Below are 49,232 nucleotides of genomic sequence, written 5' to 3'. Positions count from 1 at the left end.
GACAGGCGGGGCAGAGCCCTTTGCTTACTTTGGGGCTTTTCCAAAGTGAGCCGCTGTAAGAGCGGAACCATAAGCCGCCGTTACCGAAGAAACGGATATGTACTCAGTCAACAATAAACCGCACCCCCGCCCTAACCCGCTCATCCACGATCAATTCGAAAATATCCGGCCGGGCATAATGCCCAACCACATCATAGTCATACCGCGCCCGCACCAAATCATCCGTATCAATCCGCGCCACCAGCAACCCCGCCCCACCGAGCAATGGCCCGGCAAGAACGTCCCCCATGGGCCCGACAATCACACTGCCCCCCGCGATCAGAGGCCGATCCACCGGCCAGTTCGCCACCTCCACACCCAACGCCTGGGGTGACGCCTGCACCTGACACGCACTCACCACAAAACACCGCCCCTCATGGGCAATATGCCGCATGCTCACCTGCCACATTTCCCGCTCATCCACCGTCGGCGCGCACCACACTTCCACACCCTTGGCGTACATCGCGGTGCGCAACAACGGCATCATGTTCTCCCAGCACACGGCGCCACCGATGCGCCCTACCGCGGCATCAACCACCGGCAACGTCGAACCATCACCCTTGCCCCAGATCAGCCGCTCAGTGCCGGTAGGCATCAATTTGCGATGCCTGGCCACCAACCCGCCAACCGGCTCGAAATACAGCACCGTGCAATACAACGTGCTGCCACTGCGCTCGATCACGCCCAACACCAGGCTCGCCCCGGTGCGCGCCGACAAGCCGGCCAGCGCTTCGGTCTCCACACCCGGCACATCAATCGCATTGGCAAAATACCGCGCAAAGGCCTCGCGCCCTTCAGGCAGGCGATACCCCAGCTGGGTGCCGAAGCCTTCACCTTTGGGATAACCCCCGAGCAACGCTTCCGGCATCACCACCAGTTGCGCACCGCTGCGCAGGATTTCGTCCTCGTAGGACAGGATCTGTTCCAGGGTCTCAGCCTTGCCACCCGGCAAGGAACCGATTTGCAGCGCAGCCACGGTAGAAACAGGCATCACGATCACTCCGTATCAATGGGGGTTGCCCATTCTCCGGCCAGCGGCAATCATGAATAAAGCCCGCTTCGCTGCTAACTGATATGAGCCATATGAATATCGCCAACGTCGATCTCAACCTGCTGAAAACCTTCGAGGCCCTGCACGACGAATCCAGTGCCAGCCGTGCCGCCCTGCGCCTTGGCGTCACGCAGTCGGCGATCAGTGCAGCCCTGCGCCGCTTGCGCGATGTGTACGGCGATCAGTTGTTCGTGCGTACCGGCCGGGGCCTGGCGCCCACCTTGCGGGCCAATCAGTTGAAGCCGGTGATCAGCGAAGCCCTGGATCGCTGCCGCCAGAGCCTGGCGATGGTGGATCCCCAGGGCAATCACTATCAGGGCCGTTCGGTGGTGGTGGGGTTATCGGATGATTTCGAAATCGCCTACGGCCGGCGGCTGATTGAAGAGATTGCCCGGCGTGCGCCAAAGCTGCGGTTGATGTTCCGCCAGACCCACAGCCAGATCGTTGCCGACGCCCTGCTCGACCGCAGCCTGGACCTGGCAATCACCGCCGGCGGGTTTGCCGAGCGCCGGTTGAGCCGGCAGGTATTGGGGGAAGGCCATTACGCGTGCCTGGTGGACCCCGACAGCCTGGCGCCGGGACAACAGGCCATCGACCTCGACGAGTTCGTCAGGCGCGAGCATGTGCTGGTGTCATCCGGCGGGTTTATCGGGATCACCGACGAGGGCCTGGCCGCGCAGGGGCTGAGCCGCCACGTAGGTGCCTCGACCACGCACTTCGCGGCGCTGCCGTTCCTGCTCAAGGGCAGCCAGGCGGTGGCGACCATCCCCGGCCATGCGGCGCAGGCCATCGCGCAGATGACCGGACTGAGGGAGCTGCCTTGCCCGCTGGCGCTGCCGCGTTACCCGGTGGAGCTGGGCTGGCGCACCCAGGCGCAACTGGATCCGTTGCTGCTCAAGGTGCGCGAGGCAATCGAGGCTTGTTTTACTTCGCCGCCATCAGGCGATTGACTTCACTGCGCACCATGTTCGAGAACTCCGGCGGTGACATGCCGTCCAGTTCTGCACGCACCCATTCGGCCCATTTGCCCTTGCGCTTGGCGCGTTCGCCAAACAGGCGGGCGGCCTCACCCTTGGCCTTGCCCAGGTTGCTTTGCCAGAGGTCGTAGAGACGGGACTTTTCATCTTCCAGCGCGGCGCGCTCGGCGAGGGGCTTGTTGGCCAGATTGAAGCTCATGTTGAATTACCTGCTGCACAAATAGGTGACATCTTACACTGTAGGTTGAAATTTCCTGGCCTGGATTTCTCCTAAGCTGACCACAGGAAAAAAACTGCAACTTTTGCCCGCTTCAAACACTCCATTCTTCATCAAGAAGCGCATTCATTGCCACATTCACCCGCAAGGAGTTAACCCAATGGCTCGCAAATCTGCCGCCCAAGCCGTCGAAGACCAAATCAAGGACCAAGCCTTCAGTGAGCTGACCGCACTGATCGAAGAATCGGACAAGCTGCTCAAAAGCAGCGCGTCACTGGTGGGGGAAGAAGGTGAAACCCTGCGTGAACAGGTCGCCATCAAGCTCAAGCAGGCGCTGGACTCGGTGTCCAACGTGCGCGAGCGCAGCAAGCCGGTGGTGGATGCCACCGAAACCTATATCGGTGGCCACCCATGGCAGACCGTGGCGATTTCCGCCGGGTTTGGCCTGGTAGTCGGCCTGTTGCTGGGCCGCCGCAACTGATCTGATGCAACGGCTGCGCCCTCCCCGGGCGCAGCTCGCTTCACGCCTGTGCCAACACCCGCAACCGACTCAATTCCTGCGTTTCGATCTCAATTCCGCCTGCCTGCGACTTCGCCCGTGTGCGATGGCGCCGATCCCCCGGTAAACGCCGCAACCCTGCCGCATGCATCTGTCGCACCAGCTCCTGGCTGCGCTCGGCGAAGCTCTGCCCGGCGGTCTTGCTCGGGTCGATCACGATCAGCAGTTGGCCGGTCCATGGGGTGCGGGCGCCGGGGTGATCGGACCAGTTGAACTCAAACGAGAAGTTACCGCCCGTGAGGGCCGCGGCCAGCAGCTCGACCATCATCGACAGGGCCGACCCCTTGTGCCCGCCAAACGGCAACAGCGCGCCGCCTTCGAGGATCGCCTTGGGGTCCTGGGTCGGTTGGCCGAGGCTGTCCACGCCCATGCCGGGTGGCAAGCGCTCGCCCTTGCGCGCGGCAATCTGCACGTCGCCATGGGCGATGGCGCTGGTGGCCAGGTCAAACACGATCGGCAGGCCATCGGCGCGGGGCGCGGCGAAGGCAATGGGGTTGGTGCCGAACAGCGGGCGGTCGGCGCCGTGGGGCACCACGCAGGTCATGCTGTTGACCACGCTCAAGGCCACCAGGCCTTCTTCAGCAAAAGGCTCGACATCCGGCCAAAGCGCCGCGAAGTGGTGGGAGTTATGGATCGCCAGCAAGGCAATCCCGGCACTGCGGGCCTTTTCCACCAACAGCCCACGGGCGGCTTGCAGCGCGGGCTGGGCGAAGCCGTTAGCCGCATCCACCCGCACAAACCCGCTGGCCACATCCTCGACCACGGGCACCGCCTTGCCGTTGACCCAGCCACTGGCCAGGGTCGAGACGTAACCGGGGATACGGAATACACCGTGGCTGTGGGCACCGTCGCGCTCGGCGCTGGCGCAGTTCTCGGCCAGCACCTGGGCCACATCGGCCGACGTACCGTGGCGGACAAACACCTGGCGCAGCAGGTCGGTCAATTGCGCATAACTGAGTCGCTCTGATGAAGACTCGACATCCAAAGGCGATGCAGACATCTGAAGCTCCCGTTTAATTATTGGAATGGGCAACAGCGTACAAGAATCGGTCCGTCGATTAGACAGGGTTTGCCCCATGGCTGTCGACAGGGAGCGCCAGACATATCTAGCCCCTCGTGGCGCCAGGCCTGGATAGGTTGCAGGCACGCAACTCTTCAAGGATCAGGATGATGAGCCACAACCCTCTCCCGTATTTTTTCCCCGAAGCCATGCGCGTGGGCTGGAGGGCGCTGGACCGTGAGCGCCAGCTGAACATCGACAGCAGGGACATCGAGTTTCTCGGCAAGGTGTTTTTTGCCAGCGATGCAGGCCGTCGCCAACAGTCGCCGCCAATGATCGCGCAGCGCATCTGGTTGAATAAAAGCACTGCCAATGCCGTCGAACTGGCCGGCAGCTTCATGATGAGTTCAACCAGCGCCTACCCACATGCCTGGCTCTACACCCCGTACGGCGGCCTGGAAAAATTCGACAGCCCCGCCCACTTGCTGACAGCACTGACCGAGCGCTTGAAAACCCCGGACAGCGCCACGCAACTGCTGTACTTCCTGCCCTTGCAGCAACAACCATCGCCGCTACTCGACAACCGACTGGTACTGACACCGGAGGCCATGCTCGGCGACGTATTGGGTGAACAGGAAAAAACCCTCAGGCGCTATCAGGAGAATAATCGCCAGGCGCTACTGGCGGCGTTGAAACAGTTGCCCGCCCTCGGCGCCCTGCTTTCAAAACTGCTCGAAAGCGTCTGCCGCCCACTGTTCCCCGGGCTCAGCCCCGGCGAAGCCCACGTGAGTTTTTTCGCCATACAGCCCGTTGGGTACACCGTGCCTCGCTGGCTCGACTCGCTGCAACTCAATGACGCGGTGCTGTTGTACTACCGTGAACAAGCCTGGCCCGCCGGGCAAACCCGGGAGTTTTTCCACCCCAAGCGGCCTGCCGACGCCAAGGCCCGCGACACGCAGCGTTGGGAAACCGCGATCAAACAAGCAGCCGGCCAACTGATCCCGTTCCTGCACAGTGCACTGGAGACGTTCTGGAACAGCGAGATCGCACCGGGCGTGTCGCGTCGGGCCTGGTTCGCCCGGGCCATGGCCGCCAATGCGCAACTGGATCTGCTGTTCAAGCGCCAGCAATCCATCATCAGTCCGGAGCAAAGCCGGGCATTGGCAGCGCTGTATTCTTCCCGGGGGAACGAGGCCCCCCCGAACAGCCAGACGCTGCGCGTCGAGAACGTACAGATCTGGGAGCAGCCGAGCAACGCCGTCGAGCTGGCCAGCACCTTGATGATCGGCAATTCGCAGACCTTCCTCTACACCCCCGAGAAGGGCCTGCAGGTGCTCGGGACCTACGACGACCTGATGGACACCCTCAAGGCCATGGTCAAGGCACCAGGCTATGAAGACGACCTCTACAACCTGATGTCCCTGGAGGAGCGGGCGCTGTTTGTAGGGTTCAAGACGCCGCAGTTTTCCGGCACTCCCATCGCCGGCAATCTGTTTGAGCAGGTGCTCGAAACCATCATCGGCAAGCAGCAACAGAACCTACGCTACGCACTCGACCTGTACCGACGCACCCGCGCCGGCATTGACCCCTCGGCCTTGCTCGACTACGCGCTGGATGTGCGGTACATGATCGACAGCCACCTCCCGGGCCTGGATACCGCGGGACGCTGGACGCCTCATTCGGTACTGGCCGACCCGACTCGCCCGGTGTCGCTGGCCGCCGAACGTGCCGCCCTGCTGCAAAAGCAGATGACCGATATCCAGGACACGCTGGCAACCCAGGTGCGAGCGCAACCCACATTGGCCAACACCGTCAATCAGGCGCTCACCGCCGAGTTCAACCGCCGCGGCTTGGCTGGCCACGATCCCGGCAAGATCTACGTCAATCGCTACGCCGCCAGCGCAAGCGCGACACCCGCCACTGCGCCCCTGGAAAGCCAGAGCCTGCGCAGTTACTTTCTTGCGCGCCTGATACACAAGCGCGGGCCGATTCCGCAAACGCCGCACTATGGCCTTTACGCCAGCCAGGGCGATGGGGCTGTCACACCGCTGGGCGGCCTGGACATAGCGCAAGCCAACGCAGTGCTCGATGCCGCACTGGTCAAGTTTCATCACTCCAACATTGCCGATATTCCCCGCGAATACCTGGAACAGCTCAAGGCGCCGATGGCCCATGCCATGGCGGTGGCGATCCAGGGCGAAGCCAGGCTCAGGCGCCTCAACAACAGCCTGGACGCGCGTGATGAGGCGATCGTGCAGACGGTGTTTGATCTTCAACACCCTGATCGCCGCCGGCGCCAGGGCCTGGGTGGATTCATCCCGGATGCCTATGCGTTGACCGTCGAACCCGAGGGCCTGACGCAACGGGTGCCCCTGGCGCATTGCTTGATGCTCACCGAACGCGGTGGCCTGGCCCCGTCCCACTCAGGCCGGGCCGTGCTGTGGACGCCGGCGCGCGGCCTGGAGAGTTTCGCCAATGTCAGCCAGTTGCAGACAGAACTGCAACGACGACTGGCCGCCCCGGACCTTCGCAGGCAGCTACTGGCCAATCTCGACCCGCGCTATCTCAAACCGCACCAGGCCTGCGCACTCGGTCAGTTCATGCTGATCAACGGCGCGGTCGCACAGCACTGCCAGCAGTCCTGGATTGATCATTACAGGGCACAACGGGCTCACTGCCTCACCCTGACGCTCTCAGGGGAGGCCTTGCTGAAGCGTCTCGGGGGGCTGGAAAAGGCCTTGCCTGCCAACGACCTGAGCCATGCCTCACAAATCGCCCAGACCTTCATGGCACAACAATCACTGCCCGCCTGGCTGGGGATGGCGTCTGTCAGCCAACAGCGTCGCCATGTCGAAATCCTTGAGCAATACCGCCACAGCCTCACGGACGACAAGGACTACCTTGACGATTTCCTGCCGCTGCCAGCGTATCTCGGCAGCAAGCTCATCGACTTGTTGCAGCCCTATGACGTGCGCCCCCAAGACGTCTACATCCTGCCCAAGCTGGTATTGGCCGGCCAGCGGCAGAACCTGGTGGACTACGCCCTCAATCACGTCAGCCAGCAAGCTGCTGCATTCGATGTCGAGTCCACAGCCGCCGGCCTGACACCTGCTGTGGTGCGCCAGATCCTCGCGCGCCTGCCCCTCAAGCAGGACCACCAGGCTTGCCTGGTCGAAAAACTCACCCCGGGCAAGCCCGGCGCAGACGTGCGGGAGCGCCGGTTTATTCGGCAACTGCCCTGGCAACTGTTGCAAAATGCCCACGCGCTGAGGCTGCAGGAACTGTTATCACCCGCGGGCCTGAGCCTGGTCGAACAGGTCCTCGACATGCCGGACGCGCTCGCCCGCGCAGCGGTCGAGGGCGCGACCTCGACAGTGCGTCCGCTGGAGTTGATCGCCACGGCGGGGGCCCGGTCCATCAAGACCCTTGGGGTCTACTTGATCAGCGCCGCCGAAAGCACTCCGCTGGTGATGTATGCGCCCTATGGGCCGCAACAGGCGTTCCAGGAGTTCGACAACGAGGCGGATTTGATTCGCCGGCTCAACCTGCCCGGCCCCTTGCAGGACTGGGTGATCGGTCGCCTGCCAGAGGCTGAGCAAGCCACGTATAGACACCTCTGGGCCAGCACGGTCGGGGGAACCTCGGAAATCACCCTGGGGGCCAATCCGATCAAGGGCCACGCGCTCAAGCAGTTGTACCGCGACAACATCGGATTGATCTCGAACCTGTTTGAACAGCAATCCCAGACCAACGGCCGGTCAGCCTGGGACACCCTCAAAGCCTTGTTCAGCAGCGGACTGCAGCACGCGCAGGCGTTGCTGCCGGGCAAGCTGATGGTGCCGTTGGTGATCTGGCAAAGCTACAAACTGTTCCAGGCCTCTGCCGAAGACTTGCAGCAACACCGCTGGCGCGAGGCGCTGCAAACCTTCATCGGCGGTGTCGCGCAAATGGCCTCGATCCGCGCATTGATGGATGAACCCTCGACACCAGGCACCGCCCCCGCGCAACCCGCGCCGACGCAAACGGCCAGTGCCTGGCACGACATCGACGTCACCGCCCGGGCCCGAACCCGGCTGCAAGCGTACGAAGCCTGCGACATCAGCCTGGAGGGCCTGACGGCAGGCAACACGGGCGTCTACACAGCGACGGACAACCGGCATTACCTGCCGTGCGCAGGCAAGGTCTACCGCGCCAGGCAGGTCGAAGGCCATTGGCGGCTTTTCAGTGCACGGTCCAAAGGACCGTTTGTGCGCCTGGATGCCAACCGCAAATGGACCCTGGACCCAAGAGCATCGGTTCGCCGCCACGGCCCCGGGTGGAGTGCAATGATGGACCGCCGTGAGGTGCGGACAGCCGTGGACCAGGTGATGAACGTCGAGGCCCGCGGCCTGGCCGAAATTCGGCGTGTGTCGCCCTCCAGGGCCCAGGCGATCGTCGAAGCACTGGACCTGGCAACCTTCTACCTGCACAACTGCCAGCAGAACCTGAAGCTGCTCGACCACCAGTATCCGCCCGTGACCCGGGTGCATCGCTTCATCAACCGCTTCTTTGGCATCCCGATAGACGCCGACACCGGCCCGGCCAAATTTCCGCCAACCCTCGCGCAAAAACTCATGGACACGGTGACCGACATTCTCGATGAGGCGCTGGAGCCGGCACTCTACTCGCTCAATTCCCGGCGTTTCGTCTCCGGTGCGCATATTGCCGAACCCGAACGGCACTGGGCGTTTACCATCGACGGCGACCCGGATCGACGCATCTACCTCACTGAAAACTTCTTCAACCCCCCTACGGCCGATTTCGAAGGGCGCCTGATCAATCACTTCGACCAAAGAGCCCATGCCCGCGCGACCACCTTGATTCATGAGTTGACTCATATCGTGAGCAATACCGCCGACGTCGCCTACCTCAATTCCACATCACCTTTTCCCGACCTGATTGAAGTACAGACCCAAGCCGGTCGCGATCTTCAGGACTGGCTGCGCAACGTGCAGGAGAATGCGTACTCGATCAACACGCCTGTTGGGCAATTGTTCAAATCAACGGACGCGTGGGGGCCTACCGGATTCGACCTGGGGACCGACCCGGAAGATGACTACATCAAGCAGCAGATTCTTGCCACGACCGGAGGCGTGGACTTGAGCAACGCGCGGGGAATTTTCAAAACCAACCTGACGCGGCGGTTCAATACACAGATGGATAACGCCGACTCACTGACCTTGCTGATCACCACCCTGGGGCGCCAGTTGGACCCCGTGCCTTCGATTGCCGAAGCCACACCGTAACAGACAGGGTGCGGGCCGAACGCCCGCACCCGTCAGTTCATTCAGTCTTTCTGATCGCGCAACACATTGCCCGACTCACCGTCGATGCGGAACTCATAGACCACGCCATCGGCCTTGCGCCCCTCACCTTCCCAATAGCCATCGTTATCGGCTTCGATCTTGTAGATCTGGACGTAACCAGCCTTGGTCTTGGCGGTCTCGATGGCTTTTTCGATGGTGATCCAGCCTGCGCCCGGTTTGTCCGCCAGGGCGGCTCCAGCACTGAGCAAGGCGGTGGTTGCGACAACGGCGGCTAAGGTTTTCTTAAGCATTTTCGTGCTCCATTAGGGAATGAGTGTTACCGGTCCTGAATTTTTTAGGGCCCTGCAGACGAGAATTAGTTCCAATTGATGTGCATTCGCCATGATGGCTGTTCTCGCCGTCCTGCTGTGGAGGTTAGAATGTCGGAAATCAGGATGAGTTAATGACAGATAAGTCCCTATCAGAAGCCGAATATGACGCCATCACCGATGCCGCTGCGCACTGGTGCATGCGTCTGCACGCTGGCGATTGCACGACGGCGGAGCGTCAGGCCTTCGAGCAGTGGCACGATGCGCATCCACTGCATGCCTTCGAATACGCCGCGATGCTGGAAATCTGGGACGTCGCCGATCACTTGCCCCGCAGCGAGCCGGCCCCCGTCATGGCGCGACGACAACCTCGCAGCCGTTTGAGGAACTACGCGGTAGCGGCGGCGATATGCCTGGTGGCCTTGCCACTGGCGGCCTTTACCGGCTGGGAAGCGGGCTGGCTGCCCAGTTCGTACAACCATTACGAAGCTGAAAACAGCTTGCGCCAGGTCACCCTTGACGACGGCAGCCAGGTGGAACTGAACCTGGGCACCGAATTGGTCTACAGCAACTTCAAGGATCAGCGCCGGGTTACCCTGAAAAAAGGCGAGGCGTTTTTCAAGGTCAGCCATGACGCGCAACATCCGTTTATCGTCCACGCCGGGGACGGCCAGGTTCGAGTGACCGGCACTCAGTTCAATGTCTGGAAATACGAAGACCATGTGCGGGTGATGCTGCTGCAAGGCTCGGTGCTGGTGAGCAGCGACGACGCCCACAGCGGCCTGCGCCTGTCACCCGGGATGCAGGCCAGTTACAACCGTGGCGACGCCAGCCCCCTGGCCCAGCCGATTGCCCCGGGCGACACCGCCCTGGCCTGGCGTGACGGCAAGCTGATCCTCGACAATCTGGCCCTGGCCGACGCGTTGCCGTTGATCAACCGCTACCTGAGCAAACCGGTGATGCTGGCCGACGCCGGCACCGGCGCGATCCGCATTGGTGGCATCTACAACATCAACGAGGTGTCCAACCTCGTCCCCTCCCTGCCCAAGGTCCTGCCGGTCTACCTGACCCAGAACCAGGACGGCAACCCCGTGCTCAATTCCATTCCGCGCAAAACCCCAAAGAGCTGAGCCAGGGTCATGGGCCTGCGCCCTCCTCCCGGATGCTGCCTGCGTCAAATCGTCCATTTTTGAAACACTTGCACCGGCTGAGCTGACAGCCGGCTGCGGAGTGCCGGGTTTACGGCGCGCAGTGTTTCATCCCTGAGACACCTGCCAGGCGGGCTGGACAAAGGCCCGCTGTCTCACAGTTGAAACACATCCACTGTGCATTCTATCCCCCGCGCTCATAACCCCATGAATGTCATCCCAAATTCAAAAGCGGCACAGCTCCTGCTCTCTTCCTGACAGCGCTGTTTAGGGTCAGCGCCAAGAATAAGGAATGCCGTCGTGAAGACACTTAATCCAGGCTCGTTGAGCCTTCTGCTGATCAGCTGTGTACTGAGTACCAGCGTGAGCCTCCCGGTGCTCGCGGCAGGCGACGGTGTGATCGTGATTCAGCGCACCGTCCAGGGCCACATGGCTGGCCGCACCGCTGGCGTCGACCCCAACCCGGTCACCGTCAATGCCAATTCTTCTCCACAGATCCTGCGGGCCACCAGCGAGCTGAGCGACAACGACTACGCCAACATCAGCAGCGGCTCCAGCATCACTCGCGCCATCCTGCCCGGCGGCAACCTTCCCGGCTTGACCAACAACGGGGGTGGCGTAGGCCTCGGTGGCGGCGCAGCGGCCGGCCATGGTGGCGGCTCCAGCCTCTCGGGGCAGATCAATGGCTCAATCTCCCGCGGCATGGCGCCTTTGAACAATATCGGCAGCCTGATGGGAGGCCAGTGAGATGAACCATTCCTGGTTGTTCCTGGCGATCCTGGGCTGCTCGGCGGCCATGGCTGACAACAGCGCAGTGATCGACAACTCCGGCAAGCAATACAACGGCATCGTCTCGATCAACCAGGCGGCCGGCAATCAGCAACAACAGCTCAACAGCCGCGCGATTTCGGCGGGCAGCAACTCCCAGGCGGGCGGCGCCCTCAGCCAGACCATCGGCGGCGCACCGGCCGATCGCTCCCAGAACGCCAGGGTGGCGATCCAGGGCAGCTCTTTCAGCAATGGCAGCGGTGTACTGGGCGTCAACCAGTCGGCCGGGGCCAGCAACCAGATGATCAATGCGGTGCGGATCAGCGTGAATGCTGGCCCGCAAAGCATCGACGACAGCGTCATGTCGCAACAGAACGTGGCGCTGTCACCAAACTCAGGGTTCACCTCTACCACTGGCAGCCGCCAGGTCGTCACAAGCGACCAGGCCTTCACCGGCAGCCGTGGAGTGGTACAGGTGAATCAGAGTGCCGGGGTGGGGAACCGCATGGCTAACGCCCTGAACGTACAGATCCAATGATTCATTGGAGCTCGAAGCTGGACCGTACCAACACTTAACCAACTAATTAGAAGCAAGGGGAAATACCATGAAAACTACAATGGCTCTTAAACCACTGGCCTTCGCTCTCGCTGCAATCATGGCTGCCGCCGCACATGCCAACCCACCTACTCATCAGCCTACCGCTGCAGTAGCCGCCGTTTCCGATGCGCAATCGAGCAACCACAATGGCGTGCTCAACCTGGGCACCCAGAACAACGCGTCGGCCAACAACTCGTTGAACGGCAGCAGCGGCAACGCCCAGGCCAACATCGCAGCCGGTGATGGCAACCAACAAGACAACCAGACCGCCATTGCGGCCGGTGATGCAGATGCCGTGTTTGCCCAAGCTACCATTACCCAAGACAACCGCAACAACGTCTCGGTGCAAGTGGCTACCCACAACAACGCTTCGCTCAACAACTCGGCCAACGGCAGCTCCGGCAACCTGGGTGTGAGCGTTGCCGCGGGTAACTTCAACCAACAGAAAAACCAACTGGCAATTGCTTCTGCCAGTGGTGCCGCCGCCGCTGCCTCGAGCAACACCACTCAAACCAGCGTCGACAACACCTTCCTCAATACCGTGGCCACTCAGTCTGGCCCATGGGGCAGCCACACTTACCTGCCTGTCGTGAACAACGCCAGCGCCAACAACTCGCTTAATGGCTCTTCGGGCAACCTGGGCGCCAACATTGCTGCAGGCGTGGGCAATCAGCAGGGCAACACCACTGTGATTTCCTCCGGCGTACGTTTCTGATCCAACGGGGCCTTGGCAACAAGGCCCCTTTTTATTCCAGTGTCCACCAGGCCATTCGATCATGCGGATCATCGCCCTCACCCTCCTGTTATTGCTCACCGGCCCGACTTGGGCGGGGCAAATGGCGATTGCTGCCATGCCCGGCGGTGGCGTGATCTTCAAGAAGGTCGAGAGCATCCGTGAACGCAAGTTCGCCAACCTGGTGGAACAGAAAACCGATTTCAGCTGCGGTGCCGCCGCCCTGGCCACCATCCTGCGCCAGGCCTACTGGATGGATGTGGATGAAGACCACATCATCAAGGGCATGCTGGTCAACGCCGATCAGGACCTGGTGCGTACCCAGGGCTTTTCGATGTTGGACATGAAGCGCTACCTGGAAAGCATCGGGATGCGCGCCCGGGGTTACCGGATCAATGCAGACACCCTGCTCACGGTGAAAATCCCGGTGGTGGTGTTGCTGGAGATTCGCGGCTACAAGCACTTCGTGGTGATGCAGCGCGCCGACAAGGACTGGGTGTACATCGGCGACCCGGTACTGGGCCATAAACGCTATGCCCGCGACGACTTCGTCAAAGGCTGGAATGGCATCGTCTTCGCGGTATTGGGCGAAGGTTATGACAAGACCAACGTGCTGCTCGACCCGCCCACCCCACTGACGGCGAAAAACAGAATCAATGAGTTCAGTCCGGTGCGGGACAGTGAATTGATGGACTTCGGTTTTATCCAGAGCGACTTCTTTTAGAAGCGCAATAAGGGGCAGGACGCTCCAGGAGCAAACGATGAACACTTACCGTTGGCTGACGGTCATGTGCCTGGCAGCCTCAATGCCCGCTTATGCGTCATCGGTGTTCAAACCGATTGAAATAAAGGACTCGGAACTGGCTGACCTGCGTGGTCGCTACGTGATGCCGGGGCGGATCATCAGTTTTGGCATCGTGATGAGCAGTACCTGGACCAATGCCGCCGGCGACAGCGTGACCGGCTCGGCCAGCATGAACGTCAACGCGTCGACCGTCACCCCGCAGTTTTATGTGCAGGTAACCGACAGCCCCACCAAAGTCTCGCCCAACCAGCCGAACGGCACCGGCACGGTGGTCGGTGGTGCCGGCCTGGGCAGTGGCCAGGGTGTGACCCAAAGCGTGCGCGCCGCCGGCGATGGCAACACCGCCAGCAATAACGTGAATATCAATGTGAACCAGAATGGCTTGTCGCCGGCCAATGTCGTCCAGTCCGGACAAGCCCTGGTGGCTGGCCAGTCGGTCACCGGCAGCACGGGTGCCGGCCAGGTCACGGTGTCGGCCGCCAATGGCGGGCTGCAAATGGCGATCCTGGCCAACAACAATCAGGGCAATTCGTTGCAGCAGATCGGCGCCGGGAATGTCCTGCAAGGCACGGTTTTGCAGGGTAACAGCAACTTCGTCAGCAACATGACCCAACTCAATGTGGTGCTGGGCAACAACGGTTTGAACAATTTGGGGCAGAACCTCAACCTGAATCAGCTCAGGGGCCTACGCCCTAACGGTTATTGAACTACGCTGTGCCTCGACACTTGCGCATTAGAAAGGGACGGCTTATTCCATGCATCGATCGCTATCGTTACGTGCCGTAATTTGTTTAAGCACGCTCCTGCCCGCATCCATGTTGTATGCCGCGCCGGACACCGACATAGACACATTGAAAAAGGAATTGCTGGAGCTCAAGCAACGCTACGAAGTGCAGCAAAAAGCACTGGCGGTGCTGGAGCAACGGGTACGCCAGGTGGAAGAACAACCGGTGGCGCCGCCGCCCAAACGCCTGGCCAAATCCCCGGCAGACTTCCAGAAAGGCGGCACCACAGTGGCCGGCAACACGCCGGGAGTCGGCGCGGCTGCGGCCTCGGGCGGTGCAGCCGGTGGCGCGTCCTACGGCCAGTCCCTCAAGGATGATTCGGCCCCGGCGCAGAGCGTGAGCAACTTGTATAACGAGGCCAGCGGGTTCTTTGGCAACGGCAAGTTCAGCTTTGAAACCGGCGTCACCTATTCCCGCTACGATGCCCGCCAGTTGACCCTCAACGGCTTCCTGGCGCTGGACTCGATCTTTCTCGGCAACATCAACCTGGACCGGATCAAGTCGGATAACTGGACCGTCGACCTCACGGGCCGCTACAACCTCGACAACCGCTGGCAGTTCGATATAAACGTGCCGGTGGTTTACCGCGAGTCGACCTATCAGTCCGGTGGTGCCAACGGTGGCAGCGGCACCGCGACCTCGGAACAATCGGTCACGCGTGACCCGACTATCGGCGACGTCAACTTCGGGATTGCCTACAAATTCCTCGACGAGAGCGTCAACCTGCCGGATGCCGTGGTGTCGGTGCGGGTCAAGGCGCCCACCGGCGAAGATCCGTTTGGGATCAAGCTGGTCCAGTCATCCAGCAACACCAACCTCTTCGTGCCGGAAAGCCTGCCCACCGGCAACGGTGTGTGGTCGATCACGCCGGGTATCTCGCTGGTCAAGACCTTCGACCCGGCGGTATTGTTCGGCTCGCTGTCGTACACCCACAACTTCGAAGACTCGTTCAGCGATATCAGCTCCCAGGTCGGCCAGAAGACCCCGGGGAAAGTGCAGTTGGGCGACAGCTTCCAGATCGGCGCTGGCGTGGCGTTTGCGCTGAACGAGAAGATGAGTATGTCGTTCTCGGTGTCCGACCTGGTGCAACGCAAGAGCAAGCTCAAGCCGGATGGCGGCGACTGGCAGTCAGTGGTTTCCAGCGATGCCAACGCGGGTTACTTCAACGTGGGCATGACGATTGCGGCAAGCGACAACCTGACCATCGTGCCGAACCTGGCCATCGGGATCACACCGGATGCGCCGTCGTTCAGCTTCAGCCTGAAGTTCCCGTATTATTTTTAAGGCATGACAACGGGAAAAGCCCCGCAACGATAAGGGTCGTTGCGGGGCTTTTCGGTTTACCCGCCCTAGCGGATCTGGTGTTTGTGCAGCAACCGGTAGAACGTCGGCCGGGAAACCCCCAGCACACGGGCCGCGACACTCAGGTTGTCGCTGTGCCGGTTGAGCACATCGCACAGTGCCTGGCGTTCGGCACGGTGCTTGTAATCCTCCAGTGTAGCCATCGGCAGCGCGATTGCCTGCTGGCTCTGCAATCCCAGATCAACGGCTTCGATTTGCCGCCCTTCCGCCAGTACCAGGCCCCGCCGCACGCGGTTGGCCAACTCGCGCACATTGCCCGGCCAACCGTGCTCGCCCATGGCCACCAGTGCGTCTTCACTGAAGCTGCGGGGACGGCGGCCGGTTTCCTGGCTGTAGAAGTGTGAAAAATGGTTGGCCAGCATCGCCACGTCACCGTGGCGCTCGCGCAACGGCGCGGTGACCACTTGCAGGACGTTGAGCCGGTAATACAAGTCTTCACGAAAAGTACCCTTTGCCACCGCGGCTTCCAGGTCGACGTGGGTGGCCGCCAACACGCGTACATCCACCGCAATCGGCTGGCTGCCGCCGACTCGCTCGATCTGTTTTTCCTGGAGAAAACGCAGCAGGTTGGCTTGCAGCTCCATGGGCAAGTCGCCGATCTCATCGAGAAACAAGGTGCCGCCGTGCGCCGCCTCGATCCGCCCCACCTTGCGCTGATGGGCGCCGGTGAAGGCGCCCTTCTCATGGCCGAACAGTTCGGACTGGATCAGGTGTTCGGGAATCGCCCCGCAATTGATCGCCACAAACGGCTTGGCATGGCGCTGGGATTGGCGATGCAAGGTACGCGCGACCAATTCCTTGCCGGTGCCGCTGTCGCCACGGATCAACACCGGGGATTCAGTGGGCGCCAGCTTGGCGAGCAGCTTGCGCAATTCCCGGATCGGACGGCTGTCCCCCAGCAACTCGTGTTCCGGCTGGCCCGCAGGCGCGTTGTTGCCCTTGCCCCGCAGGCGCGCCATGCCGAAGGCGCGGCCCAGGGTGACCTGCACCCGCGACACGTCAAACGGCAAGGTATGGAAGTCGAAGAACCACTCACAGACAAAATCGCCGACATTCTGCAGGCGCAGCACTTCCTGGTTAAGCACCGCAATCCACTCGGTGCCGCTGCGGCTGATCAGTTCCTTGACCGCTTCGGGTCGCTCCAGGTGAAACGGCTGCAGGCGCAACAAACCCACGTCACAGGAGCGCTCACCCACCGACTCGAGGGCGCAGCTGTCCACGTCCCACCCCGCTGCGCGCAAACCGGGCAATAGCCGGTGGCAGTCATCACAGGGATCGACCACAAGCAGGCGGCGCGGGGCAGGTGTAACAATCATGACTATTCCTTGGCGTCAAAATCGTTAAAGTTATTTAAAAACAACTATTTGCAAAGTCTGCTGGTAACCCTAGCAAGATCTTGACGCACCCTTTGTACCGATTCGCTATAAGTCGCGAACGAACCGGGTCTTTTATGTCAGTCGGGTGCGGTCAATTGCCGCGGCGTAACTTTCATGAGGCTTTCAAAATAGCCCCTTACATGACTTTAATCAGGGAAAGTTAAAAAATCTTCTTCTAACATGTGACCCGCACCCGGTGATCGTGCATCAGTACAAGTAACCAGTCGTTAGGCACGCCCAACCAACGGCTTCCACTTGAATGGGCATTTAGAGAGAAGACCCCATGAACGCCCCGCTCCGCATCAACGAAGCTCTTTTGATCGCAGACCGTGCCTTCCAGCCCTTTCAATGTGTGGCCTGGCACGATGGCAACGGCGCCCTGAGCCTGAGCGTCATCGACCGCACCAATACCCGTATCGGTAGCAAGCAGCTGTCTTCCAGCACTTATACCGACCCGGCACAGCTTGAGAACTTGCTGTTGCAGGCCCGTGCCGAACTCGACAAAGATGGCTACCAGTTGCAATCCTGGGCAATGCCCAAGTAACTGAAGCGTGCGTGAGACGGCACCCGAAAGTGTGCCGCCCGGCTGCGCAGTATATTGACCCGCACTAACTCAAGTGGACAGTCAGCCATGCAAGTTGCAACTTTGCATAGCTGACTACTTATTAGTGTGGTTACCGATCAATAGGCCGAGAGAATAAACCGCTCGATGGCTTCCGCCGCACCGTCATCGACATTGCTGCCGGTCACGACGCTGGCTTGGCGCTTGACCACCTCTTCTGCCTGGCCCATTGCAATCGACAACCCCGCCACATGAAACATCGCCGGGTCATTGCCGCCATCACCGATGGCTGCGGTCTGTTGCAGTGGCACACCGAGGTGCGCCGCAAGGGTTCTCAATGCTTCACCCTTGTTGGCCTTCATGGCGGTGACATCCAGGAACACCGGCTGCGAACGCGACACCTGGGCCAATCCCTCGACCCTGGGCTGCAACTGCGCCTCAAGCTCGATCAGCAGCTGGGTATTGGTACTGGCCGCAACAATCTTGTCGACCCGATCCAGATACGGCTCGAAGCTCTCCACCACGATCGCCCCATAGCCCAGGCCGTGCTCCTCGCGAACCGCCATCGGTCCGCCGGGATCGCGACGCAGCCAGTCGCCGTCGGCGAACAGCCAGACTTCAACGTCCGGCTGCGGCGTAAACAAGGCCAACGCCACCAGCGCCGCTTCTGCCGGCAAGTGATGCGCCACCAGAATACTGCCGTCGGGATTGACCAGCGTGCCGCCGTTGAAGCCGGCAATCGGCACATCGATGCCCAGCGCTTCGACCTGCTGACGCATGGCCTTGGGCGGTCGCCCGCTGGCCAGGCTGAAAAACACCCCGGCCGCGCGCAAGGCGCGAACCGTATCAATGGTGCGCTGGCTGAGGCTGTGATCCGGATGCAGCAACGTGCCATCCATATCACTCAACACAAAACGGATGGGTTGACTCGGCAAGTCACTCATCCGAGGCTGTGCCAGGTACGGCCATCGCGGGCCAGCAACGCATCAGCCGCCGCCGGGCCGTCCTCACCCGCCTTGTAGGCCTGGATGCCGTCGTCCTGCTTCCACGCATCGAGAAAAGGCTGCACCGCACGCCAGCCGTTCTCGATGTTGTCGGCGCGCTGGAACAAGGTCTGGTCGCCGGTCATGCAGTCGTAGATCAGGGTTTCGTAACCTGTCGACGGCTGCATCTCGAAGAAGTCCTTGTAGGCAAACCCCAGTTCCACGTTGGCCATGTCCAGGGTCGGCCCGGGCTTTTTCGCCAGCAGGTCGAACCACATGCCTTCATTCGGCTGGATCTGGATCTTCAGGTACGTCGGCTTGAGTTCATCGACCTCGGTATCACGGAACTGCGCGTAAGGCGCCGGCTTGAAGCAGATGATGATCTCGGTGTCGCGGATGCTCATGCGCTTGCCGGTGCGCAGGTAAAACGGCACACCCACCCAACGCCAGTTGTCGATCAACACCTTGAGGGCAACGAAGGTCTCGGTGCTGCTGTCGGGCGCAACATTGGCCTCTTCGCGGTAACCCGGCAACTGCTTGCCGCCGACTTCACCCGAGGTGTACTGGCCACGCACCGAGTTGGCCCGTGCGTCTTCCAGCGACCAGGGCCGGATGGCCCCGATCACCTTGGCCTTCTCGCCCCGCACTGCGTCGGCACCAAAGGCAGCCGGCGGTTCCATGGCGACCATCGCCAGCAACTGGAACAGGTGATTGGGCACCATGTCCCGCAGGGTGCCGGTGTGTTCGAAGAAACTGCCACGGGTTTCCACGCCGACGGTTTCGGCGGCGGTGATTTGTACGTGGTCAATGTAGTGGTTGTTCCAGAACGCCTCGAACAGCACATTGGAAAAACGGCTGATGAGGATGTTCTGGACGGTTTCCTTACCCAGGTAATGGTCGATGCGGTAGATCTGCTTTTCGCTCATCACCTTGAGCAGGCAGGCGTTCAGCGCTTCGGCAGTGGCGAGGTCGGAGCCGAACGGCTTTTCGATCACCACCCGGCGAAACGCCTCCGGGGTTTCTTCCAGCAAGCCGGCCGCGCCGAGGCGCTGCACCACTTCGGCGAAGAAACGCGGCGCAGTGGCGAGGTAAAACACCGCATTGCCAGTACCGCTGTCGGCAATCTTCTTGCCGATATCGGCGTAGGTGCCGTCATCGAGGAAATCACCCTCGACGTAGCTGATGCCTTTGGCCAACTGTTCCCACAATGCAGGGTCCAGGGCGTTCTCGGCATTGCCCTTGACCTTGCTGGCGGCCTCGGTGCGAATGAAGTCCTCGAGCTTCTTGGCGAAATCGGCGTCGCTGATGGCGTTGTGATCAACGCCGACAATGCGCAAGCCATCGCCCAGCAGCCCGTCGCGGCTGAGGTTGTACAGCGCCGGCATCAGCAGGCGCTTGACCAGGTCACCGTGGGCACCAAACAGAAACAGTGTGGTGGGCGGAGCGGGTTCGGCCTTGGGTTTCTTGCCGTTGGCGGTCATTTTTTGGGAGTCTCCACATGGCCGCCAAAGCCGAAGCGCATGGCAGAAAGCATTTTGTCACCGTAGGTACTTTGCTGGCGGGAGCGGAAGCGTGCGAACAGCGAGTTCGACAGCACCGGAACCGGTACCGATTGTTCCATGGCGGCCTCGATGGTCCAGCGGCCTTCGCCACTGTCGGCGACCGAGCCGGAATACCCGTCGAGCTTCGGATCGGTGGCCAGGGCGTCGGCGGTCAGGTCCAGCAGCCAGGACGACACCACGCTGCCGCGGCGCCAGACTTCGGCGATATCGGCAACATTCAGGTCGAAGCGCTGGTCTTGCGGCAGGTTCTCCGAATTCTTGGTCTTGAGGATGTCGAAACCTTCGGCGAAGGCCTGCATCATCCCGTACTCGATGCCGTTGTGGATCATCTTGACGAAGTGCCCGGAACCGGCAGGCCCTGCGTGGATATAGCCGCGCTCGGCACGGCTGTCCGCTGCGGCGGAACGGTCCTTGGTACGCGGGATGGTGCCCAGGCCCGGTGCCAGGCTTTCGAAGATCGGGTCCAGCAGCTTAACGGTCTCGGCGTCGCCGCCGATCATCATGCAGTAGCCGCGCTCCAGGCCCCAGACGCCGCCGGAGGTGCCGACGTCGACATAGTGCAGGCCTTTTTCCGACAGGGCCTTGGCCCGACGGATGTCATCCTTATAGAAGGTGTTGCCGCCGTCGATGATCACATCACCGTCTTCAAGCAGTTGGCTCAGTTCTTCAATGGTGTTCTCGGTCGGGTCGCCTGCCGGCAGCATCACCCAGATCGCCCGGGGCTTTTGCAGCCCGGCCACCAGGCCTGCCAGGTCAGCAACGCCCGTGGCGCCCTCGCCTGCCAGACCTTTTACGAATGCTTCATTGCGGTCGTAAACCACGGTGGTATGCCCATTGAGCATCAGGCGCCGCGCAATGTTGCCACCCATGCGGCCTAGTCCAATAATCCCCAGTTGCATGTGCTGATGCTCCTTACTACGAATAAATGTGTGTCACAGTTTATAGCGCAATGAGGCTAATGAGGGTTAGTCCAGAGCGGATTGGCATAGTTTCATGACAAAAAGTGGCCATCCTTTCGCCTTCAGTGGGTTAAAAGTCACAACGACCATCAAAAATAAAAAAGTTCCCTTCATTAAAAAAAGAATTCAGAATTGCCCCGACTGTTGCCGAGAGCCTCGATTCAAGCGCTCTGGCACCGCGATAGACCGGCTATTTGCGAGGTAAGCAATGAGCACTGCACACATGACCCGTCCGCCACAGACCCTCTACGTCACGATTCGCCGCGATGAATTGCGCCAGTTGAAAAACGAGCGCGACCAACTGCAGCAGGAAGTCATGCGTCTGCGCTCGCACTTGCAGGGCCAGCTCAATCAGCCGTCCGGCACCCAGCCCGCACTTTGCTGAACGTGGGCTGAACGAACCGTTCAGGAATAACTCACGAAGTTTTCACATCCCCCTCCCGATACTCCCGCCGAATAGGGCCGCGCTACGTGCGCAGGCCCTCTGTTTGCGTGCATCCCTGCGCGTTGACACTGAAATTATCGGGTTGGAGCGCTGGATGGCGATGTTCAAACGCAGCACTACGTCTGCGAAAGGTTTTGATTGGGCCGGCCTCGGCTGGATGTTTCTGTTCTTCTGGTATTTCTCGGGCATTACCCAACTGCTGATCCAACTGACCGGCACCTCCGGCTTCAGTGGTTTCCGCCAGGCATTCTTCATGAGCGCCCTGTGGCTGGCGCCGATGCTGTTGTTCCCGCGTCGCGCGCGCCTGGTGGCGGGGTTGATTGGCGTGGTGCTGTGGGCCTGTTCCATGGCCAGCCTGGGTTATTTCTTCATCTACCAGCAGGAATTCTCTCAAAGCGTCATCTTCATCATGTTCGAGTCGAACATCTCTGAAGCCGGCGAATACGCCACCCAATACTTTGCCTGGTGGATCGTGCTGGCGTTCATTGCCCACACCGCCATGGCCGTTTTCCTGTGGACCCGCGTACGCCCGGTTTACCTGCCACGTGGCCAGGCCATGCTGGCGGCTGCCGCAATCGTGATTGCCATCGTCGGCTACCCGCTGGTCAAGCAGATCGCCAAGAGCGAGACCATGGAACTGGCCATCGACCGCTTCGAAACCCGTATCGAGCCGGCAGTGCCATGGCAGATGATCGTCGCCTACCGCCGCTACACCGAACAACTGGATAACATGCAAGGCATGCTGACCAGCGCCAGCAAGATCCCGCCCCTGACCAACCTCAAGGACAGCATGGCCGGCCAGCCGTCGACCCTGGTGCTGGTGATCGGCGAGTCCACCAACCGCCAGCGCATGAGCCTGTATGGCTACCCGCGCAACACCACGCCGGAACTGGACAAGCTGCGGGACCAACTGGCGGTGTTCGACAACGTCATTACCCCGCGCCCGTACACCATCGAGGCGCTGCAACAGGTGCTGACCTTCGCCGACGAAGAAAACCCGGACCTGTACCTCAAGACCCCCTCCATCGTCAGCGTGATGAAGCAGGCCGGCTACAAGACCTTCTGGATCACCAACCAGCAGACCATGACCAAGCGCAACACCATGCTCACGACCTTCTCCGAACAGGCCGACGAGCAGGTGTACCTGAACAACAACCGCAACCAGAATGCGCGCCAGTATGACGGCGACGTGCTGGAGCCGTTTGCCAAGGCCATGTCCGACACCGCCGAACGCAAATTCATCGTGGTGCACCTGCTGGGTACCCACATGAGCTACCAGTACCGCTACCCGCCGACCTTCGACAAGTTCACCGACCGCCAGGGCGTGCCTGAGGGGGTCAGCGACGCACAGTTGCCGACCTACAACAGCTACGACAATGCGGTGCTGTACAACGATTTCGTGGTGTCGAGCCTGATCAAGGACTACGCCAAGACCGATCCGAACGGTTTCCTGCTGTACCTTTCCGACCACGGCGAAGACGTGTTCGATTCGGCCGGCCACAACACCCTGGGCCGCAACGAAGGCAAGCCGACGGCACCGATGTACACCATTCCGTTCATGGCCTACGCATCACCCAAGTGGCGTGAAAGCCATGACTGGAGTTTTGCCGGTGACTTGCAGCGCCCTTACACCAGCTCGCAGCTGATCCATACCTGGGCCGACATGGCCGGGTTGAGCTTCGACGAACTGGACCACAGCAAGAGCCTGGTCAGTGACAGCTTCAAGCCTCGGCCACGGATGATTGGCGACCCGTATGCACGCCAGCAAAAACCGCTGATTGATTTCAGCCTGATCAAGCCCAAGCCAGACGCCGTCAACGTGGTCGTCAAGTAGCTTGAATCGCCCGGGTTTCATCCGCGCAATGCGGTGAAACCCGATTTGGCTGCAACGCAAAGATAATAATTATTCTCGTTTAGCGCTAAAGTTCCCCGCCTCCTTTCGTCTTTGAGCCAATGGCATTTTTCATAGACGACAAGGAGTTCGCCGCGATGTTCGCGCCTATTACCCGTTCCATGACCTTGACCCTGGGCCTCTTCAGCGTGGTGCTGAGCCCGGACCTGCTGGCCGAAAACGACCCCGACCAGGACTCCCAAGCGCCGGCGAAAGCCCTGGAACTGGGCAGCACCAGCATCACCGCCGAAGGCCTTGGCGCCAACACCGAACACACCGGTGCCTACACCACAGGCTCAATGGGCACCGCCACCCGGCTGAACCTGTCCATCAAGGAAACCCCGCAGTCGGTCTCGGTGATCACCCGCCAGCAGATGGACGACTTCAACCTCAACACCCTGACCGAAGTGATGCGCCAGACCACCGGCGTGGTGGTGCAGCACCTGGACTCCGACCGGGTCGGCTATTCCTCGCGCGGCTACGGCATCACCAACTTCCAGATTGACGGCATGCTCAACACCTTCGGCCGCATGAAGTCCGATGCCGACACCATCATCTACGACCGGGTCGAAGTGGTCCGCGGCGCCACCGGCCTGACCACCGGCGCCGGCGACCCCTCGGCCACGGTCAACATGGTGCGCAAACGCCCGACCGCACAGTGGCAGGCCAAGACAGGCGTCAGCGGCGGCTCCCACGACAATTACTACAGCTACCTGGACGTTGGCGGCCCCCTGGCGTTTGATGGGCGCCTGCGCGGCCGCACGGTGCTCGCCTACCGTGACACCCAGTCCTACCGCGACAACTACGCGCTGCAACGGGAAGTCGGCTACGGCATCCTCGAAGGCGACCTGACCGACGACACGGTGCTGGCGGTGGGCTTCGATTACCAGAACAAGCATGTGCAGGGCACCGCTTGGGGCACCTTGCCCTACTGGAACAGCGACGGCAGCAAAGCCAGTCTGCCCCGCTCCGCCAACATCGCGGCCCACTGGAGTTCCTGGCCGCTGAAAGATGAAACCACCTTCGCTACCCTCGACCACCGCCTGGCGGGTGACTGGCACCTGAAGGCCGCCTATACCCACCGTGAAAGCGACACCGACGGCAAGGTCTATTACGGCGGCTCAGGCTTCCCGAATGCCGACCGCAGCGGCATGACCGCCTGGACCAGCCACATGCTCGGCACCTCGAAAATGGACGTGGTCGACTTGAACCTGTCCGGGTCCTATGCCCTGCTGGGTCGTGAGCACGAATTGATGGTGGGTTACGGCGAGTCCGAGCAGCGTGACGCTTCGCCACACCTGCGCAGCGGTACGGTGCCGAAGGACTACACCAGCATCGACGATTGGAAACACATGGGCGGGATCGGCAAATTCCCCGACACCAACACCGGCCTCAAGGGCGAACAAGGCAGCACCCGCCAAAAGGCCGGCTACCTGGCCACCCGCCTGAGCCTGACCGATCGCCTGCATGCGGTATTGGGCAGCCGCTACGGCAGCTGGGAGATCGAGAGCACCACCTACAACTACAACAGGGACACTGACCAGTTCCTCGGTACGTCAAAATCCAGCCAGACCCACAACGACATGTGGACACCCTACGCCGGCCTGCTCTACGACCTGACCCCGGAGTACACCGTCTACGCCAGCTACACCGATATCTTCAACCCGCAGGAAGAACGCACCGCCAGCAAGCAATACCTGGAGCCGGTGGTAGGCAGCAACTATGAAGTGGGCATCAAGGGCAGCCTGCTGGAAGAGCGCCTGAACCTGGCGGCCGCGTACTTCTGGAGCAAACAGGACAACGTCGCGGAACTGGACAGTTTGACCCCACCGGATCCGGAGACCGGTGAGCAGTTCTTCACATCCGGCGGCAAAGGCAACAAGGTTCAGGGTTTCGAGGTAGAGGTGTCCGGAGAGGTGCGCCCCGACTGGAACCTGACCGCCGGATACACCTACACCCACTCCCTGAACGGGGACAAGCAGCGCAATAACACCCACCTGCCGCTGAACCTGCTGCGCGTGTCCACGGCCTACCGCCTGCCCGGCGAATGGCACGCGCTGACGGTCGGCGGCGCGGTGAATTGGCAAAGCGACTTCTACGACTTCGCCTATCGCCCGGTTGGCCGGGACACCAATGGAGCCCTGATCAGGGAGCGCACCCGGATCACCCAGCAGGCCTATACCGTGGTCAACCTGATGTCGCGCTATGAGTTCGATGACCACTTGTCGGCGTCACTTAATATCAACAACCTATTTGATAAAAAATATTACGAGCGCGTCGGCTTCTATAACGGCGTGTATTGGGGAGACCCGCGCTCTATCAGCGTTGCACTGGACTGGAAGCTCTGAATTCATCGCTGCTAAAGATTGGAAGTTAACGAAATCGTTAACTTTCGGTCAGCGCGAGGTTAACCCTTACTTAATATCATTGGCCCACAGTCTCCCCATCCCGCCGCTGATGACAACGCGCGGACCCAACACACTTACTGAGACACTGCCATGAAATTTTCGACTGTTATCCTTGCCGGCCTGATGACCATGACTTCCGTAGCCGCCTTTGCAGAAGGAGGCTCAGAGCGTTCGAAGGAGTTCTACAACAACTTCACCTTCGTTCAGGAACAGACTCACGGTGCTGCCCAGCAAACCGCAATGGCTGACGGCAAGACCGAAAAGCCGGCAACGGCCGACCAAACTACCAACACACCGAACAGCTGATTTACCCGCAATACCTGTGCTATTCCGCTCTGATAGCCAAGGTCAATTTGGCGCCACTTGCTGGCGCCTTTTTTTTGCCTTTAATTAAATAAACATTAATTAAAGCGGCTTGCTCCAGAACAACATCCGGCCATGTTGCGGATCAAATACCGAATCATCAAACCCAAACTTTCGATACGCCGACTGCGCCACGGCGTTGCCTTCAAGCACCTCGAGGGTGATCTTGCAGCAACCGCGCTGGCGAGCAATTTCCTCGACCTTTTGCAGCATCTTCTGACTCAGCCCCAGGCCACGGAATTGATCCATCACCACCACGTCGTGCACGTTGACCAGCGGGCGGCAGGCAAAGGTGGAAAACCCTTCAAAGCAGTTCACCAGGCCGGCCGGCGTACCGCCGACAAAGGCCAGCACACTGAACGCGTGGGCACGCTTGGCCAGCTCTGCCGGCAGTTGCTGCAAGCGGTCGGCCGGCAGGCTGTGACCACCGCCCATGGGGTCTTCGGCGTAATGATTGAGCACCAGGCCAATGGCCTCGGCGTGTACCGGATTGGTGTAGCTGGCTTGCAGCACCAGGATGTCTGCGCTGTCCATTTCCTTCCTCGTTGACGGTGCGACAGGGACTCGGTCCCCATAAAAGGGCTCGATTGTAAGCGTGGTGCAGGCATTAGATGAAGGAGATTAACTACATTTGCCCGCGTGAAAGCGCGCCAGGCTCGCCAAACCGTGCCAGTTGCATCTCCTGCAGGCGGCTCAGGGTGCGGCGGAATGGAAACTCCAGGTAACCCTCGGTGTAGAGGCTTTCCAGCGGCACCCGGGCCTCGATGTACAGCGGCACCTTGCGGTCGTAGCACTCGTCCACCAGCGCGATAAAACGCCGGACGCTGTCGTCATGCACCGACAGTTCCGGCAGTTCCCGGTCCCCGGCGTCCACCCGTTCGGCAGCGTCTTCGGTGCCACGGGCGATTCGTCCCGGGCGCTTTTGCGCGCTGAGGTTGGGCACCTCGCCGAGCAAAATGGCCTTGAACCGATCACACAGCAGCATGAAATCCATCGCCGCCAACGGCTGCTCACACAGGTCGGCGTAGCGACACCACAGCACGGTTTCACTGGACTGCACCGCCACGATGGAGCGGTAGCCGACCGCAACCGGGGCGCTGCTCACTGCCTGCCCGGCGCTTAACTGGCGAAACACCTCGGCCAACGCGTCGGGCTGGTCGACCCAGTAACGCTGCAGTGCGGTGCCCGGGTGCAGGCGATGATCCTCCCCGCCATCGACTGCCACCACCCGCATATGCTGTTTGATCGCTTCGATTCCCGGCAGGAAACGATCCCGGTTGAAACCGTCGGCGTACAGCTGGCCCGGTGGCTGGTTGGACGTGCAGACCATCACCACGCCTTCCTCGAACATCACCTGGAACAGCCGGCCGAGGATGATGGCGTCACCAATGTCGTTGACAAACAACTCATCGAAACACAGCACCCGCACTTCCCGGCTCAGTTCGCGGGCCAGGGCCTGCAAGGGATCGTGGGTGCCCGTTAGCTGGAATGAACGCTGGTGCACCCAGCCCATGAAGTGATGAAAATGCTGGCGCCGCGCTGGCACTCCCAGGCTTTGGTAGAACTGGTCCATCAGCCAGGTCTTGCCCCGGCCGACCGGGCCCCACAGGTACACCCCAGTGATGGGCCCATGGCCGTGGTGCAAGGCCTGATGGCAGTCCTGCAGGGCTTGCACCGCCTCACGCTGGGCGTCGTCGGGGACAAAACCCTGTTCGGTGATGGCGTGCTGATAGGCGGCAAGTGGCGAGTCGAAAGTCATGCCCGGCAGTATGCCATGACGGCTACAGGGAAATATCCAATCGGGCAATCTTGCCGTGTTCATTGAGGCGGAAGGTATAGCGCAGCTCCAGCGGGCTGCCGGGAAAGCTGCCGGTGATCAGGTTGCTGACCAGCACCTTGCCCGTGCGGTGCTGCACATTCAGCACCTGGACCCTGGGCTGGTAACGACGCCCGGTGTCTTCCATCCAGCGGGCGATGGCGGCGGTACCGACCCGGTGCTCGCCTTCGTCGAACACGTTGGCATCTTCGGCGAAACAGTCGGCCACCAGCGAGGTGTCGCCGGCATTCGCCGCAGCAATGTAGGTTGCAATAGCCGGGGCCAGTTCAGGGGTGGGTTGGGACATGGTGACAGCTCCTTTTTAGTGATTTATGGAGCCATGCTAAAGCAGCGTTGTGTCAGTTCTTGTCAGGAGTGAACGGCCCGGATTCGTTCTGTTCCATCAGCTTGCGCCAGCCCCGCAGCCAGTCGCTGCGGCGCCCCGGATACCGTTCACCTTGCAGGCGCGCGGCGGCCACTCGGTCGGTGCGGAAGGTGCGATAGGCCCCACGCAATTCACACCACGCGACGATCACCCGCACTTCGTTGAGAAAACCCAGGGCCAGGGGCCAGATCAGGCGCTGGCTGGCGGTCTGGCTGGCATCGGCGTAGTCGATGTGCAGTTTGGCCTGGCCGCGAATGGCCTCGCGGAACACATTCAACGGCACGCGATTTTCCGGGTAGCCGAAGCCTGGCGGGCCCGGCAGCACCGTCGGATTGCGCAAGGCTTCCTGGGCAGCCGGGTCAAGCACGTCGGCGATCTTTGCAAGCGCATTGGCCGCCGCCTGGCTCAGTACGTCATCACCGCGCTGGTCGACATACCGCAAGCCCAGCACGATGGCTTCGGTCTCGTCGGCATTGAGCATCAGCGGCGGCAGGAACAGGCCCGCACGCAGCACATAGCCCACGCCCGCCTCGCCGTAGATCGGTGCGCCCAACGCGGTCAGTTCGGCGATATCGCGGTACAGCGTGCGCTCGGAAATCTCCAGTTCTGCCGCCAGCACGGCGGCCGTCACCGGGCGTTTTTTGCCCCGCAGGACTTGCAACAAGGTCAACAGACGACTGGTACGCGACACGTTGATCATGCTCGAAAAAGAAAGGTGGCGCAGCTTAGCAGAGGCCTCCGTCAGAAAGTGTCAGGAGCAGGCACCCTTCCCTTCAGCCGCCAAAAAAGCCCCTTGACGAAATATATGACTCGCATCATATTTAATAGATGTTGCGAAACATTTAAACCAACCACAGCGTCAGGAGTTTCGGTATGCGCAATAAAGTCTTTGGCCGTCGCAGCGGCCTGCGGGTTTCAGAGCTGGCCCTGGGTACCGCCAATTTCGGCACAGGCTGGGGCCACGGCGCCGAGCGCGACGAGTCCAAGCGAATCTACGACGGCTATCTGGAGGCCGGCGGAAACTTCCTCGATACTGCCAACGGCTACCAGTTCGGCCAATCGGAAGTACTGCTCGGCGAGTTCATTGCCTCGGAACGCGACCGCTTGGTGATCGCCAGCAAATACACCCTGCGCACCCAGCCTCAAGACGAAGGCACCCTCAAGCTTGGCAACAACCGCAAGAACATGGTGCGCGCCGTCGAAGAAAGCCTGAAACGCTTGAACACCGACCACATCGACCTGTTCTGGGCGCATATCAGCGACAACGTCACGCCGATGGAAGAGATCCTGCGGGGGTTTGATGACCTGGTGCGTGCCGGCAAGATCCACTACGCCGGGCTGTCCAACTTCCCCGCCTGGCGCATTGCCCGCGCCGACCTGCTCGCTGAAGTGCGCGGCTTTGCACCCCTGGTAGCGATCCAGACCGAATACAGCCTGGCCGAACGCACCGCTGACCGCGAGCTGCTGCCCATGGCCGAGGCCCTGGGCCTGGCCGCGACTTTATGGTCACCGCTGGGGGGTGGTTTTCTGACCGGGAAGTACCGCAACAGCCAGGACGATACCCGCGCCAGCAAGCTGGGGATTTTGGTCCACGCTGAAAAAAGCGCACGGGAAACGGCAGTGCTCGACACCCTGCTGGCGGTTGCCGGTGAACTGGACGCCACGCCGACTCACATCGCCATCGCCTGGCTACGGGAAAAGGCCCGTCGTTCCACTACCGCGCTGATCCCGATCCTGGGGCCGCGTACCCGCGAACAACTGGACGGCACCCTGGGTGCGTTGAGTGTGCAACTCTCGGCTGAGCAAGTGGCCCGCCTGGATGCTGCCAGCGCGATACCGCTGGGCGTGCCCCACGAGATGATCGCGGAACGCTTCCCACGTTATACGGACGATGATGCACAAGACCTGCGCTGGCCGCCGGTTATCTAAGACCCGTTGTGGCGAGGGAGCTTGCTCCCGCTGGGCTGCGTAGCGGCCCCAAAATCTTGGGAGCGCTGCGCACTCCAGCGGGAGCAAGCTCCCTCGCCACAGATGCAGTACTCAGCCTCAGTTAAGCGAGGCTTTTGCTCACCACTTCAAACACATCGCTGGACAGCTCGCCCGAAGCGCGAATCCGCTCCAGCTCGCCTTTCATCAGCGCCTGCCGCGCGCTGTCGTACTTGCGCCAGCGGGTCAACGGCGCCAATTGCCGCGAAGCAATCTGGGGGTTGAAGCCATTCAACTGGATCACCAGGTCCGCCAGGAACCGATAGCCCGAACCATCCGCCGCGTGGAAGTTGATCAGGTTCTGCCCGGCAAACGCGCCCACCAGTGCCCGCACCTTGTTCGGGTTCTTGATGTTGAACGCAGGGTGCTGCATCAACGTCTTGACCCGCTCCAGCGCGCCCGGCAAACCATTGCCCGCCTGCACGCTGAACCACTGGTCCATGACCAGCGGGTTGTCCTTGAAGTTCTCGGCAAACACCGCCAGCGCCTTGGCTTTCTCTTCTTCGAACGGCGAGTTGACCAGCACCGCCAGGGCCGTCAGGCGCTCGGTCATGTTGTCGCACGCGTCGAACTGTTCAAGGGTCGCCGCCAGCACTTCCGGCTTGCCGCTGAGCATCAGGTACGACAGCGCAATGTTCTGCAAGGCGCGACGGGCAAAGTGTTCCGCCTCGGCCACGTACGGGGTTTTCTTCGACAGGTCGCGATTGGCCTGGTAACGCAGCCACAGGCCTTCGAACAGGTTGTCGGCCAACTGCTTGCGAGCAAACTCGCGGGCCGCGTGGATGGCATCGACATCCGCCACTTCGCTGATTTCGGTCAGGTAGGCTTCGCTCGGTAGCGAGAGCATCTCGGCGACCATCGCCTGGTCCAGGCTTTCGTCGCTCAATACGCTGCGCAGTGCAGTGATCAGGCGTTGATCCAGCACCAGCGCCTTGCCCTGCTGATGTTGGGCGATCAGCTCCTGCAACACCTGCACCGACAGCTGCTGGCCGGCGTCCCAGCGATTGAAGCCATCGCTGTCGTGCTGCATCAGGAACATCAGTTGGTCGCGGTTATACGGGAAGCTCAGCTTCACCGGCGCCGAGAAGCCACGCAGCAGCGACGGCAGCGGGTGCTCGGCGATGTCGACAAAGGTGAAGGTCTGTTCGGCTTCGGTCACCGAGATCACGCGGGACGTGGCGCCGGCAGCGGTTTCACCGGCCAGGCGCAAGGCGATGCCCGCGCCCTTCCCGTCCAGCAGGCCCAGCTCAACCGGAATCACGAACGGCAGTTTTTCCACCTTGTCCGGGGTTTCCGGGCAGCTTTGACGGAAGGTCAGGCTGTAGGTTTTAGCCACCGGGTCGTAGGACTCGCTCACCGCCAGGCGTGGCGTACCGGCCTGGCTGTACCAGCGCTTGAACTGGGTCAGGTCAGCGCCGTTGGCGTCTTCCATGGCCTTGATAAAGTCATCGCAGGTCACAGCCTGGCCGTCGTGGCGTTCGAAGTACAGGTCGCTGCCTTTGCGGAACCCTTCGGCGCCGAGCAAGGTTTGGATCATACGGACGACTTCCGAGCCCTTTTCGTACACGGTCAGGGTGTAGAAGTTGGAGATCTCGATAAAGCCGTCCGGACGTACCGCGTGGGCCATGGGACCGGCATCTTCGGCGAACTGGTGAGTGCGCAGATAAGCCACGTCCTGGATGCGCTTGACGGTGGCCGAGTTCATGTCGGCAGAGAACTGCGAATCACGGAACACCGTGAAGCCTTCCTTCAGCGACAGCTGGAACCAGTCGCGGCAAGTCACGCGGTTGCCCGACCAGTTGTGGAAGTATTCGTGGGCAACGATCGCCTCGACTCGCTGGTGCGCGGCGTCGGTGGCGGTTTCGGCACGAGCCAGCACGGCGCTGGAGTTGAAGATGTTGAGGCCCTTGTTTTCCATGGCGCCCATGTTGAAGTCGTTGACCGCGACGATCATGAAGATGTCGAGGTCGTACTCACGGCCATAGACTTCCTCGTCCCAGCGCATGGATTTCTTCAGGCTGTTCATGGCGTGCTGGCACTTGTCGATGTTTTCCGGCTCGACATAGATACGCAGCGCCACGGTGCGCTCGGTCATGGTGGTGAAGGTGTCTTCGACACACCACAAATCACCGGCCACCAGTGCAAACAGGTACGCCGGCTTCTTGAACGGATCTTCCCAGGTCGCCCAGTGCCGGCCGTCTTCGCCAGGGCCGGAAGCAATCGGGTTGCCGTTGGACAGCAACACCGGGTAGCTGTGTTGCTCGGCGATCACCGTGGTGGTGAACACGCTCATCACGTCAGGACGGTCGAGGTAATAGGTGATCTTGCGGAAACCCTCGGCCTCGCACTGGGTGCAGAACATGCCGCCGGATTTGTACAGGCCTTCCAGGGCGGTATTGGTTTCCGGGTGGATCTTCACCGTGGTGTCGAGGGTGAAGGTCGCGCTGGTGGGGTGCACGGTCAGGTGGCTGTCGCTCAACTGGTAGTCGGCGTCGGTCAGTTCCTGGTCGGCCAGGTTCACCGACAGCAGCTCCAGCTGCTGCCCGTCCAGCACCAGCGGCGGCAAGCCGGCGCCGCGCTCGGGGTTGCGGCGCATCACCAGCTGCGCGTGGACCAGGCTATGGTCCTCGAACAACTCGAAGGTCAGGTGCGTCTCGTCGATCAGGTAGTCCGGCGCCTGATAGTCCTTCAGGTAAATCATCTTCGGCTGTTCGGTGCGCATGTCTGTCGTCCTTCTACTGATGCACGGCGAGCTGGTAGGCCGTGTATTTACGAATATTGATCACGCCGGTATCGAAGATCAGGTATTGGCCCTTGATCCCCATCAGCGTGCCTTCGGCAATCGGGTTCTTGTCCAGGTTGAAGCTGACGATCTTGGTCGGATACTGCTCGATCGGGTAGCGGATTTCGATCGGTTCGATGTCGGTCACCGGTTGGATGGCCTGCAGGCCAAAGCGTTCCTGCAAACCGAGCATGCCTTCGGCACAGCTGGCGAACAGTTCGTCGCGCACCTGCGCAAGGTCGACGGCCTGGGCATCGCCCTTGAGCAACGCGCGCCAGTTGGTCTTGTCGGCCACCTGGCTGCGGAACAGGTCTTCGACGAAGCCCGACTGCTGGCGCGTGGCAACGCGCATGATCGGCAGCGCCTGGCTGGCACCCTGGTCGAGCCAGCGGGTCGGCAGCTGGCTGGCGCGGGTGATGCCGACCTTGATCCCCGACGAGTTCGCCAGGTACACCACGTGGTCGGTCATGCAGAATTTTTCACCCCAGGCCGGATCGCGGCAGGTGCCGGCGTCGTAATGGCAGCGCTCGGGGCTCATGATGCACAGGTCGCACTGGGCCAGTTTGGTCATGCACGGGTAGCAGTAACCCTGACTGAAACTGGTCTTGGTCTTGCGACCGCAATGGGTGCAATGGATCGCACCGAGGTATTCCAGGCGCACGGTAGTGCCGATCAATGGATTGACCGGCACCTCGGTGTCGCCCAGGCGAAACGCGTATTGAACGGTCGGCTCACCCAACTGCGCCGACATCTTGCTGACTGCACCACGGCCAATCTCAATCAATGGATGGCATCCGACTTGAACAGGATGTTCGGCACCGGCGCCGACTTCGAGGCGCATTCCTGCGGGCCCATGTAGCCGGTGCGCTGGTCTTCCGGCAGGTTCTGCAGTTCCCAGGCGATCACCGCCTGCAACGACAATTCACGCTGCTCGGCGGTGAGCTTGCGGCCATCGGACCATTTGCCGATTTCCACGGCGAGCTTGAGGCTCTCGTAGATGTCCGGGGTGATGTTTTCGATCATTTCGACAAAAGAGGACATAAGACTCTTCCTTAACTAAATAGGAGACATTTTGCGGCGGCTGTACAAGCCACCCAACAAACCGGTCAGGCAACCCATCACCAGGCCACCCACGTGGGCCGCGTTGGCGATTTCGCCGAAGCCGATCATCGAGACCAGGCCCGACAGGCACAGCACCAGCCACACCAGCATCATCACCAACACCCCGCGAGGCAGGCGATACACCGGATTCGGCGACACCCACTGATAGATCCAGCAATGCCCGAGCAAGCCATACAGCACGCCGGACAACCCGCCAAACAGGCCGGGACCACCAAAATAGTATTGAGCGTAGTTCGACACCAGGCTGAACAGCAGGGTCAGGCCCAGCAGGTTGATACTGCCCTGGCGCAACTCGATGCGTCGCCCCAGTTCCCAGTACCACATGCCGTTCATGGCCAGGTGCAGGATGCCGAAGTGGATCAACATCGGCGTGACCAGGCGCCACCACTGTCCCGACGCCAGGCTGTCGGTCAATGGCGTGAAACGGATGTACTCGCCTGCCACGCTGAACGGCAGGAACGTCAGCCAGCTCATGGCCTGCAGGTTATCCCCCAGCAACGTAACGGCGCCGACGATGATGCTCAGCAGCAACACCAACGCGGTCACCGGGCTGTGGCGAAGCTGCTGGGCAAACCCGGGACGCCTGGTCGACGTCGCCTGCTCGGGAATGTCCAGTTGCTGGTCCGGGTCACCGGCCGGAAAGCGCTGGTACAGGACCTTCACGTCTTCACTGATGGAGTCAGGCACCCACAGCACCTGCTCCCCGGCTTCTTCGCTGACGCGATGGGGCACTTGCATGCGTTGCAGAAGCTTGACGAAACCACTCAAATCTACCGCCAGCGGCAGGCGTAATACAGCAACGGTACTCATGAAATAACCTCAGGGCGCTCGACATCGACCCAAACAAATTTACGCGGGTCCAGGCGGGTTTCCTGATCCAGCCGGTACGCCACCAACTTGCCGTACAGCACCGCGCTGTAGTCCAGGCAGGCCAGGTTCGGGCGGATCGGCGCCGGTTTGCCGCTGCGCCAGTAGTGGCCGACGAACAGCAATGGCTCGTCGACGCCGTAGCGCAGCAGGGAATTCTTTTCAGTGGACGACAGCGGCGTGGCGGCCACCGGTTCCGGCAGCGCATCGGGCTGAAACACGATGTCGCCGTAGGTTTTCGGGTCGTCTTCCCAGAACTTGGTGCGGAAGAACGAACGCGTCAGGCCGTCGCCGCCGGTCAGGGTCAGGCCGTCCGGCAGGCGCATGTCGGTGCCGCGCAACAGGCGGTCGAAGGCATTGCTGGCGAAACTGCCGGGCACGGCGGCGGCTTGCAGGAAGTGTTCGTCGATGCAGCCGTCCGGGAAATGCGCGCGCAGGGGCTCGATAAAGCCGTTGTCCCAGCAGGCGTGCACTACGCGGAATCGCCCGGCGTCGACAAACAGCGGCATGTCATAGAACCAGCCGAGGAAATCGTGCCAGTCTGCCGGGTGCTGTTCGAACTGGGTCAGGGTCTCGTGGATCAACCGCGCGTGGCGTGGCGTGTGCTCGCGCACAAACTGCTTGCCGCTGCCCGGGGCGGCGGGCGTGCTCCAGCCCAGCGCGTTGAACTCATGGTTGCCCATGATGCACAGTGCCTGGCCGGCCTCGGTCATGTCGTGGACGATATGCAGCGCCTCGCGAATGCGCGGGCCACGGTCGATGATATCGCCGAGGAACACGGCCATTCGCGACGGATGGCGCCAGGTACCGCCCTGCTTGTGGTAACCCAACCGGTCGAGCAAGTGCTCAAGGGTATGAGCGCAACCGTGCACGTCACCAATCAGGTCGTAGCTACGCGCGGGATCGAGCATCAGTCGCCTCCACCCCCCAAGCGGCTGCCCCAGCCCAGCTTGGTCCGGCACACTTCGTAGTAGTTGTGGTCCAGCGGGTGGATCAACCGCAACTTCTGTGCCTTTTTGCTCACGGTGATGGTGTCACCGGGGGCGCAGGTGAAATGGTTCTGCCCGTCGCAGGAGACTTGCGGGTAGATCTGCATGTCTTTTGACACCACGATTTTCAGCTCACTGTTGCCATCGACCACGATAGGCCTGCTGGACAACATATGGGGATACATCGGCACGATCACAATGGCATCCAGCTTGGGATGCATGATCGGCCCACCGGCCGACAGCGCGTAGGCCGTGGACCCGGTCGGCGTGGCGACGATCAGGCCGTCGGCCTTCTGGCTGCACACGAACTGGCCGTCGATGTACAACTCGAACTCGATCATCCGCGTCGACTTGCCGGGGTGCAGCACCACATCGTTGAGGGCGTCGCCCTGGCCGATGGCTTCGCCGTGGCGGCGCACTTCGGCTTGCAGCAGGAAGCGGTTTTCCACCAGGTAGTGGCCGTCCAGCACCTTGGCCACTTCGACTTCCAGCTCGTCGGGGCGAATATCGGTGAGGAACCCCAGGCTTCCACGGTTGATCCCCAGCACCGGCACGTTATGCCGCGCCAGCGCCCGGGCGGCGCCCAGCAGGCTGCCGTCGCCGCCCACCACGATCACCATGTCGCAGACTTCACCGAGCATCTTGCGCGACGAGGTCTGCAGGCCATGGCCCGGGAGGATTTCAGCGATGGTGTCTTCGAGGATCACGTGCAGGTGGCGCTCGAGCAGAAACTTTTTCAGTCGGCGGACGGTGTCCAGCACCTGGGTACTGCCCAGGCGACCGATAATGCCGATATTGCGAAATTGCTCCATGGGGCTCCTGCGGGGTTCGGGTTCTGCAAAAAAGAACGATTATGGGCGAAAGCCGGCGTTACACAAAATCCTTTGTCGCCGCAAACCCCAGACGACAACGGTTCTCAGCCCCCTTCCCGGCTGTAAAAGGCTATGCTCGGACCATGACTCTGTTCCCTGATTTGCAGCACCTGCCCCGCCAACTGCGTCACCCCGAGGTGCGCGATCTCGCGTGGGTGATGCTCGCCCCGCCGATGCTCGCGCAAACGCCGTGGCCACAACGCCACCCGCTGACCGGCAGCGACTGGGTGCAGGCGCCGCATTTGCTGGAGCAGTGGCTGCGCCAGCTGGACCAGGACAGCAGTGCCTTGCTGCATTGGCTGAGCCAGGCACGCACCCGCCGGCTGGGGTTGTATTACGAACGGCTGTGGCAATTCGCCGTGCAACATGCGCCGGGCGTGGAGCTGCTGGCGGCCAACCTGCCGATCCGCCAGGCCGGGCATACCCTGGGCGAGCTGGACATGCTGCTGCGCGACCGTGACGGTGTGCATCATCTGGAACTGGCGATCAAACTCTACCTCGGGCCCCAGGACGGTGATGGCCGGAACACCGCGCAATGGCTCGGCCCCGGCTGCCACGACCGGCTCGACCGCAAGCTGGCCCACCTGGCCCAGCACCAACTGCCGATTTCCGCCCGGCCGGAGAGCCGCGAAGTCCTGGCCGCGCTGGATATCCAGACCTTTGATGCCCATCTGTGGCTGGGCGGTTATCTGCTCTACCCATGGCCGGGCATGGCGCAGGCGCCGCAGGGCGCGCATCCCCAACACCTGAATGGCCGCTGGCTGCATCAGCGCGATTGGTCGAGGTTTATCGAGCAAAGCCCGGCAGGACGCTGGCAACCGCTGCCCCGCCACGCATGGCTGGCGCCGGCGCACTACCCGGCGAACGAAGCCTGGGACGCGGCCCGGATGCAACACTGGCTGACCGAGCTGGACCCCATGGCGCCCGCGCAGTTGCTGGTGCGCCTGGTGGAAAACAGCGAAGGCGAATGGGAAGAAGCCGAACGGTTGTTTCTGGTGGCGGATCTGTGGCCGAACGTGCCGGCGCTTACAGGTTATCGATATGCCGATAGTCAATCTGTAACCCCATAGCCAGCTGCTTTGAACGGCCCAACCGAATCGGGCCGCGCTCGATGTCCACCAGCAAGCCCGGGCAGTCCAGCGGCGGCAAACCCGCCACATCCTTCAGCCGCCCATCGGTGATCACCAGCAACCGCTGCTGCTCCACCGGGTAACGCTTGCGACGAGCCGCCAACCAGTGCCCCGCTTCGTTCAGCGCTGCCAACAATGGCGTGCCACCGCCTGCACCGAGGCCATCAAGCCAATGACCAAGCCCTTTTGCCGCCTTTAATCCCTGCACCTGCCACTTTGGCGATTGCCCGCTCGCGGTGAGCAACGCCATGCGCGCCCGCTGTCGATAGGCATCGTCGAACAGTTGGGCCAGTAATCCCTTGGCATCGCTAAGCGCCTGATGCCGCCGGGTGGACGCCGAAGCATCGACAATCACCAGCCACAGTTCATGGGGCGTACGGCTACGCAGTTGATACAACAAATCTTCGCGGCGTTGCGGCCGCCCGCCGAGCAAGGTGCCCGGCCAGTTGATCGAACCTTCGGCCGCGCTGCGCGCCTGGCCACGCCGGCCCTTGTTCAGTCGACCCGCCTTGGGCCGTGCATCCGCCCCTGCGTCAGGTTTGGGGCGGATGCCTAGGGCTTTTTTGGCCAGGTGGGCACATCACGGCGAGCGCCTATCGGCAAGGCGGGTGCGGGCATGTTGCCCCACTGGCCCTGGTCTTCAGGTGCATCATTGGGCTTGGGTGATTGACCGCCAGCGGGCGGCGTTGCAGGCGGGGATTGCTCCTGACGACGATGGCGCAGGGCAAATTCCGCGACCGCTTCGATATCTTCTTCGCTGATAGCCGTCGCGCCCCGCCAGGCCGCATGGGCACGTGCGCCACGCAGCCAGACCAGGTCGGCGCGCAAGCCATCGACCCCAGCGGCAAAGCAGCGCTCGGTAATCTGCGCCAGCGCCTGGTCATCCAACGGGATGCTATCCAGCAAGGCGCGGGCCCGGGTGCAGCGCTCACGCAACGCGGCCTGCCGGTCGGCCCATTGCCCGCAGAAACCCTGAGGGTCGCTGTCGAAATCCAGGCGGCGACGGATGATCTGCCCGCGTTCGGCCGGCTGGGTGTGCCCGCTCAGCGCTACGTTGAAACCAAACCGGTCGAGCAATTGCGGGCGCAGCTCGCCCTCTTCCGGGTTCATGGTGCCGATCAGTACAAAACGCGCCGAATGCCGGTGGGAAATCCCGTCGCGCTCGATCAGGTTGGTGCCGCTGGCGGCCACGTCCAGCAGCAGGTCCACCAGGTGGTCGGGCAGCAGGTTGACTTCATCGACATAGAGCACGCCGCCGTCGGCCTTGGCCAGCACGCCGGGGGAAAACTGTGCGCGGCCCTCACTGAGTGCCGCGTCCAGATCGAGTGTGCCCACCAGCCGCTCCTCGGTGGCGCCCAACGGCAGCGTGACGAACTGGCCGCTGGCGAGCAGGTCCGCCAGGCCACGGGCCAGGGTGGACTTGGCCATGCCGCGCGGGCCTTCAATCAGCACGCCACCGATCTTCGGGTCGATGGCGGTCAGGCACAGGGCCAGTTTCAGGTCGTCGGCGCCGACCACGGCGGACAGCGGGAAATGTGGAATGTCGGTCATCAACTACCTTCTTCTATATCCAACAACAGGTTTTCCAACGCCTCGCGGTACGCCCCAGGCTCCTGCCACATGCCGCGTTGCTGGGCTTCGAGCATGCGTTCGGTCATATCCCGCAGGGCATCCGGGTTGTGCTGCTGCACAAAGGCGCGGGTGTCCGGGTCCAGCAAGTAGGCATCCGCCAGCAATGCATATTGATGATCGTCGATCAACGCCGTCGTAGCGTCGAACGCGAACAGATTATCCACGGTGGCCGCCATCTCGAACGCGCCTTTGTAGCCGTGGCGCTTCACCCCTTCGATCCACTTCGGGTTGGCCGCACGGGCACGAATCACCCGGTTCAACTCTTCCTTCAACGTGCGGACTTTCGGCAAGTCCGGCTGGCTGTGGTCACCATGATAGCTGGCGGCCTTGTCGCCGCTCAGGGTTTCCACGGCGGCGAGCATGCCGCCCTGGAATTGGTAGTAATCATTGGAGTCGAGCAGGTCATGCTCGCGGTTGTCCTGGTTCTGCAACACCGCCTGCACCTGGCTCAAACGCTGGGCAAACTGTTCGCGGGCGGCGGTGCCTTCGTCGGAGCCGCCATAGGCGTAGCCGCCCCAGTTCAGGTAAACCTCCGCCAGGTCTTCGCGGCTCTGCCACAAGCGCCCATCAATCGCGCCCTGCACGCCGGCACCATAGGCACCGGGCTTGGCACCGAAGATCCGCCAACCAGCCTGCTTCGCCGCCGCGTCCTCGTCCAGGCCCGACAGGCGCAAGGCCTCGCGCTCACTGCGCACCTTGGCCGCCAGAGGGTTCAGGTCGTCGGGTTCGTCCAGCGCCGCCACGGCTTGCACCGCCGCATCGAACAGGCGGATCAGGTTGGCGAACGCATCGCGGAAGAAGCCCGACACGCGCAAGGTCACATCCACCCGTGGCCGGTCCAGTAGGCTGATGGGCAGGATTTCAAAGTCATCCACCCGCTGGCTGCCCGTGGCCCATACCGGGCGCACGCCCATCAGCGCCATGGCCTGGGCGATATCGTCGCCACCGGTGCGCATGGTGGCGGTGCCCCACACCGACAGGCCGAGCTGGCGCAAGTGGTCGCCATGATCCTGCAGGTGACGCTCAAGAATCAGGTTCGCCGACTGGAAGCCGATGCGCCAGGCAGTGGTGGTGGGCAGGTTGCGCACATCCACCGAGAAAAAGTTACGACCGGTAGGCAACACGTCCAGACGGCCCCGGCTCGGCGCGCCGCTGGGCCCGGCCGGGACGAAGCGCCCGCTCAAGGCATCCAGCAACCCGCGCATTTCCGCCGGGCCGCAGGCATCCAGGCGTGGCGCGACGACGATGCGCAAGCTCTCGATCACCGCCTTGACGTCTTCCCAGCCGGGCTCTTCAAGCTGCTCCACGGCACCTTCCAGCGCCTGCTCGATCAAGCGCGCGGCATACAGCTCCAGGCGTTCACGGGTGTCGCCGGCAGTGCGCCACAACTGCGTGTCGATCTTCTGCAACACCAACGGCCGGCGCCCCGTCCACGGCTCGGCCAGGGCGCAGTCCAGCGGATCGAAGCCCAGGTCGAAGGCCTTGGCCAATACCCGCAGCAGGCTCGATTGCGGCCCGCGCCCATCGCCACGCGGAATACGCAACAACGCCAGCAAGGTGTCGATGCGCAAGCGGCCCTCGGGCGACTCGCCGAAAATGTGCAGGCCATCGCGAATCTGCGACTCCTTCAAGTCACACAGGTAGGTGTCCAGGCGCGGCAGCCAGATCGCCGCATCGGCGTCGCTGTCGAGGTTTTCGTCCAGGGCCAGTTCCTGGTCGATGCGGGTTTCGCGCACCAGCTTGAGGATGTCCTTTTGCAGCTCGCGGGCACGCCGTGGGTCGAGCAGTTGTGCCTCGTAATACTCGTCGGCCAGCAACTCCAGGTCGCGCAGCGGCCCATAGGTTTCGGCGCGGGTCAGCGGCGGCATCAGGTGGTCGATGATCACGGCCTGGGTGCGGCGCTTGGCCTGGGCGCCCTCGCCCGGGTCATTGACGATAAACGGGTAGATATTCGGCAGCGGCCCCAGTAGTGCGTCGGGCCAGCAGTTCTCGGAAAGCCCGACGCCCTTGCCCGGCAGCCATTCCAGGTTGCCGTGCTTGCCAACGTGGATCACGCCGTGGGCGCCGTAGGTGTGGCGTAACCAGAAGTAGAACGCCAGGTAACCGTGGGGCGGCACCAGGTCCGGGTCGTGATAGACCGCACTCGCGTCGATCTGGTAACCCCGGGCCGGCTGGATGCCGACGAAGGTCAGGCCCAAACGCAGGCCCGCGATCATCATGCGGCCGTCGCGGAACATCGGATCGCTATGAGGTGTACCCCAGCGTGCCAACACGGCCTGGCGATTGGACTCGGGCAAGCGGTTGAACATCGCCTCGTAGTCATCCAGCGCCAGGCTCTGATGACACGGACGCAAGTCGAGGCTGTCCAGGTCGTTGCTGACGCCGCCCAAGAGCGCCTGGATCAGTGCCGTTCCGCTTTCCGGCAGCTCGTCCGGCAGCGGATAACCTTGGATTTTCAGTGCCCGCAGGATATTCAGCGCGGCGGCTGGGGTGTCGAGACCCACGCCGTTGCCGATACGTCCGTCCCGGGTCGGGTAGTTGGCGAGGATCAGCGCGATACGCTTTTCGCCATTCGGCACCCGCGCCAGTTCGACCCAGCGCCGCGCCAGTTCGGCGACAAAGTCCATGCGCTCCGGTTGTGCGCGATAGCACACCACATCCGACTGGCTGCGCTCACTGCGCCAGGCCAGGTCCTTGAAGCTGATGGGCCGGCTGATGATGCGCCCGTCCAGTTCCGGCAACGCGATGTGCATCGCCAGGTCACGTGGGCCGAGGCCTTGCTCGCTGGCCTGCCAGCCGGGCTCGTTGTCCTGGGCGCAAATCGCCTGGATCACCGGGATATTGCGGCGAAACGGCCGCAGGTGCGGCGCTTCGGGGCTGGACTGGGCAAAACCGGTGGTGTTCAGAATCACCGAGGCGTGCACCTCGTCCAGCAAATCCTCGACCACGGTCAGGCAACCGGGCTCTTTCAAACTGGCCACCGCCATCGGCAGCGGGTTGAGACCCGCGGCCTGCAAGCGCTGGCAAAAAACATCGATAAAGCCGGTGTTGGCCGCCTGCAAATGGGAGCGGTAGAACAGCACCGCCGCCACGGGAAAATCAGCTTGCCAGTCAGCCTGCCAATCGTTGAGACGGGCATTGGCTTTATGCGGATGATAAATCGCCGTGCGCGGCAGGGTTTGCGGCTCGCTCCAGGCGTAATCGCGGCCAAGGTAGCTGGCGGCCAGGCAACGATAGAAATCCAGCGCATTCCCCAAACCACCCTGGCGCAGGAAGTGCCAGAGCCGGTCACGTTCCTCGGCGCCCACGGTGCTGAGGCCACTGAGTTCCGGGTCCGGGCGATCATCCCCCGGCACCAGGATCAGCTGCACGCCGCGCTCGGCCAACTCCACCAGGCGCTCGATACCGTAGCGCCAATAACCGATGCCGCCGTGCAGCGAAATCAGGATGACCTTGGCGTGGCGCAGCACCTCATCCACATACAGGTCGACCGAAGCATGGTTCTGCACCTGCATCGGGTTGGCCAGGCGCAGGCTCGGGTAATCATCGGGCAACTGCTGGGCCGCTTCGGCCAGCAGCGCCAGGCTGGAATCACCGCTGCACAGGATCACCAGCTCGGCGGGGGTTTGCCCAAGGTCGGCGATGTTGTCATCCGAAACGAAACCGCCGGGCTGGGTCCTGAGCAGATGCATGGTTTAAACGCTGAGGGCAGCGCGCAGTTGCGCTTCGAGCAAGGCGGCGTCGAGTTCCTGGCCGATCAGCACCAGGTGCGTGGCGCGCGGCTCATCGGCGCGCCAGGCGCGGTCGAAGTGCTTGTCGAAACGCGTGCCCACGCCCTGGATCAGCAGGCGCATCGGTTTGTTCGGGATCGCCGCGAAGCCCTTGACCCGCAGGATGCCGTGCTTGACCACCAGTTGGGTCAGGGCGTCCAGCAGCAGGCTTTCGTCGGCCTGGGGCAGTTCGATGGAGATGGAGTCGAAGGCATCGTGGTCGTGGTCGTCTTCACCTTCGTGGTGATGATCGTGATGGCTGTGGCGGCCATCGATGTGTTCTTCCGAGCCCGCGCCCAGGCCGATCAATACATCCAGCGGCAGGCGACCGCTGCTGGCTTCGATGATTTTGACCGCCGGCGGCAGTTCTTCTGCCACTTCCAGGCGCACACGGGCCAGGTCTTCAGGGCTGATCAGGTCGGACTTGTTGAGGATCACCAGGTCGGCGCTGGCCAGTTGGTCAGCGAACAGCTCGTGCAGGGGGGATTCGTGGTCCAGGTTCGGGTCGAGCTTGCGCTGGGCGTCAACCTGGTCCGGGAAGGCGGCGAACGTGCCGGCGGCCACGGCTGGGCTGTCGACCACGGTGATCACGGCGTCAACGGTGCAGGCGCTGCGGATTTCCGGCCACTGGAACGCCTGGACCAAGGGTTTTGGCAGGGCCAGGCCCGAGGTTTCGATGAGGATATGGTCGAGGTCGCCGCGACGGGCCACCAGTTCGCGCATCACCGGGAAGAACTCTTCCTGGACCGTGCAGCACAGGCAGCCATTGGCCAATTCGTAGACGCGGCCGTTCGCCTCTTCTTCGGTACAGCCGATGGAGCATTGCTTGAGGATTTCACCGTCAATGCCCAGCTCGCCGAACTCGTTGACGATCACCGCGATGCGGCGCCCCTGGGCGTTATCCAGCATGTGGCGCAGCAAGGTGGTCTTGCCCGAGCCGAGGAAGCCGGTAACGATGGTGACGGGGAGTTTGGCCAGTGTTTTCATCGGATGCCCTTTGGGGCGGGCATACGGGACGAGTGCCCCTGCGCGGGTGCGCAGGAGCAGAATTCGCCACCGGATCACCCCGCCCGGTTGAAGTAGAAAATCGGTTGCGAGGCAGGTCTCCTGGCTTGGGGCTTGCCGGCGGTGATGCCGGCGCTGGCTGCGCCTTCCCGCCTTGTTCAGGCAGTGGCGTGGCAGTCAGATAAACCCTTTACAGTTGCGGGGGCAGCCGCGGCATTGACCGCGTTCCCTTCTTAGCTTCGGCCTGGGCCGAAGAACCTCGAAGGTGCAAGGCTACGCAGTGCGCGGGGACGGGTCAATGTCCGAGCGTTTGGCGCGAAGCAGCGCCAGGCGCTCCAGCATGCCCTCGCTGGCGGCAGGCCCGGCTTGAACGCTGCATTGCTCGACGGACACGCGCACACCGTCGGCGTCCACCACCGCCACTTCCACCGGGCGCCGGGTTTCCCGGTCAACCAATTGCAGGCTTTCACCTTCGTTGGCGAAATGGCGGTTGCCCCAACCGACGAACGCCATGATCACCACCCGGAAATCCTCGCCAACCGGCGTCGGTACGTACTCGAAACGGGGCGGCCGCTCGCTGTATTGCCGGCGCTCCAGCAGCCCCGCCTCGACCAGGCTGTTGAGCCGGCGGGTGAGCATATTCGGAGCGATTCCCAGGCTCTGGGAAAACTCGTCAAAACGCCGCAAACCTTGCAGCGCGTCGCGCATGATCAGGATGCTCCACCACTCGCCTACCCGTTCCACTCCACGGGCTACCGGGCATTCGGCATTCACCAGCGACTTACGTTGCATTGCAGTTCCTCTGTGGGGCGGCTACGGAAATTTCAGCTATCGGATGTTACTTTCATAATGATAGTTTCGTCCATGCATTGCTACCAACCTGAAATTTGCGGAGCTAAGCGATCATGAGTAAGCGAATTGTTGTGACCGGCATGGGTGCAGTGACACCGCTGGCAACCGGCGTGGAACAGACCTGGAAGCGCCTGCTGGCCGGTGAATCCGGGATTCGCAGGCTACCCGAGGCATTGATCGGCGACCTGGCAATCAGCATCGGCGGCCAAGTGTTGGACCGCATCCAGGACCCTGAAGCCGGCTTTGACCCGGACACTGTCATCCCGGCCAAGGAACAACGCAAGATGGACCGGTTCATCGTGTTTGCCCTGGCCGCCGCGCAAGAGGCCCTGGCCCAGGCTGGCTGGAGTCCGCAGACGCCATCGCAGCAGGAACGTACCGCGACAATCATCGCCTCCGGCGTGGGTGGTTTTCCCGCGATTGCCGAGGCCGTTCGTACGGCTGACAGCAAAGGGCCTCGCCGCCTGTCGCCGTTCACGATCCCGTCATTCCTCGGCAACATGGCGGCCGGGCACGTGTCGATCCAGCATCAACTTAAAGGTCCGCTGGGCTCCCCCGTCACTGCCTGCGCCGCCGGCGTACAGGCGATTGGTGATGCTGCGCGAATGATCCGTGCCGGCGAAATCGACATCGCCGTGTGTGGCGGCGCCGAAGCCTGCATCCACCGGGTCAGCCTCGGCGGTTTCGCGGCGGCGCGTGCGCTGTCGAGCGATTACAACGACACGCCGGCATTGGCCTCCCGCCCGTTCGATCAAGGCCGCGACGGGTTTGTGATGGGCGAAGGTGCCGGACTGTTGGTGATCGAGGAACTGGAGCATGCATTGGCTCGCGGGGCGACGCCTATCGCAGAGCTGGTGGGCTACGGCACCAGCGCCGACGCCTATCACATGACATCGGGCCCGGAAGATGGCTCGGGTGCACGCAGGGCAATGGAACTGGCGATCGCGCAGGCAGGGATCAGCGCCGCACAGATCCAGCATTTGAACGCCCATGCCACGTCGACCCCCGTAGGCGACAACGGCGAACTGGCAGCGATCAATACGCTGTTCGGTGCAACTGCCAGCGTCGCGATCAGCGCCACCAAGTCGGCGACCGGCCATCTGTTGGGCGCCGCGGGCGGGATCGAGGCGATCTTCACCGTGCTCGCCCTGCGCGACCAGATTGCCCCGGCGACCCTCAACCTGGACAACCCGGACCCCGCCGCCGATGGGCTGGATATGGTCCGGGGCCAAGCTCGGTCGTTGCCGATTGAATACGCGATTTCCAATGGGTTTGGATTCGGCGGCGTGAATGCCAGCGTGCTGTTCAAACGCTGGCAATAACCCGGCGATTTGACGCCCATCGCCCGCCCATGCTCTCCTACACATCTTGTTTCGGGTGCCCTTCACAGGGTGAAACGGGAAACCGGTGAGTCATGTTCCTTTACTCAAGGGCGTGACGAGTCCGGTGCTGCCCCCGCAACGGTAAGCGAGTGAAGCATCAAAACCACTGTGCCGCTACGGCATGGGAAGGTGATGTTTTCAAGGCCCAGGCCCCTCGCAAGCCCGGAGACCGGCCCGAAAAAATCAGATAACAAACCCGCGGTGGGCGGGCGCTGTTCAGAACCCTGCGTGCCTGGCTCGCGGGGTTTTCATGCGCTCGTGTCACCCTGAAACCCTGAAGGGACGCGCCATGTCGATCATCAGCAGCACCGCCTCTACCGCCAGCGCCACCGCCACCCTGAGCCAACGCCTGACTGCCGCCATCGGCGCGTCGATCCTCGGCGCGTGCCTGGTGTATTTCGCCGGTTTCTCGCACATCGAAGCGGTGCACAACGCCGCCCACGATACCCGCCACAGCGCTGCGTTCCCGTGCCACTGAGACCTGCCGACATGATCAAGCGTATTGCCCAAACCGCAGGTTTCACCGGCCTCCTGGCCGCCTTGCTGCTGACCTTGCTGCAAAGCTTCTGGGTTGCCCCGCTGATCCTGCAGGCGGAAACCTTCGAAAACGCCCCGGCCGCGACCGAAGTGCATGAACATGCCGAAGCCACGGCCCACACCCACGACGCTGAAGCCTGGGAGCCGGAAGATGGCTGGCAGCGTGTGCTGTCGACTACGGGCGGTAACCTGGTGGTCGCCGTAGGTTTTGCCCTGATGCTTGCCGGCCTGTACACCCTGCGTGCACCGACCCGTACGGCCCAAGGCCTGCTGTGGGGCCTGGCCGGTTACGCCACCTTTGTGTTGGCGCCGACCCTGGGCTTGCCGCCTGAATTGCCGGGGACTGCGGCGGCAGACCTGGCGCAACGGCAAATCTGGTGGATCGGCACTGCCGCCTCTACCGCTGCCGGTATCGCGCTGATCGTGTTCGGTCGTAACTGGCTGCTGAAAATCCTGGGCGTGGCGATCCTGGCTGTGCCCCATGTGATTGGCGCACCACAGCCGGAAGTCCACTCGATGCTGGCGCCGGAGGCTCTGGAAGCTCAATTCAAGATCGCCTCGCAGTTGACCAACGTTGCCTTCTGGCTGGCGCTGGGCTTGATCAGTGCCTGGCTGTTTCGCCGTAACCGTGATGGTCAGTATTCGGCATGATCCTGGCGGTTGGCCTGGGGTGTCAGCGGGGTTGTTCTGTCGACATCCTGCGTGAACTGTTCAACGCCGCCCTCGCCGAGGGTGGCATTGAGCGTCAGCGCATCACTGCGCTGGCCAGTCTTGATCGCAAGCAGGATGAGCCGGGGTTGCTGGCACTGGCTCAGGTTCTGGATTTGCCGTTGGTATTTTTCAGTGCGGAGCAATTGGCGCCCTATGAAGATCGACTGAGCCATAAGTCCGAGACGGTTTTTGCTCATACCGGCTGCTACGGCATTGCTGAAAGTGCCGCCCTGGCCCTGGCAGAACAGCTGTCTCAAAGCCCTGCCACCCTGCTGATCACCCGCAAAAAAACCGCCCAGGCCACCTTTGCATTGGCTTGCGCCGGCTGAATTCCCGATAATCGTCAGCTTTGATCATGAGCAATCTTCATCTGGAGGGCTGCTCGCGTGCTTTTTTTCACAGGAATGAATCCATGACTGTCTTTTTCATCGGCGCAGGCCCAGGTGACCCGGAATTGATCACGGTCAAGGGGCAGCGGCTGATTCGCAGTTGCCCGGTGATCATCTATGCCGGTTCGCTGGTGCCGGCGGCGGTGCTTGAGGGGCATCAGGCGGAGTTGGTGGTTAACAGTGCCGAGTTGCATCTGGAGCAGATCATCGAGCTGATCAAGACGGCCCATGGGAAAGGCCAGGATGTGGCGCGGGTGCATTCCGGGGATCCGAGTTTGTACGGGTCGATTGGGGAGCAGATTCGGCTTTTGCGGGAGCTTGGGATTGGGTTTCAGATCATTCCCGGAGTGACGGCGGTGGCGGCGTGTGCGGCGTTGTTGGAGGCTGAGCTGACATTGCCGGACATTGCGCAGAGTGTGATTTTGACGCGGTATGCGGATAAGACGGCGATGCCTGAGGGTGAGGTGTTCAGTAGCCTGGCGCAGCATGGGACGACCATGGCGATTCACCTGGGGGTGAGTCATCTGGAGAAGATCGTGGCTGAGTTGGTGCCTCACTATGGGGAGGATTGTCCGATTGCGGTGGTGCATCGGGCGACCTGGCCGGATCAGGATTGGGCCATTGGTACGCTGGCGGATATTGCCGGGAAGGTGGCAGCCAAGGGGTTTCGGCGTACGGCGTTGATTCTGGTGGGTCGGGTTTTGGCCAGTGACAGTTTTGGTGAGTCGTCGTTGTATCGTGCGGGGCATGCGCATTTGTATCGGCCCTGAGGGGGGATGGGGTACATATCCGTTATTTAG

General features: G+C 61.9%; 45 protein-coding genes and 2 riboswitches. Of the genes, 22 read left to right on the top strand and 23 right to left on the bottom strand.

Annotation, left to right across the window (positions count from 1 at the left end):
• Window positions 1-103: 103 nt before the first annotated feature.
• On the bottom strand, window positions 104-1,030 hold the full coding sequence (locus HX786_RS16890) for a carbon-nitrogen hydrolase family protein (protein ID WP_178912356.1): 927 nt from the start codon (window positions 1,028-1,030) through the stop codon (window positions 104-106).
• Between the two features lie 92 nt (window positions 1,031-1,122).
• On the opposite strand from HX786_RS16890, the gene HX786_RS16885 reads away from it, so the two are divergent.
• Window positions 1,123-2,040, top strand: a complete 918-nt coding sequence (locus tag HX786_RS16885; protein WP_008432042.1) for a LysR substrate-binding domain-containing protein — start codon at window positions 1,123-1,125, stop codon at window positions 2,038-2,040.
• On the opposite strand, the gene HX786_RS16880 is transcribed toward HX786_RS16885, so the two are convergent.
• On the bottom strand, window positions 2,015-2,266 hold the full coding sequence (locus HX786_RS16880; RefSeq protein WP_003217960.1) for a hypothetical protein: 252 nt from the start codon (window positions 2,264-2,266) through the stop codon (window positions 2,015-2,017). The genes HX786_RS16885 and HX786_RS16880 overlap by 26 nt on opposite strands.
• Before the next feature lie 178 nt (window positions 2,267-2,444).
• Here HX786_RS16880 and HX786_RS16875 point away from each other — a divergent pair, with 178 nt between their 5' ends.
• Window positions 2,445-2,765 (top strand): YqjD family protein, encoded by a 321-nt coding sequence (locus HX786_RS16875; protein ID WP_003217958.1) that lies wholly within the window; start codon window positions 2,445-2,447, stop codon window positions 2,763-2,765.
• A 40-nt stretch (window positions 2,766-2,805) separates the two neighbouring features.
• On the opposite strand, the gene HX786_RS16870 is transcribed toward HX786_RS16875, so the two are convergent.
• Window positions 2,806-3,843, bottom strand: a complete 1,038-nt coding sequence (locus HX786_RS16870) for an Ldh family oxidoreductase (protein ID WP_177023406.1) — start codon at window positions 3,841-3,843, stop codon at window positions 2,806-2,808.
• A 170-nt stretch (window positions 3,844-4,013) separates the two neighbouring features.
• On the opposite strand from HX786_RS16870, the gene HX786_RS16865 reads away from it, so the two are divergent.
• Window positions 4,014-9,128, top strand: coding sequence for a dermonecrotic toxin domain-containing protein (locus HX786_RS16865; protein ID WP_178912355.1), 5,115 nt, complete (start codon window positions 4,014-4,016; stop codon window positions 9,126-9,128).
• A gap of 41 nt (window positions 9,129-9,169) precedes the next feature.
• Here HX786_RS16865 and HX786_RS16860 read toward each other — a convergent pair whose 3' ends face one another.
• On the bottom strand, window positions 9,170-9,439 hold the full coding sequence (locus HX786_RS16860) for a PepSY domain-containing protein (protein ID WP_003217951.1): 270 nt from the start codon (window positions 9,437-9,439) through the stop codon (window positions 9,170-9,172).
• Between the two features lie 152 nt (window positions 9,440-9,591).
• Here HX786_RS16860 and HX786_RS16855 point away from each other — a divergent pair, with 152 nt between their 5' ends.
• The 7 genes from HX786_RS16855 to HX786_RS16825 all read left to right on the top strand — a co-directional run bounded on the left by HX786_RS16855 (window position 9,592) and on the right by HX786_RS16825 (window position 15,578).
• The gene (locus HX786_RS16855; protein ID WP_178912354.1) at window positions 9,592-10,587 is read left to right on the top strand and encodes a FecR family protein; all 996 of its coding nucleotides are present in this window, start codon (window positions 9,592-9,594) and stop codon (window positions 10,585-10,587) included.
• A gap of 318 nt (window positions 10,588-10,905) precedes the next feature.
• A complete protein-coding gene (locus HX786_RS16850) occupies window positions 10,906-11,352 on the top strand; it encodes a hypothetical protein (protein ID WP_003217947.1) in 447 nt (148 codons plus the stop codon).
• Between the two features lies 1 nt (window position 11,353).
• Window positions 11,354-11,911, top strand: coding sequence for a hypothetical protein (locus HX786_RS16845; RefSeq protein ID WP_003217945.1), 558 nt, complete (start codon window positions 11,354-11,356; stop codon window positions 11,909-11,911).
• Between the two features lie 79 nt (window positions 11,912-11,990).
• Complete coding sequence (locus HX786_RS16840) at window positions 11,991-12,686, top strand: hypothetical protein (RefSeq protein WP_008432027.1); 696 nt, start codon at window positions 11,991-11,993, stop codon at window positions 12,684-12,686.
• A 61-nt stretch (window positions 12,687-12,747) separates the two neighbouring features.
• Window positions 12,748-13,428: a C39 family peptidase gene (locus tag HX786_RS16835; RefSeq protein WP_003217941.1), complete on the top strand. Its 681-nt coding sequence runs from the start codon at window positions 12,748-12,750 to the stop codon at window positions 13,426-13,428.
• 37 nt (window positions 13,429-13,465) lie between these two features.
• Complete coding sequence (locus HX786_RS16830) at window positions 13,466-14,215, top strand: hypothetical protein (RefSeq protein WP_003217939.1); 750 nt, start codon at window positions 13,466-13,468, stop codon at window positions 14,213-14,215.
• A 49-nt stretch (window positions 14,216-14,264) separates the two neighbouring features.
• Window positions 14,265-15,578: an autotransporter domain-containing protein gene (locus HX786_RS16825; protein ID WP_043224814.1), complete on the top strand. Its 1,314-nt coding sequence runs from the start codon at window positions 14,265-14,267 to the stop codon at window positions 15,576-15,578.
• 65 nt (window positions 15,579-15,643) lie between these two features.
• Here the strand turns inward: HX786_RS16825 and HX786_RS16820 are convergent, their stop codons facing one another.
• Window positions 15,644-16,972: a sigma-54 dependent transcriptional regulator gene (locus tag HX786_RS16820; RefSeq protein WP_003217935.1), complete on the bottom strand. Its 1,329-nt coding sequence runs from the start codon at window positions 16,970-16,972 to the stop codon at window positions 15,644-15,646.
• A gap of 343 nt (window positions 16,973-17,315) precedes the next feature.
• Here HX786_RS16820 and HX786_RS16815 point away from each other — a divergent pair, with 343 nt between their 5' ends.
• A complete protein-coding gene (locus tag HX786_RS16815) occupies window positions 17,316-17,576 on the top strand; it encodes a hypothetical protein (protein WP_003217933.1) in 261 nt (86 codons plus the stop codon).
• A gap of 137 nt (window positions 17,577-17,713) precedes the next feature.
• Here HX786_RS16815 and HX786_RS16810 read toward each other — a convergent pair whose 3' ends face one another.
• Genes HX786_RS16810 through gnd form a run of 3 tightly spaced genes read right to left on the bottom strand, consistent with a single transcriptional unit; the run spans window position 17,714 to window position 21,062 of the window.
• Window positions 17,714-18,538: an HAD family hydrolase gene (locus HX786_RS16810; RefSeq protein ID WP_177046598.1), complete on the bottom strand. Its 825-nt coding sequence runs from the start codon at window positions 18,536-18,538 to the stop codon at window positions 17,714-17,716.
• Window positions 18,535-20,058, bottom strand: coding sequence for a glucose-6-phosphate dehydrogenase (gene zwf / locus HX786_RS16805; RefSeq protein ID WP_003217928.1), 1,524 nt, complete (start codon window positions 20,056-20,058; stop codon window positions 18,535-18,537). Before zwf ends, HX786_RS16810 begins: the two co-directional genes overlap by 4 nt.
• Window positions 20,055-21,062 (bottom strand): phosphogluconate dehydrogenase (NAD(+)-dependent, decarboxylating), encoded by a 1,008-nt coding sequence (gnd, locus tag HX786_RS16800; protein ID WP_256579633.1) that lies wholly within the window; start codon window positions 21,060-21,062, stop codon window positions 20,055-20,057. Before gnd ends, zwf begins: the two co-directional genes overlap by 4 nt.
• A 244-nt stretch (window positions 21,063-21,306) precedes the next feature.
• Between gnd and HX786_RS16795 the strand changes: the two genes are divergently transcribed.
• The 4 genes from HX786_RS16795 to HX786_RS16780 all read left to right on the top strand — a co-directional run bounded on the left by HX786_RS16795 (window position 21,307) and on the right by HX786_RS16780 (window position 26,148).
• Window positions 21,307-21,483 (top strand): DUF6026 family protein, encoded by a 177-nt coding sequence (locus HX786_RS16795; protein ID WP_023658901.1) that lies wholly within the window; start codon window positions 21,307-21,309, stop codon window positions 21,481-21,483.
• Between the two features lie 154 nt (window positions 21,484-21,637).
• Complete coding sequence (locus HX786_RS16790) at window positions 21,638-23,377, top strand: phosphoethanolamine transferase CptA (protein ID WP_087694370.1); 1,740 nt, start codon at window positions 21,638-21,640, stop codon at window positions 23,375-23,377.
• 155 nt (window positions 23,378-23,532) lie between these two features.
• Window positions 23,533-25,782, top strand: coding sequence for a TonB-dependent siderophore receptor (locus tag HX786_RS16785; RefSeq protein ID WP_178912353.1), 2,250 nt, complete (start codon window positions 23,533-23,535; stop codon window positions 25,780-25,782).
• Window positions 25,783-25,932: 150 nt separating this feature from the next.
• A complete protein-coding gene (locus tag HX786_RS16780) occupies window positions 25,933-26,148 on the top strand; it encodes a hypothetical protein (RefSeq protein WP_003217916.1) in 216 nt (71 codons plus the stop codon).
• Window positions 26,149-26,247: 99 nt separating this feature from the next.
• Here HX786_RS16780 and HX786_RS16775 read toward each other — a convergent pair whose 3' ends face one another.
• The 4 genes from HX786_RS16775 to HX786_RS16760 form a co-directional block, all read right to left on the bottom strand.
• A complete protein-coding gene (locus tag HX786_RS16775) occupies window positions 26,248-26,739 on the bottom strand; it encodes a GNAT family N-acetyltransferase (protein ID WP_008432012.1) in 492 nt (163 codons plus the stop codon).
• 91 nt (window positions 26,740-26,830) lie between these two features.
• Window positions 26,831-27,964: a cell division protein ZapE gene (gene zapE / locus HX786_RS16770; RefSeq protein ID WP_177040550.1), complete on the bottom strand. Its 1,134-nt coding sequence runs from the start codon at window positions 27,962-27,964 to the stop codon at window positions 26,831-26,833.
• Between the two features lie 22 nt (window positions 27,965-27,986).
• A complete protein-coding gene (locus HX786_RS16765) occupies window positions 27,987-28,328 on the bottom strand; it encodes a nuclear transport factor 2 family protein (protein WP_008432007.1) in 342 nt (113 codons plus the stop codon).
• A gap of 52 nt (window positions 28,329-28,380) precedes the next feature.
• On the bottom strand, window positions 28,381-29,097 hold the full coding sequence (locus tag HX786_RS16760; RefSeq protein WP_032898885.1) for a YafY family protein: 717 nt from the start codon (window positions 29,095-29,097) through the stop codon (window positions 28,381-28,383).
• Between the two features lie 182 nt (window positions 29,098-29,279).
• Between HX786_RS16760 and HX786_RS16755 the strand changes: the two genes are divergently transcribed.
• Window positions 29,280-30,335 carry an aldo/keto reductase gene (locus tag HX786_RS16755; protein WP_008432003.1) on the top strand — a complete coding sequence of 352 codons (1,056 nt, stop codon included), beginning with the start codon at window positions 29,280-29,282 and terminating at the stop codon, window positions 30,333-30,335.
• A gap of 121 nt (window positions 30,336-30,456) precedes the next feature.
• Here the strand turns inward: HX786_RS16755 and pepN are convergent, their stop codons facing one another.
• Genes pepN through HX786_RS16725 form a run of 6 tightly spaced genes read right to left on the bottom strand, consistent with a single transcriptional unit; the run spans window position 30,457 to window position 36,964 of the window.
• Entirely contained in the window at window positions 30,457-33,114 is a 2,658-nt protein-coding gene (gene pepN, locus HX786_RS16750) for an aminopeptidase N (protein WP_087694365.1), read from the bottom strand.
• Window positions 33,115-33,127: 13 nt separating this feature from the next.
• A complete protein-coding gene (locus HX786_RS16745) occupies window positions 33,128-33,958 on the bottom strand; it encodes a DUF2797 domain-containing protein (RefSeq protein WP_003217902.1) in 831 nt (276 codons plus the stop codon).
• Window positions 33,955-34,215, bottom strand: a complete 261-nt coding sequence (locus HX786_RS16740; protein ID WP_003217900.1) for a YeaC family protein — start codon at window positions 34,213-34,215, stop codon at window positions 33,955-33,957. The genes HX786_RS16745 and HX786_RS16740 overlap by 4 nt, the downstream gene beginning before the upstream one ends.
• A 15-nt stretch (window positions 34,216-34,230) precedes the next feature.
• Window positions 34,231-35,106, bottom strand: coding sequence for a rhomboid family intramembrane serine protease (locus tag HX786_RS16735; protein ID WP_008431996.1), 876 nt, complete (start codon window positions 35,104-35,106; stop codon window positions 34,231-34,233).
• Complete coding sequence (locus tag HX786_RS16730; protein WP_161635726.1) at window positions 35,103-36,077, bottom strand: metallophosphoesterase; 975 nt, start codon at window positions 36,075-36,077, stop codon at window positions 35,103-35,105. The genes HX786_RS16735 and HX786_RS16730 overlap by 4 nt, the downstream gene beginning before the upstream one ends.
• On the bottom strand, window positions 36,074-36,964 hold the full coding sequence (locus tag HX786_RS16725) for an NAD(+) kinase (RefSeq protein WP_003217892.1): 891 nt from the start codon (window positions 36,962-36,964) through the stop codon (window positions 36,074-36,076). Before HX786_RS16725 ends, HX786_RS16730 begins: the two co-directional genes overlap by 4 nt.
• Window positions 36,965-37,107: 143 nt before the next feature.
• On the opposite strand from HX786_RS16725, the gene HX786_RS16720 reads away from it, so the two are divergent.
• Complete coding sequence (locus HX786_RS16720) at window positions 37,108-38,094, top strand: DUF1853 family protein (RefSeq protein ID WP_178912352.1); 987 nt, start codon at window positions 37,108-37,110, stop codon at window positions 38,092-38,094.
• On the opposite strand, the gene HX786_RS16715 is transcribed toward HX786_RS16720, so the two are convergent.
• The 5 genes from HX786_RS16715 to HX786_RS16695 form a co-directional block, all read right to left on the bottom strand.
• Complete coding sequence (locus tag HX786_RS16715; RefSeq protein ID WP_032898884.1) at window positions 38,051-38,653, bottom strand: VWA domain-containing protein; 603 nt, start codon at window positions 38,651-38,653, stop codon at window positions 38,051-38,053. The genes HX786_RS16720 and HX786_RS16715 overlap by 44 nt on opposite strands.
• A 53-nt stretch (window positions 38,654-38,706) precedes the next feature.
• Window positions 38,707-39,705 carry an ATP-binding protein gene (locus HX786_RS16710; RefSeq protein WP_178903754.1) on the bottom strand — a complete coding sequence of 333 codons (999 nt, stop codon included), beginning with the start codon at window positions 39,703-39,705 and terminating at the stop codon, window positions 38,707-38,709.
• Window positions 39,705-43,478, bottom strand: coding sequence for a cobaltochelatase subunit CobN (gene cobN, locus HX786_RS16705; RefSeq protein WP_178912351.1), 3,774 nt, complete (start codon window positions 43,476-43,478; stop codon window positions 39,705-39,707). Before cobN ends, HX786_RS16710 begins: the two co-directional genes overlap by 1 nt.
• Window positions 43,479-43,481: 3 nt before the next feature.
• Window positions 43,482-44,543, bottom strand: a complete 1,062-nt coding sequence (cobW, locus tag HX786_RS16700) for a cobalamin biosynthesis protein CobW (protein ID WP_003217887.1) — start codon at window positions 44,541-44,543, stop codon at window positions 43,482-43,484.
• 92 nt (window positions 44,544-44,635) lie between these two features.
• Window positions 44,636-44,838, bottom strand: a riboswitch (cobalamin riboswitch).
• Window positions 44,835-45,353: a helix-turn-helix domain-containing protein gene (locus HX786_RS16695; protein ID WP_008431984.1), complete on the bottom strand. Its 519-nt coding sequence runs from the start codon at window positions 45,351-45,353 to the stop codon at window positions 44,835-44,837. (Overlaps the previous riboswitch by 4 nt.)
• Before the next feature lie 113 nt (window positions 45,354-45,466).
• Here HX786_RS16695 and fabF point away from each other — a divergent pair, with 113 nt between their 5' ends.
• The 5 genes from fabF (at window position 45,467) to cobM (ending at window position 49,202) form a co-directional block, all read left to right on the top strand.
• Window positions 45,467-46,735 carry a beta-ketoacyl-ACP synthase II gene (gene fabF, locus HX786_RS16690; RefSeq protein WP_178912350.1) on the top strand — a complete coding sequence of 423 codons (1,269 nt, stop codon included), beginning with the start codon at window positions 45,467-45,469 and terminating at the stop codon, window positions 46,733-46,735.
• A gap of 36 nt (window positions 46,736-46,771) precedes the next feature.
• Window positions 46,772-46,988: riboswitch (cobalamin riboswitch) on the top strand.
• 96 nt (window positions 46,989-47,084) lie between these two features.
• On the top strand, window positions 47,085-47,273 hold the full coding sequence (locus HX786_RS16685) for a CbtB-domain containing protein (protein WP_178912349.1): 189 nt from the start codon (window positions 47,085-47,087) through the stop codon (window positions 47,271-47,273).
• Between the two features lie 11 nt (window positions 47,274-47,284).
• A complete protein-coding gene (locus HX786_RS16680) occupies window positions 47,285-47,983 on the top strand; it encodes a CbtA family protein (RefSeq protein ID WP_008431977.1) in 699 nt (232 codons plus the stop codon).
• Window positions 47,980-48,372, top strand: coding sequence for a cobalamin biosynthesis protein (locus tag HX786_RS16675; RefSeq protein WP_178912348.1), 393 nt, complete (start codon window positions 47,980-47,982; stop codon window positions 48,370-48,372). The genes HX786_RS16680 and HX786_RS16675 overlap by 4 nt, the downstream gene beginning before the upstream one ends.
• Window positions 48,373-48,455: 83 nt before the next feature.
• A complete protein-coding gene (cobM, locus tag HX786_RS16670; protein WP_178912347.1) occupies window positions 48,456-49,202 on the top strand; it encodes a precorrin-4 C(11)-methyltransferase in 747 nt (248 codons plus the stop codon).
• Window positions 49,203-49,232 lie beyond the last annotated feature (30 nt).

The sequence above is a fragment of the Pseudomonas sp. 21615526 genome, from assembly GCF_013386245.1.
In the GTDB taxonomy this organism is placed as follows: Bacteria; Pseudomonadota; Gammaproteobacteria; order Pseudomonadales; family Pseudomonadaceae; genus Aquipseudomonas.
Note: the sequence above shows the minus strand (reverse complement) of the source record. Positions and strands in the feature narration are given on the sequence as shown.

Bases quoted from the DNA above. Each gene is read 5' to 3' on its own strand.
- HX786_RS16890 (WP_178912356.1), bottom strand. From the start codon at position 1,030: ATGCCTGTTTCTACCGTGGCTGCGCTGCAAATCGGTTCCTTGCCGGGT.
- HX786_RS16885 (WP_008432042.1), top strand. From the start codon at position 1,123: ATGAATATCGCCAACGTCGATCTCAACCTGCTGAAAACCTTCGAGGCC.
- HX786_RS16880 (WP_003217960.1), bottom strand. From the start codon at position 2,266: ATGAGCTTCAATCTGGCCAACAAGCCCCTCGCCGAGCGCGCCGCGCTG.
- HX786_RS16875 (WP_003217958.1), top strand. From the start codon at position 2,445: ATGGCTCGCAAATCTGCCGCCCAAGCCGTCGAAGACCAAATCAAGGAC.
- HX786_RS16870 (WP_177023406.1), bottom strand. From the start codon at position 3,843: ATGTCTGCATCGCCTTTGGATGTCGAGTCTTCATCAGAGCGACTCAGT.
- HX786_RS16865 (WP_178912355.1), top strand. From the start codon at position 4,014: ATGAGCCACAACCCTCTCCCGTATTTTTTCCCCGAAGCCATGCGCGTG.
- HX786_RS16860 (WP_003217951.1), bottom strand. From the start codon at position 9,439: ATGCTTAAGAAAACCTTAGCCGCCGTTGTCGCAACCACCGCCTTGCTC.
- HX786_RS16855 (WP_178912354.1), top strand. From the start codon at position 9,592: ATGACAGATAAGTCCCTATCAGAAGCCGAATATGACGCCATCACCGAT.
- HX786_RS16845 (WP_003217945.1), top strand. From the start codon at position 11,354: ATGAACCATTCCTGGTTGTTCCTGGCGATCCTGGGCTGCTCGGCGGCC.
- HX786_RS16840 (WP_008432027.1), top strand. From the start codon at position 11,991: ATGGCTCTTAAACCACTGGCCTTCGCTCTCGCTGCAATCATGGCTGCC.
- HX786_RS16835 (WP_003217941.1), top strand. From the start codon at position 12,748: ATGCGGATCATCGCCCTCACCCTCCTGTTATTGCTCACCGGCCCGACT.
- HX786_RS16830 (WP_003217939.1), top strand. From the start codon at position 13,466: ATGAACACTTACCGTTGGCTGACGGTCATGTGCCTGGCAGCCTCAATG.
- HX786_RS16825 (WP_043224814.1), top strand. From the start codon at position 14,265: ATGCATCGATCGCTATCGTTACGTGCCGTAATTTGTTTAAGCACGCTC.
- HX786_RS16820 (WP_003217935.1), bottom strand. From the start codon at position 16,972: ATGATTGTTACACCTGCCCCGCGCCGCCTGCTTGTGGTCGATCCCTGT.
- HX786_RS16815 (WP_003217933.1), top strand. From the start codon at position 17,316: ATGAACGCCCCGCTCCGCATCAACGAAGCTCTTTTGATCGCAGACCGT.
- HX786_RS16810 (WP_177046598.1), bottom strand. From the start codon at position 18,538: ATGAGTGACTTGCCGAGTCAACCCATCCGTTTTGTGTTGAGTGATATG.
- zwf (WP_003217928.1), bottom strand. From the start codon at position 20,058: ATGACCGCCAACGGCAAGAAACCCAAGGCCGAACCCGCTCCGCCCACC.
- HX786_RS16795 (WP_023658901.1), top strand. From the start codon at position 21,307: ATGAGCACTGCACACATGACCCGTCCGCCACAGACCCTCTACGTCACG.
- HX786_RS16790 (WP_087694370.1), top strand. From the start codon at position 21,638: ATGGCGATGTTCAAACGCAGCACTACGTCTGCGAAAGGTTTTGATTGG.
- HX786_RS16785 (WP_178912353.1), top strand. From the start codon at position 23,533: ATGTTCGCGCCTATTACCCGTTCCATGACCTTGACCCTGGGCCTCTTC.
- HX786_RS16780 (WP_003217916.1), top strand. From the start codon at position 25,933: ATGAAATTTTCGACTGTTATCCTTGCCGGCCTGATGACCATGACTTCC.
- HX786_RS16775 (WP_008432012.1), bottom strand. From the start codon at position 26,739: ATGGACAGCGCAGACATCCTGGTGCTGCAAGCCAGCTACACCAATCCG.
- zapE (WP_177040550.1), bottom strand. From the start codon at position 27,964: ATGACTTTCGACTCGCCACTTGCCGCCTATCAGCACGCCATCACCGAA.
- HX786_RS16765 (WP_008432007.1), bottom strand. From the start codon at position 28,328: ATGTCCCAACCCACCCCTGAACTGGCCCCGGCTATTGCAACCTACATT.
- HX786_RS16755 (WP_008432003.1), top strand. From the start codon at position 29,280: ATGCGCAATAAAGTCTTTGGCCGTCGCAGCGGCCTGCGGGTTTCAGAG.
- pepN (WP_087694365.1), bottom strand. From the start codon at position 33,114: ATGCGCACCGAACAGCCGAAGATGATTTACCTGAAGGACTATCAGGCG.
- HX786_RS16740 (WP_003217900.1), bottom strand. From the start codon at position 34,215: ATGTCCTCTTTTGTCGAAATGATCGAAAACATCACCCCGGACATCTAC.
- HX786_RS16735 (WP_008431996.1), bottom strand. From the start codon at position 35,106: ATGAGTACCGTTGCTGTATTACGCCTGCCGCTGGCGGTAGATTTGAGT.
- HX786_RS16725 (WP_003217892.1), bottom strand. From the start codon at position 36,964: ATGGAGCAATTTCGCAATATCGGCATTATCGGTCGCCTGGGCAGTACC.
- HX786_RS16720 (WP_178912352.1), top strand. From the start codon at position 37,108: ATGACTCTGTTCCCTGATTTGCAGCACCTGCCCCGCCAACTGCGTCAC.
- HX786_RS16710 (WP_178903754.1), bottom strand. From the start codon at position 39,705: ATGACCGACATTCCACATTTCCCGCTGTCCGCCGTGGTCGGCGCCGAC.
- cobN (WP_178912351.1), bottom strand. From the start codon at position 43,478: ATGCATCTGCTCAGGACCCAGCCCGGCGGTTTCGTTTCGGATGACAAC.
- cobW (WP_003217887.1), bottom strand. From the start codon at position 44,543: ATGAAAACACTGGCCAAACTCCCCGTCACCATCGTTACCGGCTTCCTC.
- HX786_RS16695 (WP_008431984.1), bottom strand. From the start codon at position 45,353: ATGCAACGTAAGTCGCTGGTGAATGCCGAATGCCCGGTAGCCCGTGGA.
- fabF (WP_178912350.1), top strand. From the start codon at position 45,467: ATGAGTAAGCGAATTGTTGTGACCGGCATGGGTGCAGTGACACCGCTG.
- HX786_RS16685 (WP_178912349.1), top strand. From the start codon at position 47,085: ATGTCGATCATCAGCAGCACCGCCTCTACCGCCAGCGCCACCGCCACC.
- HX786_RS16680 (WP_008431977.1), top strand. From the start codon at position 47,285: ATGATCAAGCGTATTGCCCAAACCGCAGGTTTCACCGGCCTCCTGGCC.
- HX786_RS16675 (WP_178912348.1), top strand. From the start codon at position 47,980: ATGATCCTGGCGGTTGGCCTGGGGTGTCAGCGGGGTTGTTCTGTCGAC.
- cobM (WP_178912347.1), top strand. From the start codon at position 48,456: ATGACTGTCTTTTTCATCGGCGCAGGCCCAGGTGACCCGGAATTGATC.